Source organism: Streptomyces sp. Isolate_45 (assembly GCF_024721315.2).
In the GTDB taxonomy this organism is placed as follows: domain Bacteria; phylum Actinomycetota; class Actinomycetes; order Streptomycetales; family Streptomycetaceae; genus Streptomyces.
Genome location: NZ_JANFAK020000054.1, coordinates 1 through 49282, shown reverse-complemented (window position 1 = coordinate 49282; position 49282 = coordinate 1). Strand labels below are relative to the sequence as shown.

At 73.2% G+C, this 49282-nt stretch carries 41 protein-coding genes, 1 tRNA gene and 2 pseudogenes; 16 read left to right on the top strand and 28 right to left on the bottom strand.

Going from position 1 to position 49282, the window contains the following annotated elements:
- Positions 1–149: 149 nt before the first annotated feature.
- From thrC to NOD94_RS19245, 5 genes are all read right to left on the bottom strand, one after another.
- Entirely contained in the window at positions 150–1220 is a 1071-nt protein-coding gene (gene thrC, locus NOD94_RS19265; RefSeq protein ID WP_281207220.1) for a threonine synthase, read from the bottom strand.
- Between the two features lie 6 nt (positions 1221–1226).
- Positions 1227–2531, bottom strand: a complete 1305-nt coding sequence (locus tag NOD94_RS19260) for a homoserine dehydrogenase (RefSeq protein WP_281207219.1) — start codon at positions 2529–2531, stop codon at positions 1227–1229.
- A 156-nt stretch (positions 2532–2687) separates the two neighbouring features.
- Positions 2688–4079, bottom strand: a complete 1392-nt coding sequence (gene lysA, locus NOD94_RS19255) for a diaminopimelate decarboxylase (protein ID WP_281207218.1) — start codon at positions 4077–4079, stop codon at positions 2688–2690.
- Between the two features lie 17 nt (positions 4080–4096).
- A complete protein-coding gene (gene nrtL, locus NOD94_RS19250) occupies positions 4097–5041 on the bottom strand; it encodes an ArgS-related anticodon-binding protein NrtL (RefSeq protein ID WP_281207217.1) in 945 nt (314 codons plus the stop codon).
- Between the two features lie 180 nt (positions 5042–5221).
- The gene (locus NOD94_RS19245; protein WP_281207222.1) at positions 5222–5692 is read right to left on the bottom strand and encodes a response regulator; all 471 of its coding nucleotides are present in this window, start codon (positions 5690–5692) and stop codon (positions 5222–5224) included.
- Positions 5693–5798: 106 nt separating this feature from the next.
- Here NOD94_RS19245 and NOD94_RS19240 point away from each other — a divergent pair.
- Positions 5799–5870, top strand: a tRNA-Arg gene (locus NOD94_RS19240).
- A gap of 217 nt (positions 5871–6087) precedes the next feature.
- On the opposite strand, the pseudogene NOD94_RS19235 reads toward NOD94_RS19240, so the two are convergent.
- The 3 genes and pseudogenes from NOD94_RS19235 to NOD94_RS19225 all read right to left on the bottom strand — a co-directional run.
- Positions 6088–6762 (bottom strand): annotated as a pseudogene (locus tag NOD94_RS19235) (tyrosine-type recombinase/integrase); the annotation flags it as partial.
- A 453-nt stretch (positions 6763–7215) separates the two neighbouring features.
- Positions 7216–9693, bottom strand: coding sequence for a helicase-associated domain-containing protein (locus tag NOD94_RS19230; RefSeq protein WP_281207216.1), 2478 nt, complete (start codon positions 9691–9693; stop codon positions 7216–7218).
- Between the two features lie 174 nt (positions 9694–9867).
- The gene (locus NOD94_RS19225) at positions 9868–11301 is read right to left on the bottom strand and encodes a DUF234 domain-containing protein (protein ID WP_281207215.1); all 1434 of its coding nucleotides are present in this window, start codon (positions 11299–11301) and stop codon (positions 9868–9870) included.
- 284 nt (positions 11302–11585) lie between these two features.
- On the opposite strand from NOD94_RS19225, the gene NOD94_RS19220 reads away from it, so the two are divergent.
- Positions 11586–12566 carry an HNH endonuclease gene (locus tag NOD94_RS19220; RefSeq protein ID WP_281207214.1) on the top strand — a complete coding sequence of 327 codons (981 nt, stop codon included), beginning with the start codon at positions 11586–11588 and terminating at the stop codon, positions 12564–12566.
- A 91-nt stretch (positions 12567–12657) separates the two neighbouring features.
- Here NOD94_RS19220 and NOD94_RS19215 read toward each other — a convergent pair whose 3' ends face one another.
- Together NOD94_RS19215 and NOD94_RS19210 are read right to left on the bottom strand one after the other, a co-directional pair.
- The gene (locus tag NOD94_RS19215; protein ID WP_281207213.1) at positions 12658–14451 is read right to left on the bottom strand and encodes a PP2C family protein-serine/threonine phosphatase; all 1794 of its coding nucleotides are present in this window, start codon (positions 14449–14451) and stop codon (positions 12658–12660) included.
- Between the two features lie 268 nt (positions 14452–14719).
- A complete protein-coding gene (locus NOD94_RS19210; RefSeq protein WP_281207212.1) occupies positions 14720–15745 on the bottom strand; it encodes a nuclease-related domain-containing protein in 1026 nt (341 codons plus the stop codon).
- A 507-nt stretch (positions 15746–16252) separates the two neighbouring features.
- Between NOD94_RS19210 and NOD94_RS19205 the strand changes: the two genes are divergently transcribed.
- The 3 genes from NOD94_RS19205 to NOD94_RS19195 all read left to right on the top strand — a co-directional run bounded on the left by NOD94_RS19205 (position 16253) and on the right by NOD94_RS19195 (position 17983).
- Complete coding sequence (locus tag NOD94_RS19205; protein WP_281207211.1) at positions 16253–16618, top strand: hypothetical protein; 366 nt, start codon at positions 16253–16255, stop codon at positions 16616–16618.
- Entirely contained in the window at positions 16606–17232 is a 627-nt protein-coding gene (locus NOD94_RS19200) for an XdhC family protein (protein WP_281207210.1), read from the top strand. The genes NOD94_RS19205 and NOD94_RS19200 overlap by 13 nt, the downstream gene beginning before the upstream one ends.
- A gap of 346 nt (positions 17233–17578) precedes the next feature.
- Complete coding sequence (locus NOD94_RS19195) at positions 17579–17983, top strand: DUF6479 family protein (protein WP_281207209.1); 405 nt, start codon at positions 17579–17581, stop codon at positions 17981–17983.
- 90 nt (positions 17984–18073) lie between these two features.
- Here NOD94_RS19195 and NOD94_RS19190 read toward each other — a convergent pair whose 3' ends face one another.
- Positions 18074–18985 carry an ATP-dependent DNA ligase gene (locus NOD94_RS19190; RefSeq protein ID WP_281207208.1) on the bottom strand — a complete coding sequence of 304 codons (912 nt, stop codon included), beginning with the start codon at positions 18983–18985 and terminating at the stop codon, positions 18074–18076.
- On the bottom strand, positions 18982–19866 hold the full coding sequence (gene ligD, locus NOD94_RS19185) for a non-homologous end-joining DNA ligase (protein WP_281207207.1): 885 nt from the start codon (positions 19864–19866) through the stop codon (positions 18982–18984). Before ligD ends, NOD94_RS19190 begins: the two co-directional genes overlap by 4 nt.
- Positions 19867–19897: 31 nt before the next feature.
- Between ligD and NOD94_RS19180 the strand changes: the two genes are divergently transcribed.
- The gene (locus tag NOD94_RS19180; protein WP_281207206.1) at positions 19898–21154 is read left to right on the top strand and encodes a Ku protein; all 1257 of its coding nucleotides are present in this window, start codon (positions 19898–19900) and stop codon (positions 21152–21154) included.
- A gap of 228 nt (positions 21155–21382) precedes the next feature.
- Here NOD94_RS19180 and NOD94_RS19175 read toward each other — a convergent pair whose 3' ends face one another.
- Positions 21383–22195 carry a nuclease-related domain-containing protein gene (locus tag NOD94_RS19175; RefSeq protein ID WP_281207205.1) on the bottom strand — a complete coding sequence of 271 codons (813 nt, stop codon included), beginning with the start codon at positions 22193–22195 and terminating at the stop codon, positions 21383–21385.
- 185 nt (positions 22196–22380) lie between these two features.
- On the opposite strand from NOD94_RS19175, the gene NOD94_RS19170 reads away from it, so the two are divergent.
- The 3 genes from NOD94_RS19170 (at position 22381) to NOD94_RS19160 (ending at position 25250) form a co-directional block, all read left to right on the top strand.
- Positions 22381–23022 carry a hypothetical protein gene (locus tag NOD94_RS19170; protein ID WP_281207204.1) on the top strand — a complete coding sequence of 214 codons (642 nt, stop codon included), beginning with the start codon at positions 22381–22383 and terminating at the stop codon, positions 23020–23022.
- Positions 23023–23238: 216 nt separating this feature from the next.
- A complete protein-coding gene (locus NOD94_RS19165; RefSeq protein ID WP_281207203.1) occupies positions 23239–24009 on the top strand; it encodes a hypothetical protein in 771 nt (256 codons plus the stop codon).
- Entirely contained in the window at positions 24006–25250 is a 1245-nt protein-coding gene (locus tag NOD94_RS19160; protein WP_281207202.1) for a HAMP domain-containing sensor histidine kinase, read from the top strand. The genes NOD94_RS19165 and NOD94_RS19160 overlap by 4 nt, the downstream gene beginning before the upstream one ends.
- 704 nt (positions 25251–25954) lie before the next feature.
- Here NOD94_RS19160 and NOD94_RS19155 read toward each other — a convergent pair.
- The 3 genes from NOD94_RS19155 to NOD94_RS19145 are packed head-to-tail and all read right to left on the bottom strand — an operon-like array spanning position 25955 to position 27901.
- The gene (locus tag NOD94_RS19155; protein WP_281207201.1) at positions 25955–26224 is read right to left on the bottom strand and encodes a hypothetical protein; all 270 of its coding nucleotides are present in this window, start codon (positions 26222–26224) and stop codon (positions 25955–25957) included.
- A 10-nt stretch (positions 26225–26234) separates the two neighbouring features.
- The gene (locus NOD94_RS19150; RefSeq protein WP_281207200.1) at positions 26235–26948 is read right to left on the bottom strand and encodes a TetR/AcrR family transcriptional regulator; all 714 of its coding nucleotides are present in this window, start codon (positions 26946–26948) and stop codon (positions 26235–26237) included.
- A 23-nt stretch (positions 26949–26971) separates the two neighbouring features.
- On the bottom strand, positions 26972–27901 hold the full coding sequence (locus NOD94_RS19145; RefSeq protein ID WP_281207199.1) for a diiron oxygenase: 930 nt from the start codon (positions 27899–27901) through the stop codon (positions 26972–26974).
- Positions 27902–28071: 170 nt separating this feature from the next.
- Here NOD94_RS19145 and NOD94_RS19140 point away from each other — a divergent pair, with 170 nt between their 5' ends.
- Positions 28072–29178, top strand: a complete 1107-nt coding sequence (locus tag NOD94_RS19140; protein ID WP_281207198.1) for a ferritin-like domain-containing protein — start codon at positions 28072–28074, stop codon at positions 29176–29178.
- A 49-nt stretch (positions 29179–29227) separates the two neighbouring features.
- Here NOD94_RS19140 and NOD94_RS19135 read toward each other — a convergent pair whose 3' ends face one another.
- Together NOD94_RS19135 and NOD94_RS19130 are read right to left on the bottom strand one after the other, a co-directional pair.
- The gene (locus NOD94_RS19135) at positions 29228–30697 is read right to left on the bottom strand and encodes a penicillin-binding transpeptidase domain-containing protein (RefSeq protein WP_281207197.1); all 1470 of its coding nucleotides are present in this window, start codon (positions 30695–30697) and stop codon (positions 29228–29230) included.
- Positions 30694–32061: an FtsW/RodA/SpoVE family cell cycle protein gene (locus NOD94_RS19130; RefSeq protein ID WP_281207196.1), complete on the bottom strand. Its 1368-nt coding sequence runs from the start codon at positions 32059–32061 to the stop codon at positions 30694–30696. The genes NOD94_RS19135 and NOD94_RS19130 overlap by 4 nt, the downstream gene beginning before the upstream one ends.
- A 112-nt stretch (positions 32062–32173) precedes the next feature.
- On the opposite strand from NOD94_RS19130, the gene NOD94_RS19125 reads away from it, so the two are divergent.
- The 3 genes from NOD94_RS19125 (at position 32174) to NOD94_RS19115 (ending at position 34515) form a co-directional block, all read left to right on the top strand.
- Positions 32174–32587, top strand: coding sequence for a DUF6325 family protein (locus NOD94_RS19125; RefSeq protein WP_281207195.1), 414 nt, complete (start codon positions 32174–32176; stop codon positions 32585–32587).
- Entirely contained in the window at positions 32584–33111 is a 528-nt protein-coding gene (locus tag NOD94_RS19120; RefSeq protein ID WP_281207194.1) for a hypothetical protein, read from the top strand. Before NOD94_RS19125 ends, NOD94_RS19120 begins: the two co-directional genes overlap by 4 nt.
- Positions 33112–33453: 342 nt before the next feature.
- Positions 33454–34515 (top strand): NlpC/P60 family protein, encoded by a 1062-nt coding sequence (locus tag NOD94_RS19115; RefSeq protein WP_348652343.1) that lies wholly within the window; start codon positions 33454–33456, stop codon positions 34513–34515.
- On the opposite strand, the gene NOD94_RS19110 is transcribed toward NOD94_RS19115, so the two are convergent.
- From NOD94_RS19110 to NOD94_RS19090, 5 genes are all read right to left on the bottom strand, one after another.
- Complete coding sequence (locus tag NOD94_RS19110; RefSeq protein WP_281207192.1) at positions 34437–35726, bottom strand: styrene monooxygenase/indole monooxygenase family protein; 1290 nt, start codon at positions 35724–35726, stop codon at positions 34437–34439. The genes NOD94_RS19115 and NOD94_RS19110 overlap by 79 nt on opposite strands.
- A 144-nt stretch (positions 35727–35870) precedes the next feature.
- Complete coding sequence (locus tag NOD94_RS19105) at positions 35871–36494, bottom strand: ATP/GTP-binding protein (protein WP_281207191.1); 624 nt, start codon at positions 36492–36494, stop codon at positions 35871–35873.
- Positions 36475–36858, bottom strand: a complete 384-nt coding sequence (locus tag NOD94_RS19100; protein ID WP_281207190.1) for a DUF742 domain-containing protein — start codon at positions 36856–36858, stop codon at positions 36475–36477. The genes NOD94_RS19105 and NOD94_RS19100 overlap by 20 nt, the downstream gene beginning before the upstream one ends.
- Complete coding sequence (locus NOD94_RS19095; RefSeq protein WP_281207189.1) at positions 36855–37328, bottom strand: roadblock/LC7 domain-containing protein; 474 nt, start codon at positions 37326–37328, stop codon at positions 36855–36857. Before NOD94_RS19095 ends, NOD94_RS19100 begins: the two co-directional genes overlap by 4 nt.
- A complete protein-coding gene (locus NOD94_RS19090) occupies positions 37325–40597 on the bottom strand; it encodes a nitrate- and nitrite sensing domain-containing protein (protein ID WP_281207188.1) in 3273 nt (1090 codons plus the stop codon). Before NOD94_RS19090 ends, NOD94_RS19095 begins: the two co-directional genes overlap by 4 nt.
- 377 nt (positions 40598–40974) lie before the next feature.
- Here NOD94_RS19090 and NOD94_RS19085 point away from each other — a divergent pair, with 377 nt between their 5' ends.
- Positions 40975–41748, top strand: coding sequence for a protein phosphatase 2C domain-containing protein (locus tag NOD94_RS19085; protein ID WP_281207187.1), 774 nt, complete (start codon positions 40975–40977; stop codon positions 41746–41748).
- A 71-nt stretch (positions 41749–41819) separates the two neighbouring features.
- Here NOD94_RS19085 and NOD94_RS19080 read toward each other — a convergent pair whose 3' ends face one another.
- The gene (locus tag NOD94_RS19080) at positions 41820–42260 is read right to left on the bottom strand and encodes a MarR family transcriptional regulator (protein ID WP_281207186.1); all 441 of its coding nucleotides are present in this window, start codon (positions 42258–42260) and stop codon (positions 41820–41822) included.
- Between the two features lie 224 nt (positions 42261–42484).
- Positions 42485–44893: an endopeptidase La gene (lon, locus tag NOD94_RS19075; RefSeq protein WP_281207185.1), complete on the bottom strand. Its 2409-nt coding sequence runs from the start codon at positions 44891–44893 to the stop codon at positions 42485–42487.
- 196 nt (positions 44894–45089) lie between these two features.
- Here lon and NOD94_RS19070 point away from each other — a divergent pair, with 196 nt between their 5' ends.
- Entirely contained in the window at positions 45090–45437 is a 348-nt protein-coding gene (locus NOD94_RS19070; RefSeq protein WP_281207184.1) for a hypothetical protein, read from the top strand.
- 157 nt (positions 45438–45594) lie between these two features.
- Here the strand turns inward: NOD94_RS19070 and NOD94_RS19065 are convergent, their stop codons facing one another.
- The 3 genes from NOD94_RS19065 to NOD94_RS19055 all read right to left on the bottom strand — a co-directional run bounded on the left by NOD94_RS19065 (position 45595) and on the right by NOD94_RS19055 (position 49047).
- A complete protein-coding gene (locus tag NOD94_RS19065; protein ID WP_281207183.1) occupies positions 45595–46368 on the bottom strand; it encodes a DUF4097 family beta strand repeat-containing protein in 774 nt (257 codons plus the stop codon).
- A 161-nt stretch (positions 46369–46529) separates the two neighbouring features.
- Positions 46530–47369, bottom strand: a complete 840-nt coding sequence (locus NOD94_RS19060; RefSeq protein WP_281207221.1) for a sulfurtransferase — start codon at positions 47367–47369, stop codon at positions 46530–46532.
- A gap of 277 nt (positions 47370–47646) precedes the next feature.
- A complete protein-coding gene (locus NOD94_RS19055) occupies positions 47647–49047 on the bottom strand; it encodes a glycosyltransferase family 39 protein (RefSeq protein WP_281207182.1) in 1401 nt (466 codons plus the stop codon).
- 35 nt (positions 49048–49082) lie between these two features.
- On the opposite strand from NOD94_RS19055, the pseudogene NOD94_RS19050 reads away from it, so the two are divergent.
- A pseudogene (locus NOD94_RS19050) lies at positions 49083–49282 on the top strand (DUF4232 domain-containing protein); the annotation flags it as partial.

Here is a 49282-nt window from a genome sequence, read left to right as displayed (position 1 = left end):
CCCCCCCCCGCGCCCCCCCCCCCCCCCCCCCCCCCCCCCCCCCCCCCCCCCCCCAAAGCCCCCCCCCCCCCCCCCCCCCCCCCCCCCGCCCCCCCCCCCCCCCCCCCCCCCCCCCCCCCCCCAAACTCGGCGTCGAGCCGGAGCTCGGGTCAGATCAGGCCGAGGCGGGCGGCCGCGGCCTCCGCGTCCACCGGAATGGTGACCGGCTGCGGGGCGCCGGCAACCGCCCAGTCGGGGTCCTTCAGGCCGTTGCCGGTGACGGTGCACACGATCTTCTGGCCCGGATCGACGAGCCCGGCCTCGGCGGCCTTGAGCAGGCCCGCCACGGACGCGGCCGACGCGGGCTCGACGAAGACACCCTCCTGCGCGGCCAACAGCCGGTAGGCGGCCAGGATCTGGCGGTCCGTCACCTCGTCGATGAAACCGCCGGACTCGTCCCGCGCGGCGAGCGCGTAGTCCCAGGAGGCCGGGTTGCCGATCCGGATCGCGGTGGCGATGGTGTGCGGCTCCTTGACGACCTCGCCGCGCACGATCGGCGCGGACCCGGAGGCCTGGAAACCCCACACGCGGGGCGTACGGGAGGCCAGGCCGTCGGCCTTGTACTCCTTGAAGCCCTTCCAGTACGCGGTGATGTTGCCGGCGTTGCCGACGGGCAGCACGTGGATGTCGGGGGCGTCGCCGAGCGCGTCCACGATCTCGAACGCGGCCGTCTTCTGGCCCTCGATGCGCACCGGGTTGACGGAATTGACCAGCGCGACCGGGTAGTTGTCGGACAGCGCGCGGGCCAGGTTCAGGCAGTCGTCGAAGTTGCCGTCGACCTGCAGGATCTTCGCGCCGTGCACGAGGGCCTGACCCATCTTGCCCAGCGCGATCTTGCCGCGGGGCACGAGCACCGCGGACACCATGCCGGCGCGCACCGCGTAGGCGGCGGCCGAGGCGGAGGTGTTGCCGGTGGAGGCGCAGATGACGGCCTTGGCGCCCTCTTCCTTCGCCTTGGTGATCGCCATGGTCATGCCCCGGTCCTTGAAGGACCCGGTGGGGTTCGCACCCTCCACCTTGAGGTGGACCTCACAACCCGTGCGCTCGGAGAGCAGCTGGGCGGGGACGAGGGGCGTACCGCCCTCGCGGAGGGTGACCACGGGGGTCGTGTCCGTGACCGGCAGGCGGTCCCGGTACTCCTCGATGATGCCCCGCCACTGGTGGGTTCGGTTGCTGCTCATGGGTCCTTACTCCCCTTCAACGCGCATGATGCTGGCGACACCTCGTACGGTGTCCAGCTTCCGCAGCGCCTCGACGGTCCCCGAGAGGGCGGCGTCGGGCGCGCGGTGGGTGACGACGACGAGGGAGGCCTCATTGCCGACCCCGTCGGGACGTCCTTGCTGTCGTACCGTGTCGATCGACACGCCGTGCTCCGCGAAGGTCGTCGCCACCTGGGCGAGGACACCCGGCTTGTCCGCCACGTCGAGGCTGATGTGGTAGCGGGTGACGACATCGCCCATGGTGCTGACCGGCAGCTGGGTGTACGCCGACTCGCCGGGCCCCTTCGCCTCCGCGAGCTTGTTGCGGCAGACCGCGACGAGGTCACCGAGGACCGCGGACGCGGTCGGTGCGCCACCCGCGCCGGGACCGTAGAACATGAGCCGCCCGGCGGCCTCCGCCTCGACGAAGACGGCGTTGTACGCCTCGCGGACGGAAGCCAGCGGGTGGGTCAGCGGGATCATCGCCGGGTGCACGCGGGCCGTCACGGACTGCCCGTCGGCGGCGCGCTCCAGGATGGCGAGGAGCTTGATGGTGCAGCCCATCCGCTTGGCGGAGGCGAAGTCCGCGGCGCTGACCTCGGTCATGCCCTCGCGGTACACGTCGTCGAGGCGGACCCGGGTGTGGAAGGCGATGCCGGCCAGGATCGCGGCCTTGGCGGCGGCGTCGAAGCCCTCGACGTCGGCGGTGGGGTCGGCCTCCGCGTAACCGAGGGCGGTGGCCTCGTCCAGCGCCTCCTGGTAGCCGGCGCCGGTCGAGTCCATCTTGTCGAGGATGAAGTTCGTCGTGCCGTTGACGATGCCCATCACCCGGTTGATCTTGTCGCCGGCGAGCGACTCGCGCATCGGGCGGACCAGCGGGATGGCGCCGGCGACGGCGGCCTCGTAGTAGAGGTCGAGCCCGGCCGCCTCGGCGGCGGCGTGCAGCGCGGCGCCGTCCTGGGCGAGGAGCGCCTTGTTCGCGGACACGACGGACGCGCCGTTCTCGAAGGCGGTGGTGATCAGGGTGCGGGCGGGCTCGATGCCGCCGATGACCTCGATGACCACGTCGATGTCGCCCCGTTTGAGGAGGGCGGTCGCGTCGGTGGTGACGAGCGCGGGGTCGATTCCCTCGCGGACCTTGGAGGGGCGGCGCACGGCGACACCGGCGAGCTCGACCGGCGCACCGATCCTGGCCGTCAGGTCGTCGGCGTGCGTCGTCATGATGCGCGCCACCTCTGAGCCGACCACTCCACAGCCCAGCAGCGCCACCTTCAGCGGACGCGTACGCATCATTCGACCTACGCCTTTCGATCTTTCTGCATTCCCCGGCGCGCGGTTACGCGTCAGGTATGAACCAGTCTCACTCAATGGACATCAGTTTCCATCCTCGGTCCATTGAGTGAGACACCCATTTTCAGGGTTCCAGGGCTTCCCCCAGAAACATGACGGTCATCCGAGGTCGAGACGCAGGAGATCTTCCTCCGTCTCGCGGCGGACGATCACCCGTGCCTCTCCGTCGCGCACGGCGACGACCGGCGGACGGAGCGCGTGGTTGTAGTTGCTGGCCATGGACCTGCAGTAGGCACCGGTGGCCGGCACGGCGAGCAGGTCGCCGGGCGCCAGGTCGGCCGGCAGGAACGCGTCCTTGACCACGATGTCACCGCTCTCGCAGTGCTTGCCGACGACACGGACGAGCATGGGCTCGGCGTCCGAGACGCGGGACACGAGGTTGACGGAGTACTCGGCGTCGTAGAGCGCGGTGCGGATGTTGTCCGACATGCCGCCGTCGACGCTGACGTACGTCCGCAGCCCTTCGAGGGGCTTGATGGTGCCGACCTCGTAGAGGGTGAAGGCGGTGGGGCCGACGATGGCCCGGCCCGGCTCGACGGAGATCCGCGGCGCCCGCAGGCCGGCGCTCTCGCATTCGCGGGCGACGATCTCCGTCAGCGCCTTGGCGATCTCCTGCGGCTCGCGCGGATCGTCGGCGGACGTGTACGCGATGCCCAGGCCACCACCGAGGTCGATCTCGGGGAGCTCGACGCCGTGTTCGTCGCGGACGGCGGCCAGCAGCCGGATCACCCGCTTGGCGGACACCTCGAAGCCGGCCATGTCGAAGATCTGCGAGCCGATGTGGGAGTGCACGCCGAGCAGGTCGAGGCTGTCGTGCCCCAGCGCACGGCGCACGGCCTCGGCGGCGCTGCCGTCGGCCACGGCGATGCCGAACTTCTGGTCCTCGTGGGCGGTCGCGATGAACTCGTGGGTGTGCGCCTCGACGCCGACGGTGACGCGGATCTGCACGGGCTGGCGCACGCCCAGCTCACGGGCGACGTGGGCGACGCGGGCGATCTCCTGGAAGGAGTCGAGGACGATGCGCCCGACCCCGACCTCGATCGCCCGACGGACCTCCGCCTCGGACTTGTTGTTGCCGTGGTAGGCGATCCGCTCGGCGGGCATCCCGGCGGCCAGCGCCGTGGACAGCTCGCCGCCCGAGCACACGTCCAGGTTCAGGCCCTCCTCGCGCAGCCACTTCACGACGGCCTTGGACAGGAACGCCTTGCCCGCGTAGAAGACGTCCGCCTCCTTGCCGAAGGCGTTCGCCCAGGCGCGGCAGCGGGCGCGGAAGTCCTCCTCGTCGAGGAAGTAGGCGGGAGTGCCGAACTCCTCGGCGAGCCGCGTCACTTCGATGCCGCCGACGCAGGCGACGCCGTCGTCGTTGCGCGTGACGGTACGGGCCCAGACCTTCTCGTCCAGCTTGTTCAGGTCGGCGGGCGGCGGCGCGTAGTGCCCTTCGGGCAGGACGTCGGCGTGGCGGGGCCCGGCGGGGTGCGCGGAACGGCTCATCGGAATCTCTCTTCGCATCACAGGAAGTCGGGGGCGTCGATGCCGAGCAGGGCGAGGCCACCGGCCAGCACCGTCCCGGCGGCTTCGGCGAGTGCCAGCCGGGCGCGGTGGGCGGCCGAGGGTTTCTCGTCTCCCCGGGGCAGGACGTCGTGCTGGAAGTCGAGCAGCGCGTCGGCGACGGTGACGAGGTGCCGCACGAGCCGCTCGGGCGCCCGGTGGTGCGCGGCGGCTTCGAGGACGAGGGGGTACTCGGCGAGGGCGGCCAGCAGGGCGGGCGCGTCGACGTCGCCGGGCTCGCCCCGGAACCCGAGGTGTTCGGCGTTGCGGTGGAGCGCCCGGGCGCGGGCGTGGGCGTACCGGACCCGGAAGAGCTCGCTGGACTCGTCCTGCACCAGGAGTCCGGCGGTGAACGAGGGGGTCTCGCGCGCGGGGGCGCCGAGCATGGCCCAGGCGGCCGCGTCGGCCCCGTAGGCGGCGACGACGTCCCCGTCGCGCCGGGCGACGGGAGCGACGGCGGGCGGGCCGTCGGCACCCGGCGGGGTGTCGGCGTCGGCCGCCTGGCTCCACCGGATCCGGGCGACGGCGTCGCGCACGACGCGCGCGCGGGGCTCGCCGTCGGGGGCGTGTCCGTACCGGGCGCCGCGCGCGCGGACGTCCCGTACGAGGGCGGCGGCGGAGCGGGACGCGAGGGTGAAGTTGAGGAACCCGGCGCCGGTGACCTCGACGTTCTCGATGCCGGGCTCGGCGGCGAGCCGACCGGCGAGAACACGGGCGACGTGGGCCGGCGCGGCCCCGGCGCCCTTGGCGACCTGGAAGGCGACCGGCGACGCGTAGTCCCCGACTCCCCCGGGCCGCGTCGGCTCGACGACGACGCGCGCGGGCACGGTCCCACCCAGTTCCCCGTCCTCGACGGCACGGCGCACGGCACGTACGACGGCACGAGAGAGGTCGGCGGGGATCACGACACCCAGCCTAGGGGAGAAGCCCGACGGGCATGCATCGGGTTTCGGCATGTGAACAGGGGGACGGACACGGGGGGCGAAACGGCGCGGAGGTACGGGCGGCACGGCGCGGAGCTACGGGGCGGGACTCGACGGCGGCCCATCGCGGAGGGGGCACCGAAAGACTAAAAGGAAGGGGGCTCAGCCCCTCCCTCTCCCAGCCGGGGTCCCTTTCCGCTCGCGCCGGTCCCTGCGCTCGACGAGCCGCCGTACGACGCGAACCAGCTCGGCGGGCTCGAAGGGCTTGGCGACGAACGCGTCGACCCCCGCGGAGATCCCGGCCTCGACCTCGTACTGCGTGCAGGCGCTCACGATGGCAACGGGCAGGTGCCGCGTCCGCGGATCGGCCCGCAACTGCGCGGCCGCGCCGAACCCGTCCAGCCGGGGCATGACGACATCAAGGGTGATCGCGTCGGGATTCACGCGGTGGACGATGTCCAGGCACTCGACACCATCGTTCGCGGTCACGACCTCGAAGCCCTCCAGCTCGAGATTGACCTTGATCAGCTGCCGGATGACCTTGTTGTCGTCGACAACAAGCACCCGGCCCGAGGCGCCTGGCACAACTCGAGAGTAGGTCCGCCGCCGCCCCCGCGTCCGGGTTTTCGCCACTTCCACCCCCTCCGGGCGACCGACCTCCCCCTCCCACCCAAAACGGTTCCTGATCACCCCGGGGATGCTGGTAGTGTTCAACCCGTCGCCGCAAAGCGAACGACACGCCCCCGTAGCTCAGGGGATAGAGCAACGGCCTCCGGAGCCGTGTGCGCAGGTTCGAATCCTGCCGGGGGCACTTCGCAGGAAGTGCCCAAGACCCCGCCATCAGCGGCAACGCTGAGACGGGGTCTTCGTGTATGCGCGGCCAACTGCCGCCGTGTGCACCCGTATGCCAGCGGCTGCGGACTGTTCGTGGACAGATTCTTGGGGCATCGCCCCAGGTCAGCCGCAAGGACGCAGAAGGCCCCCGGACAGGTCCAGGGGCCACGCGGGCTGTCTCCAGTCACTCGCGATCACTCGTACTCGCGCAGCAGATCTTCGATCCGGCGGTTGGCCACCTCCTGACGGCCGTCGAGGCACTTCGCGTACCGACTGAGCAGCACCTCCACGCTGTTGCCCGCGCGCTCCGCGACCTCGGTCGGGTCCACGCCGGCGTTGAGCCACGTGGACAACGCCGAGTGCCGGAGGTCATAGGGCCGACTCGCCGGCGGTGAGGCAGCCGCGGCCGGCGGCAGGGCGAGGAGCCGGGCCTCCTGCCACGCCCGGTAGTACGTCGAGGAGGACACCACTCCCCCGGTCTCACTGAAGAACAGCCTGCCGTCCGCAGCGGTCCCGAAGGTGTCGAGGTGCTCTCGGAGGATCATCACGAGCTGAGGAGGTAACGGCACCTGGCGCACGTCCTCGGTGGGCCGGTTCTTCAGCCCGCGGTCGTCGTGGCTCTCCCCCGAATCGGTCCGCTTCTTGCCCGCACTCGGCCGGGTCCGGTGGAGCACAGCGGTTCCCCAGCCGGATGCCGGCAGCGTCAGATCCGACTCGGCCAGCCCCACGACCTCGGCCGGCCGGAAGCCCCCGAAGTACATCCCGGCGAAGAGCCCCACCAGGCGCCGGCCCCGGGCTCGGCGGTAGCCCCCGACGTAGGAGACTGCGGTCAGCAGCGACCGGGCCTGCTCCGGATTGGCCACGACCCGTCGAGAGCGCCTGGTCGCTGGAGACAGACTGGTCTGGCTGTCGGATCGGGAGGGGCCGGACAACTGTCGGAGTGTCGTATTCGAAGCTGACGGCTTCTGCCAGGTGACGTACCGAACTTCGTCACCGCAATTCCATTCATCAGGCATGCCGCTCCTTCTGAACGCTTTGGAAGTGGAACCCACTCCCGCGATGGGTAAGCATGTGCGGGCAGCGCTCGCTCTGCCCGCACCGCGCACCTGGGCGCCCAGGTCTCCACAACCCGACGAGCAATGGGTCGGGTACGCGACACACCCTCAGCTTCCTGAGTGCTGGCTGCCCCAGCTGGGCCGCCGGACACGGCGAGCCCCCTGAACGGCCGTGGTCAGCACTGATCGCACCCGTCCCCACCCCTGTCGACCCGGTGCCGTGTGTGCCAGACGTGGGCACTGAAGGCGACGTCTGACGCGCGCCTCCTAGCCGGCCGCAGTGAGGGTGGCGGCCAGTTGGCGGGCGCTCGCAGGGGCGCCGCGACCCGTTTCACCGTAAGCAGCGTGAGCCTGGTCCAGGGTGGGCATGAGGCTCGGGGCGCGGACGATGGGGGCGCGGTCCAGGACGGTGGTGCCGGTTTCGGCCTCCTGGGTGGGGGCGTAGCCGGCGGTGCGCAGGGCGGCGAGGGTCTCCTCGGGAGGCGCCGTGGAGATCAGGACCGTGGGGGCGATCCGGCGCAGGCGGAGTTTGGCCAGGCTGCGGGACTGGGCCACCTCGGCGATCAGAGCGGTGTCGTCGGAGCGGATGCAGCAGGCGGAGCGGACGACCTTGAGTTGTCCGTGGGTGCGGGCGGTGTCCTTGATCGTGTAGGCGAGTGGTTGGGGGAGGGGGGTGTCGCGCTCGCTCGCCACCGTGAGGCGGTCGAGGAGTTCGTCCGCGCTCCAGCCGGCGTCCAGGGCCCGGCGGATGGAGGTTGCCGTGATGCGCCAGACCACCGCGTGGCCCTCGGACTCGATGTCGCCGACAGCGGAGAGCAGGTCGGCGAGGGCGGGCGCGGGCGCGCCGGTGACCGTGGCGGTCAGGTCGCTCTGGAACCGGGCCTTGTCGCTGGGCTCGGGCAGCGCTGCGTACAACTCCTCGCGGAGGGTGGTCACGGCATCCGTCAGGGTGGGGCGGAGGGCGAGGTCTTCACCCAGGCCCTCCGAGCCGCGGGCGGACGGGTCGGCGCCCGCGCCGGGCACTGCCGGGTAGTGGTGGGCGGCTCCCGCCTCCAGCAGTCGGCACAGGGCCCGCCCGGCGGGGGTGAGCGCGCCGTGGGCGACCACGCCGAGCAGGGCCGCCTCTGCCAGGGTGGCCGCCATGCGGTCGAGGACTCCGTCCAGGCCGGTCACCTCCCCCGTGGCGTCTGCGGCCAGATGGGCGCGCAGGGCGGGCTGGAACCATGCGGCCAGGGAAAGCAGTTCGGTGAATCCCCGCGCGTTCCCGGTCAGCCCGTGTCCGTCGGGGAGGACGGCGAGCGCTCGTAGGACCCCGGTGCGGAGGGTCACGGCGTCCTCGTCCTGCGGGCTGATGAGCGCGACCGGGGTCTCATCGGGGTCCGGCCAGTGGCTGAGCACTGCGGGGACCACGGCCCAGGCGGCCAGGAGCGGTAGCAGTTTGCCCGCTGCGGGTGCGGCGGCCCAGGCGTCGTAGCGGTCGCTCGGCAACAGTCGGGCGGAGAGCTTGGGGGCTTTGAGGTTCCGGCGGCCGCGGGAAGCGGGGGCGGGTTCGTCGTCCCGGGGCGCGGCCAGGCCGGCATTCACCGCGAGGTCCAGCCACAGCCGGGTGTCGGCCTCATCGGCTCCGGCCGCCTTGGCCAGCCGCCGCGTGTCCCGTACGGCGATCCCGCCCACCTTGCGGATCGCGACCGGCTGGGCGGCCAGCGCCCGCAGTACGAGTTCGGCCCGCCAGGCGGCCGCCGCTGCGGCCGTGCCACCCTCGCCTTCCCAGCCGGACGGCAGCGGCGCGGTGGCCGTGAACGGCTCCGGTTCCAGCCGGGGGCTGGGCGCCGCGCCCGCATCGCGGAGCGCACGGGCGACCTCGTACGGAAGTTCCACCAGGTCGAGGCCGGAAGGAATCAGTAGTCCGCGCACGGCCAGCCAGTCGGTGCCCTCGTCGCCGCTGCCGCCCTCCCGGAACACGTACTTGGCGTCCGGGCCCGCGTACTGCGACCCGTACCGGCCGGTGAAGCAGTGGGTCCGCAGCAGCGGCGGGCCGGGTACCAGGTGGTCGAGCAGTTCCAGCGCCCGGACCGGGGCGTCCGCCACCAGTGCCCGCACCCGGGCGGGATCGGCGAGCAGAGCAGTGATCAGCTCCTGAGCCTGGTCGCGGGTACGGGCCGCCCCCTCACCGAAGAGGCTTGCGGCGATCCGCTTGACCTCGGGGGCGTTGTAGGCGCTGGTCAGCAGCCGGTCGACCGTACGCCCGTAACCGTCGAACCCGGCGGCGCGGACGTGCAGCAGTGGTGGGAGCGCGAGTCGGCCCTTGGGCGCGGGGAGCAGCAGCGCGCGCTCCCGCAGCCGGGTGAGTGTGTGTTCCGCCCGCTGCCGCTTCTCCCCCGGCTCGAACCAGGACAGTACGTCCCGCTCGGGCACCCATCGGTCCGCGGGTTCCACCGGGGGAACGGGCTTCCGCTGTTGCCAGGGATACCGGGGTCCGTCCTCGGCCTCGTCACCGGCTACGGGGCCGTGCCGCTCCAGAGCAAGGGCGGCGATGGATGCGAGCAGTTCCAGTTCTCCGGCGGTGCCCGCCATCAGGCCCTGGCCCACCGACTCGTCGGTGAGCAGGTGTTCGGCGAGCTCGCGGAGGGTGGTGATCCGTCGGTACCCGGCGGCGAGCGGCAGATCCCGTTCCTCCAGCAACGCGGTCAGCCGCAGAGGATCCAGGGTCCCCAGCCATTTCACAAGGGCGGTGCGCGCATTCACCCGGCCAGGCTAGCGCCATCCGGTCACCCCGCGGGAGTGAACCGGGTCCGTCACCTCGCAGCCACGCAAAGGGGCTTCGATGTCCGGAAGGTTCCGAGAATGCGGTCGATGTCTCCCGTCACTGGGCGCCCGGGGCAGGTACATCACCATGACCGTGCTTGGCTGCTCCCCCGACTACCGCCAGGCACGGACAAGGTCCTCCGGACCCCAATGCGCCGCAAGAGGTAGACCGTCCTCGACACCGCAACGGGACACCGCAACCAGCGCCGTGCCCGGCTCGGCGCCGGGCACGGCGAGCATGTCTCGTACCAGGGCGTCGTACTCACGTCGGCCGAACGGCTGCGACTCCAACCACTTCACCGAGCCGATGAAGTGAACCTGCCCTGCGACGGGTTCACGGTCGGCTCCGATCAGGTCGATCTCCGGGTTGTTCTGCCGGTTCCACCAGCCCCCGACCGCCTCCGTCTGCGGCCACATCTCGTCGGGCAATAGCCGCAGCAGCGACTCGCGGACGACCGGCTCGACGGCCCGACCCCGCCAGGTCGTCCACGACCGCTCGATGCGCTCCAGCGCCAGATCGCCGCGACCGCGCTCGATGAGCGGGATCCCACGCTGCAGGAAAGCCAGCCAGAACCGGAGGTACGGATCGGCGATGCGATAGCGCTTGTTCTTGCTGTCCGCCTTGACCGACAGCGGCAGGTCAGCTGCCAGGACTCGCTTGGCCAGCAGCGTGTTCAGCAGCGGAGACAGCGTGCCCGAGGGCAGCGCGCCGGCACCACCGGCCTGCGCGGCAATGGTGGAGAAGGTCCGCTCGCCGCTGCCGACCGCTTCCAGGATCGCGCGCGAGTGGGACGCCTCGGGAAACTCCCCCAGCAGCGACAGTTCGCCCGCCACCAACAGCGGCGCAAGCGGGTTGGACACGGCCTCGCGCAGGAAGTCTCTGCGGCCCATCCCCGGCCTCCAGGACTGAACGATCTCCGGGAAACCTCCGGTGATCAGCAGCGCGTCCACCGTTTCCGCCGCGTCAAGGCCGGTCATCGCCTGCACATCGGCCAGATGCAGCGGCTGTACGGTCATCTTGGCCGCCCGGCCGAAGAAGGGGCGGCCATAGGACTGCAGCGCCTCCATCACCGACATGTCGCTGCCGACCAGGATCAGCAGGACGGGCTTGGCGGACAGGTGCCGGTCCCAGACCGTCTGCAGCGCCCCCTCGAACTCCCCGTCCTGCTCAACCAGCCACGGCACCTCGTCGAGCACCGCAATGCTCGGGACATCGTCCGGAATCGCGACCGCCAGGGAGCGCAGCGCCTGGTTCCAGTCGGAGGCCTGCAGCCCGGCCACCAGCTCAGCCCCGGGAAGAGGGGAATGCGCCAGCGTCGAGGCGAAGTCCGCCCGCTCGGCCACCGCGTTGCGTCCCCGGGTCGCCTGGAAGACCACGTACGGAAGCCCGGAGCGGTCGCAGAACTCCTGGACCAGACGAGACTTGCCCACCCGGCGCCGGCCCGTCACGGTTACAGCCTGACCACGCGTGGCCCCCGTACCGCTGACCACCAGCCCCAGCTGCCGAGTCAACTGATCCAGGTCGGCAGACCTGCCCTTGAACTCCATCAGCGCCCACCCCTAGCATTCATTAAACGTAGGTTCGATATTACGTAGATTGAATCTTACTTAGATCCTAGCTCGCTTCTGGAGCTCTCGCCGGCAACCCCGCCGATGCGGAGGGGAAGGGATCGGCGCACCGGCGCATCCCCGTCCCGTAGTCGGACCACCCCTACGACCGCATTCCCCACCTCGGCGGCGAGCACGGCTGCGGTCCCCGCCACCACCACGACGGACGCCCAACATTGGCGACCGTCGAGCCCGGTGTCAGCGCCTGTTCGTATGATCCCGCCATGGATGCGGTGGAGGTCGCCACAGCGATCGGACGGGGCAATGCTTGGTCGTTCTTGGTCGTAGGAGAGGAACGGCAGTTCCAGGGAAACGCCGGCTACGACGATGTCGTGGAGGAGTCCTACAGCTACGACTCGACCGTGGGAAACCATCGCCGGGTTGCAGTGGGTGATCTCGTCGTAGTCCGTACCGGCCGCGAAGCCCTTGGCATCGGGTACGTGGAAGAGTTGGAGGTGATCCCGAACCAGGAGAAGCCTCGTAGCCGATGCCCACAGTGTGGAAGCACCGGGTTCAAAGAACGGACGTCCCAGCAGCCCCGCTATCGCTGCAGCCCTTGCACCACTGTCTTCGATCACGCGAGGGTCGAGACGATTCACGTGACCAACTACAGGGCTCACTACGGCGGGACTTGGCAGCCCCTCGAAGGAAGCTTGGACAAAACACAGCTGGCCGATCTCAGCCTCAGCAAGTCCGACCAGCAGTCGATCAAGGCCATGGACAGGACGAAAACGCTTGCCGCGGTGGCCTCACGAGGAATCCGTCTCCCCCATCAGAGCCGGGGCACCCTTGGATCAGGGCACCGTCCCTTCGAATTGCCCGGAGGGCGCAGGCGGACAACGGCAGCGGCGCGACGCGGTCAAGATGCATTCCGTAGAGCCCTGGTCCGCCAGTACGGACTGGTCTGTGCCGTAACGGGTGCAGCACCTGCAGAGGTCCTCGAAGCCGCTCATCTTCGGCCGTTCGCGACGACGGAGCGACACCTCATCGAGGAGGGGCTGCTCCTGCGTTCGGACATCCACCGCCTCTTCGACAGCGGCCTCCTGGCCATCAGCCATGACCTCACTGTGCATGTCGCACCGAGCATTGCAGGCCACACTGCATACAGCCCCTTGAACGGTTCGTCCCTGCAGATTCCGGAGGCTGCCCCCCTGGATCGCGCGGTGGTTGCGGAGCACCACGCCGCAACCACCGCCACATGGTGAGGCATATGTTCGCGGCCACTTGTGGACACAGACTCACGGCGCACTTGTTGAACCGCTCCCGGCCTGCTGAAACGCCCCAGGTTCACGAGGCTCAGGACCGGTATGCGGGGAGGGTGGATTCTGTGGGGGGTGCTTCGCGGGAAGGGGCCCCGACGACGTCGGTGGGGGTGAGGACTTTCACTGCTACCAGGCAGGTGTCGTCCGCGAGTTGGTCCTTTTCGTACGAGGTCATCAGGGAGTCCAGGGTTTCTTGGGCGCCGAGGCCGGAGCAGGTGGCCAGGCGGCGGCGGAGTTCCGCGATGCTGTCCGTGATGTCCTCGTCCCTGCGCTCGACGAGGCCGTCGGTGTAGAGCAGTACGAGGTCGCCGGTGTTCAGAGCCAGGGTGGCGGTGGCGTAGCGGTTGCCCGGCAGCATGCCCAGCAGGGGTCCGCGGTGCGAGGCGTCCAGCACGGTGGCTTCGTCGCCGCGGAGCAGGAGGGGCGGGGGGTGGCCGGCGCACGCCCAGGTGAGGCGCCGCTCTCGGTCGATGTGTCCGATGACGGTGGTCGCCGTCTCCGCCGACGGGTCGGCGCACAGCAGCTCGTTGAGCCAGGTGGTCAGGTCGCCGGCGTCGGTCCCCGGCGCGTGGGCGAGGCCGGCGAGGGCGTGGCGCTGCTGCGCCATCCGCGCGACGGCTCCCAGTCCGTGGCCGCAGGCGTCCCCGACGGCGAGCAGGATCCGGCCGTCCGGCAGGGCTCGGCACTTGTACCAGTCCCCGCCGATGGCGGCGTGCGGTTCCGCGGGCAGGTAGGCCGCGGCCACCGCGTAGCCCAGGCCGGCGATCTCCGTGGAGTGGGTCGGCAGGAGCGCCTCCCGCAGGACCGATGCCACGCGCCGTTCGGCGGCGACCTGCTCGCGGAGCCGTTCGCGTTCCCGGCGCGTCCGGGCGAGCCGGTCGCGGTAGCGGACCTGGGCGGTGAGGTCGCGCGTGATCAGGTGGAGCGCCCAGGGGACGGCGTCGTCGTCCGTCACCGGGCGGCCGAGGACGTGCAGCGTGCGGATGTCGCCGTGGGCCTGGAAGCGGATGTCCTGGCCCGGTGGTTCCTCGCCGTCGAACAGGGCGCGCAGCAGTCGTCCGAACGTGGGGACGTCCTCGGCCGGCACGGTGTCGCACAGCTCCATCAGCGTCATCGGCCGCCCGGGTTCGGTACGGAAGATCGCGGCGAGGCCGTCGGACCAGGTCGCGGTCCCGGAGAGCAGGTCGAAGTGGGCCCAGCCCATGCCGGCGATGCGTTGCGCCTCCAGGGACATCAGCTCGGCGAGCTGTTGCGCGGGGCGCCAGGTGGCGAGGACGTGGCCGTTGCAGGAGGCGGCGTCGTAGAGCAGTTTGGTGCGGTGCAGGCCGTCGGGCCGCCGTTCGGTGTAGTCGACGGGGTGGGCCTTGAGGGCGCGGCCCGTGCGCAGGACCTCCCGGAGCGCGTCGAGGAGGCCCGCGCCGTCGGCGCCGGGGCGCACGTCGAGGAGGCGTTCGCCCACGTGCCGGTCGGGTGCGTCGAGCCACTCGGAGGAGCGGACGTGGTTGCCGGCTCGGATGCGGAAGTCGACGGTACGGCCGCGGTCGTCGGTCACGGGCGCGAGCAGGGCGGCCGACACGGGGATCGCGGGCAGGGTGGCGCACACGCAGGCCCAGGGGTCGTGCCCCCGGGCCGCATCGCCGCAGCCGTGCCCGCGATCGCCGCCGGCGCCGCAGGGGCACGCCTCGTCGGCTGCCGGCTCCCCCGCATCCGGGGCGGGGGCCTCTCGGCGCACTCCGGCCCTGCGGGCCGCCGCGGCCCGGAGGGCTCCCACCTCACCGGCGATGAGCTGCTTGAGTCCCTCAGGGTCCTGGGGAACGGCCGGGCCCATAGGTCGCCTGCTTTCTCCGCGCGAAGCGGCTCCCCGCCATCGGCCGGCGCGGGAGACGTACGCCCATGCTGCGCACGCCTCCCGCGCCGGCGCACGTCGGCGACCGGCGGCGCGGTGCCCCGTGCGGGGGCCGTCGGCGGCCGGGTGGGTACGGGCGTGGGCGCGAGTACGGGCGCGGGCGCGGGTACGGGCGCGGGCGCGGGTACGGGCGCGGGCGCGGTAGGGCGCGGATGCGAGTGCGGGCGCGGTACGCGGTGTTCCGAGCGTGTCAGGGGGCGAGCCAGGCCCTTCGGTGGCGGGCGACGGCGTACACGATGTCGACCTGTTCCGGGGCGAGCCGTCCGGTGAGGGGGCCGAGGGAGGCGACTTCCCGTTCCCGGTAGACCCGGACCCGGAGTTGGGTGGCTGCCCTGGGGATCTCCCGGGCGCCCACGAACACGAGGACCGGCTCGACCTCCACCGGGAACGGGCAGTGCCGCTCCAGGACGCCGCGGGCGAGGGCCGCCTCGGCCCGACTCCGGGCCGGGTAGGGGTGGGGCGGCCCGTGGTCGACCTTGACCATGTCGTCGCCCACCCATATCGACTTCCCGCGGAAGTTCTTGGTGTTGACGGTGAAGACCCCTCCCGGTCCGACGAGCAGGTGGTCGATGTCGCCGCCCCGGGTGAGGGGGATCGAGTGCAGGACCTTCCAGCCCTGGGCCCGGAGTCGCTCGAGTTCCGCCCCGGCGATGCGTTCGCCCGCCAGTCCCTTGAACCAGGAGTCCCACTCGGTCTCGCGCCGCAGGAGCCGGTCCAGCGTGCGCCTGAACCGGCTCGGCCCCTTCGAGCGGAGCATCTCCTGGATTCCGGAGCCGGGTCGGTTGCGCGCCAGGTCGTCGGGCGCCCTCAGGGGCGGCAGGTTCCGTGGACCGGTGCCGCCGCGGTGTGCGCGGGGCCCGGGTCGGCCCGGGTGCGGCAGGGCGGGGGTCGGGGCTGCGGGTACGAGTGGTGCGGGCCGGGGTGGTGCGGGCGCGGGTACGTCGGGCCCGGGGCGGTGGCGATCGGCCTCGGGATGGGTGGCGGGTTGCGCGTGCGGGGGTTGCGGGGGCTGCGCGTGCGTGGGGGGCGCGGGCTGCGCGTGCGGGGGTTGTGGGAGGTCCGCCAGGTGTCGCCTGAGCAGGGCGAGCGCCTCCGGACGGTGCTCCTCCGCGAGAACCGTCACCTTGCCCGTACGACAGTCGGCCCAGGCGACGGCGGCGCCGTCCGGCAGGTTCACGTACAGCCGGTCGTGACCGGACTTCCGCCAACGAGACACCTTCAGCCGCCCCACACCGCCCCCTGACCCCGTCACGCCCCGGTGTCCATGGGAACAGCCGGATCGCGCCCCCACAAGATGACCTGCCCGCGCCCGATGACCCCAGGCCCCGCGCCCCGCCGGTGGCCGGCGGCAGCGGACGCGTGGCTTCGCGGAGGTGGCCGACGGACGGTGGTCCGTCGTACGGGTCACCGGGCGCGGAGGGGAACCGTCGGGGCAGGGCCCCTGCGGTCAACGGACCGCGTGCGGCGCCGGGTTCGGCGGCCGCCGTCGCTCGGCGGCTGCGGCAACGGTGGTCGTGGTGGCGCCCGGGGCGGTGCGGGGCTCGGGGAGGGGCGGGCGGGGTGGCGGGTTCCGGTGGTCCGTACGAGGGGTGGGGGTGGGGTCTGTGGGATTTGGGGGGTGGGGTGGGGGTGGGGGCGTGCGTAGGGTGGTTGTGGAGGCCGCCTTGTGTTGTTGACCAGGCACTTTGCGGGTACGTAGCGCGTAGAGGATGGGGCGACGAGCATGCGTGAGCTGGCGGAGACGGCGCGGCAGTGGGTGTCCGAGGGGCGGGCCGGGTTCCTGGCGCGGCCCGTGACCGAGCAGGGGTTCGGGCCTCGGGATCCTTCCGGGGCGGTGCTCGTGGACGCGCGCGGGGAGTGCGTCGGGGCGTTGTACCGCGGGGTGTTCGACGCCGAACTCGTCGCCGAGGCAGGGGCCATGACGCCGGGGCGCACGGCCCGGGTGTGCGAGGTGTCGGTCGGCGCGGGGGAGGCCGTGGAGGCCCGGCTGACGTGTGGCGGGCAGGCCGAGGTGCTGCTCCAGCCGCTGACGGAGATCCCGGCCGAGTGGTGGGAGCTGCTCGGGACGGGGCCGGTGTGGCCCTCGTGACCCGGTTGGACGAGACCGCCGAGAACGCCGTGAGCCGGGTCGTCCGGGTGGGCGGGACGCCGGCCGACGATGCCGAGCGGCGGGCCGGGGAGCTGCTCGGGACCCGTCGGCCGGGTCGTGACGCGCTGTACGGGGGGTCCGGGCTGGTGCTCGTCGAGGCGTACCCGTCCGCGCCGCACGTGGTGATCGGCGGGGGCGGGGAGCTCGCCGAGGTCATCGGCAGGCAGGCCGCGCTGCTGGGCTGGGAGGCGGTCACCGTGCACACCGCCGCGGAGGCGGGGAAGGTGCTCGGCGAACACCGGGACGCCGCCTGCCTGGTGCTGCTCAGCCACGAGCCGGACTTCGACGTGCCGACCCTGAGGACGGCGCTCGCGCTCGGGATCCCGTACGTCGGCGCCCTCGGTTCGCGGCGGACGACCGCGCGGCGCCGGGAGGGGTTGATCGCGGCGGGGGTCGGCGAGGACGGTCTGGCCCGGGTGCACGGGCCGATCGGCCTGGACCTGGGCGCGAAGACCCCGGCCGAGACGGCCCTGGCCATCTGCGCCGAGATCCTCGGGGTGCTGGGCGGACGGGGAGCGCAGGGGCTGCGGGATTCCGACGGTCCGCTGAGGTGACGGTGACGGGTGACAGTGGGCAAGTGACAGTGGGCAGGTGACAGGTGGCAGGTGGCAGGTGAGCCGCTGAGGCCTGCCGGCCGGTGCCGGTAGGGGTTCCGCTGCCGTGCCGCCCGCCGGGATGCTCGGCCTGCCGGGCGGCGCCGGGGGCCGGGGTCCCGGGGATGCCCGCGCCGGCGCCCGACTCACCCGTCCGGCGTACGCGGCGTGCGGGGCCGGCCGGGGTCCCGGTGGCACCCGTCCGTACGCGGTTGAGGGCGTTCCGGGGCGGCCTCCCGACGGAGGCGTTCGCGGATTGTTCGCACCACCCGCGTGAATTCGGGGCGAATGCGGGAAAATAGGACGTATGAACACGAGCCTGAACACCCTCGCGCTGGACACGGCGCTGAGCGACATCGTGTGGTTCCTGGCCATCGGGATCATCGTGGTCGGCTTCCTGCTCGGCGGATTCATCCTGGGCAAGCGGGTCCGGAACCAGGAGCCGGCGCCACCCACCGCCGAGAGCCAGCCCCACCTGCCCGAGGGCGGGGCGGTCTACGAGGTCCGTGAGGAACGCGAGTCCGTGGAGATCCCGGAGGGCGGCCTGCGGCCCCACGAAATGCAGGGCTACGGCAATTTCGGCTCCACCAGCCACAGCCACCAGGACGAGGCCCGCGCCGAGCGGGAGTCCGGGTACGAGCACGTCGAAGGACCTCACCCGCACACCCAGCCCGGAGCCCCGCCCGACGCGGGACGTGGCGCGCACGCCTGACCTCGGCCCCCTCTCCCCCCTCTGCCGCCTCGGCGCGACCGCCGCCGACCACCCACGGACCGGACCTCTGACCCGCGAGACCCTCGCGGGTCAGAGGTCCGTGCGCAGCCGGAGCACCTCGGGCGGCGGGTGGCGGGCCGAGCTGTGGCGGACCTCGGCGGCCAGGGGCGGGTCGAGCGGGCGGTACGGCACCTCGCCGAGCCCGATGGCGGTGACCGTGGCCCCGGCCGGGGCGGTCCGCGCGCGGGCGGCCACCGCGGCGGCCAGCTCCGTGCGCAGGCCGGCCGCCAGCGGGCTCGACACGAGCGGCGCCCCGTCCTCCTCCCCCGGCAGGACCAGTACCAGGGCCACCGGGCGGGCCGGGGCGCCGGTGTAGCCGATGGCCGCCGCGTCCCGTACGTCGGTGTGGCGGAGCTTGCGCCAGGCGCGCCGGCCGGCCGGGTAGGGCTGGTCCAGCCGTTTGACGACCAGGCCCTCGATGCCGCTGGCCGGCAGGGTCTCGTACCAGGTCTCGGCCAGCTCCGGGTCGGTGGTCATCGGTACCGGTTGGAGCGGCGGACCGAGCGGGAGCAGCAGGTCGACGAGGAGGGCCCGGCGGCGTTCGTAGGGGCGGCCGCGCACGTCCAGCCCGGCGAGCTCCAGTACGTCGAAGGCCGCGTACGAGGCGGGCAGGCTCTGGGCGAGCACGGCGGCCCTGGCGGCGGTGGCGGCGGCCGCACGTCGCTGGACGAGCGCGAAGTCGGTCCGACCGACGTGCCAGACGACGACCTCCCCGTCCAGGACGGTCCCGGCGGGCAGCAGGCGGGCGGCCGCCGCCAGGTCGGGGAAGGCCGCGGTCACGTTGCGGCCGGAACGGGCCTGGAGCAGCACGTCCGCCGCCGTCCGCACGATGACCATGCGGTGCCCGTCGAACTTCGGCTCGTAGGCGAGACCCGCCCCGCGCGGCAGGGTCCGTACGGCGGTGGCCAGCGCGACCCGTACGGGCCCGGCGGCCGCGGTCACGGCAGCCTCCCCGCCAGGGCGGGGTCGAGCAGTGGCGCGAGGAGATCGCCGTCGCGGGCGAGCCGGGGCGGGATGTCGTCGGCGAGGAAGACCAGGTCGGAGCCGGTCCGACAGGCGTCGACCTCCTCCCAGGAGACGGGTGCGGAGACGGTCGGCAGCTCGCGGGCGCGCAGGGTGTAGGGGGCGGCCGTGGTCTTGGCGGCGGCGTTCTGGCTGTGGTCGACGAAGACCTTGCCGGGGCGCAGCGCCTTGGCCATCCGGTGCACGACCAGGTCGGGAAGCGCCCGTTCGGCCTCCTGGGCGAGGGCCTTCGCGTACGCGGACACCAGCTCGGAGGGGGTGGGCTCCAGGGCGACGGCCAGGTGGAGGCCCTTGGAGCCGGAGGTCTTGGCGTAGGAGTGCAGGCCGTCGGCGGCGAGGCGGTCGCGCAGCCAGAGGGCGGCGGCGCAGCATTCGACGACGCCGGCGGGCGGTCCGGGGTCCAGGTCGAGGACCATCCGGTCGGCGACGGCGGGCCGGCCGGCCGTCCACTGGGGGGTGTGGAACTCGACGACCAGGTTGGCCGCCCACATGAGGGTGGGCAGGTCGTCGACGATCACCTGTTCGGCCGATTCGTCCTCGGAGCGGGGGACGCGGGCGGTGCGCACCCAGTCGGGTGTGCCGGGCGGCGGATTCTTGGTGAAGAACAGCTGGCCGTCGGGTCCGTCCGGATAGCGCAGGAAGGAGACCGGCCGGTCGCGGACGTGCGGGAGGAGGGAGTTCGCGACGGTGGCGTAGTAGTGCAGCACCTCGCCCTTGGTGAAGCCGGTCCGCGGGTACAGGACCTTGTCCAGGTTGCTGAGCGCGATGCGACGCCCCTCCACCATGGTGATCGGCGTCATACGATGAGATTGCCACGAATCAGGAGGAACCGTGCGATCCATTTGGAACGGGGCCATCTCCTTCGGCCTGGTCAGCATTCCGATCAAGCTCGTGAACGCCACCGAGAGCCACTCGATCTCCTTCCGTCAGATCCACCTCGCCGACGGCGGGCGGATCCGCTACCGCAAGGTGTGCGAACTGGACGGCGAGGAGGTGTCGGGCGCCGACATCGGCAAGGGGTACGAGGAGGCCGACGGGGCCGTCATCCCGATCACCGACGAGGACCTGGCGCAGTTGCCGATCGCGACCGCCCGGACGATCGAGATCATGTCGTTCGTCCCGTCGGAGGAGATCGATCCGCTCCAGTTGGACGCCGCGTACTACCTCGCGGCGAACGGGCCGACGGCCGCGAAGCCGTACACGCTGCTGCGGGAGGCGCTGAAGCGGAGCCGGAAGGTGGCCATCGCCAAGTACGCGCTGCGCGGCCGGGAGCGGCTCGGCATGCTGCGGGTCGTCGATGACGTGATCGCGATGCACGGACTGCTGTGGCCGGACGAGATCCGAACCCCGGAAGGGGTGGCCCCGGAGGCGGACGTCTCGGTGCGGGAGGCCGAACTCGACCTGGCGGACGCGCTGATGGCGACGCTCGGGGAGGTGGAGATGGCCTCGCTGCACGACGACTACCGGGAGGCCGTCGAAGCGATGATCACGGCGAAGGCGGGCGGGGCGTTCGAGCCGTCGGAGGCGGTGGTGGAGCCGGCCGGGGGCCAGGTGATCGACCTGATGGCGGCGCTGGAGAAGAGCGTACGGGAGGCCAAGGCCTCGCGCGGCGGCGCCGACCCGGGCACGGACGCGGAGGCGGAGGCGGACGACGGGTCCGCGGCCGCCCGGGCCCCGGCCGAGGTGACGCCGATCCGGCGGCGGGCGGCGCCGACCGCGCCGAAGGCGGTCGGCGGGAAGAAGTCGACGGCGTCCACGGCTGCCGGGAAGGCGGCGGGGACGGGTACGGCCCGGAGCACGAAGACGGCCAGGTCGGTCAAGACGGCCCCGGGATCCGGCAAGGCGGCCGGGTCCGCAGGGTCCCCGAAGGCTTCCGGGACGAGCGGCGGAACCAAGTCGACGGCGAAGAAGACCACTTCGGCGGCGGGGAAGAAGGCGACGGCGAAGAGGACCACCGCCACCACCACCGCGAAGGCCGCCACCAAAACCGCCTCCAGGGCCACCGCCAAGGCCACGGCGAAGAGCGGCGGAACCGCGAAGGCCAGCACGCGCGAGGCCTCCCCCACCCGCAAGAAGGCCTCGGCCTGAGGCGCGGGACACGGAGCACGGGGCACGGGGCACGGGGGCGCCGCGCGGCGAAGTTCCGAACCGGTGGACACGCTACCCGGACGGCCCCTCGCGGTAGATCCCGTCGTGGGAACCTCGGCCTGACGGGCCTCGGACCGACCGGCCGGGCCTGACCGGCCCCACCGGCCCCGCCGGACCCGCGCGCCCGGCCCGGTCGGGGTGGTGCCGCCCCGACCGGGCCGACGTGCGTCACCCCCCGCGGCGGGCACCCCGCCAGGTGCCGAGGTCGCGGCCGAGGGTGAAGAGGGCTTCGACGTCCGGGAGTTTGAGGGTGACGGGGGCCTCCGCGAGGGCGATGACGGCGGTCGGGGACTGGAGGACGCGGACGTCCCGCAGGGTCGGGGCCACTTCCAGGCGGGAGGCGTCCGCCACGACGAGGACCGGGACGATCGGCACGGAAAGGGCCCGGGTCGCGCGGGCGGCCGCGCCGCGTATCCAGCGGGGATCCGGGCGGGGTTCGGAGCGACCCACCGCCAGCTGGAGGTCACCGATGTGGACGCGCTGGCGGCGCCCCGGGACCGACAGGATCGCGAACACCCCCGGCGGGCCGATCAGCAGGTGGTCCAGCAGGCCGAGCCCCGGGATCGGGACGTCGTGCACGGCCCGCCAGTCCGCCGCTTCCAGGGCCTCCAGCTCGGCACCCGTCCGTTGCCGCGCCTGGAGGTCCTGACGCATCCGGTGCCGGGCCCGGCTGCCCGGTGAGCCGTGGGTCAGCTCGCCGATCAGGCTCTCCCCGGGGCGGTTCGGGGCCAGGTCCTCGTCCGGAGCGAGCACCAGGCGGCGGAGCTCGGCGGCGGTGGGGACCGGGGGCGGCCCCAGTGTCCAATCGCCGGTCAAGTACGGGCGCAGGGCGGCCAGTACCGCCTCGCGCTGGTCGGCGGCCAGCAGGCTGACCCGGTTGGGTTGCCGGTCGTACCAGGCCACCGCCCGGCCGTCCGGTCCGTTGACGTACAGCCGGCCGCGGCCGGGCCGGCCGCTCGGCAGCACTCGCAGTCCCCGCATCGTCCTCACCCCCGCCTTCCATGGGAGCAGGCGGCGGGCCGCGGGGCAATCCCTCGACTGTGTAACGACTCCGTCGGGTCCCTGCCGCCCCGCTGTTACAAGAACACGGCCGTACCGCAACGGCCGCCGCCTACTTTTGGGTTCCCCGGACCCGCGCCGGACCCGATCTGCCCCGAAGGACTTCCGTGAACTCCGCCCGCCGCCGCACCCTCGTCCGCGTCGCCGTCGTGACCGCGTGCGCCGCCGGTCTGCCGGCCCTGACCTACGCCGCCGCGGCCGCGGACCCGTTCACCGACGCGGCGCCGGCCGCGTCCTCGACGCAGCGGACCCTGGTCAAGAGCATCGCCCTGGCGGACGGCCGGTCGACCGCCAGGATCTACCGGCTCGCGCAGGACGCGTACCAGGCCGACATCCTGCGCGCCGGGGTCACCGTGGCCACCCTGACCAGCCGTGACGGATCCACCGGTTTCGGCAGCGCCGGCGAGCTGCACGCCGCCCTGCGGCCCGACGGCCGACTGACCTCCTGGGTCGGTGACGGCCGACCCGGTGACGGCGCCCACGCGGTGGACGCGGGCGGGCACAAGACCGGTACGCGCAGCGGGCACGTGGTCCCCGCGTCGGCGCGACACACGGACGGCGCGGGGGGCCGGGCGGACGGGGCCGTGGAGGGCGGGGCCGCCGGTACCGCCGAGGCGCTGCGGCTGAACACCCTGGCCGACGGGCCCGGTGAGGGCATGCTGCTGCTCGCCGCGGGCGGCGGGATCGCGGCCGTCGGCGCGGCCGGTCTGGGTTTCGCGATGCTGCGCCGCGGGCGCTCGGCGGGCTGAGGCCCGGGGCGGTGCGCGCGGGCGTGGCCGGTGGCCGGTACGCCGGGCTGTGCGCGGGGCGGGGCGGGGTGGTGCGGGGCGGGGCGGGGTGGTGCGCGGGGCCGGGCTGGGCGTGCGCGGGGCGGACCGATCGACAAATGGGGCGTACCTCTGCATAAGGTTGGCGGGATACCGACCGTCGACGCCTTCGTAGCGCGGAGAGGAGCCCTTGCCGCCGTGGCCGTTCCCGTGATCCCGGGCCGCTCGCGCACGCCGCGTCGCGCGGGCCGTCTGCTGCTCCTGGCTCCGCTGCTGCTGCCGTTGGCGGTGGGGTGCGGCAACACCGGCGGGCTGGTGCCGGCCGGGCCGACCCCGACGGCGAGCGGACCCGTACACCTGTGGCCGGAGCGCAAGGGGGCCGCCGTACCGCCCGCCGATCCGGGGGGCGCGCCGCCGCAGTACGTACCGGGTTTCCCGCCGGTCGCCGACCAGGACGTCCACGGGGTCGACCCCGTGGCCCTGGTGCAGGCCGAACTGCGGGCGTACCCGGACACCGCAGTGGGGCCCGACGGTATGTACCCCGAGACCGCCGCCGCGGTGTTGGCCTGTGGGAAGGAGGGGTCGGACCCGGCGAAGTGCCCGGTGCTGGCGCCCTACTACCGGGACCTGACCGGGAACGGCAAGGACGAGCTCGTGATCGGCATCGAGTTCCCCGACCGGATGATGTCCGTACGGGTCTACACGGCGGATCCGGACGGCCGGCTCAACCGGATCATGGCGACCACGGAGACCGTCGTCGCGGTGGAACTGGCCGGCCAGGACGTGATCCTGCGGGTGCCCAGCGGGAACCCCGGGTACGAGCTGATCACCGCCTGGTCGTGGGACGCGAAGCAGCGGTCGATGCTGCCGACGCGGGAGCAGATCGTCCGGATCCCGGCGAAGCCGCCGGCGTCGTCGAGTCCGCAGGGGCCGTCCCCGTCGCCGTCGTCGGGGGCGGGCGGCCGGTGAGGGTGCGGCTGCCGGCGTGGACGGCGACGCTGACCTGGAAGTCGGCGTGCTTCATCGTGGTGATGTGCTGCTCGCTGGCGGCGGTGCTGGGCGTGCTGGTGCACGTCGAGGTGACCCGGCAGACGGTGGCGACGGCCCGGGAGAAGGCCCTCGGCCGGCTCCACGACGCCTCGCGGGCGTACGAGGCCGGCGAGGTCCTGCCGCCCGAGTCCGGGCTGGACCCGGCCGGGCTGCCGCCGGAGTTGCGGGACCTCGCGTTGGGCGGCCGGCGCGGCACGGTGGTCGCCGACTACGAGGGACGGGCCGTGATGTGGGCCGCCGCGCCGGCCGACGGACGGGCCCTGGCCGCCGCCGTCGACTACAGCCAGAGCGCACGGACCATCAGTGGGCTGGACAACGCGATCATCGGCTCGTCGGCGCTGGCCCTCGGGGGGACCCTGCTGGTGGGGGCGTTCGCGGTGACGCGGGTGACGCGGCGGCTGCACCAGACGGCGACGGTCGCGCGGCGGATCAGCCACGGTGACCTCGACGCGCGGGTCGGCGACCCGCGCACGAAGGACCCCGGGCGGCGTCAGGACGAGGTGTCGACGGTGGCGGGGGCGTTGGACACGATGGCGGGCACGCTGCAGGACAAGCTGCTGCGGGAGCAGCGGTTCACGGCGGACGTCGCCCACGAGCTGCGGACGCCGTTGACGGGGTTGCAGGCCGCGTCCGAACTGCTGCCGGAGGGACGGCCCACGGAGCTGGTGCGGGAGCGGGTGCGGACGATGCGGCAGCTGACCGAGGACCTGCTGGAGATCTCGCGGTTGGATTCGCGCAGCGAGGTCGTCGAGACGGATCTGCACCAGTTGGAGCGGTTGGTGCGGAGGGTGGTCCGGGGGACGGCCTCGGTGGGGGTGACGGAGGTGGTCGTGCGGTGCGACGCGCACGTCGAGACGGATCGGCGGCGGTTGGAGCGGGTGCTCGGGAACCTGGTCGTGAACGCGCACAAGCACGGGCGGCAGCCGGTGGTGGTGACCGTGGACGGGCCCGTGGTGACGGTACGGGACCACGGGGACGGGTACCCGGACTACCTGCTGGAACGGGGGCCGCAGCGGTTCCGGAGCGGGGGGAAGGGGCACGGGCTGGGGCTGACGATCGCGGTGGGACAGGCGGAGGCGATCGGGGCGCGGCTGGAGTTCCGGCGGGCGGAGGGGGGCGGGGCGGAGGCGGTGCTGACGCTTCCCACGCCGCTGCCCTGACCGGGCGGGGGGGGGTGGGGCGGGGGCTTGGCTGCGGGTGGGTCGGGGAGGGCGCGGGGTGCGGGTAGGGGTGGGCTGCGGGTGGGCCGGGGGGGGGCGCGGGGTGCGGGTGGGGGCTTGGCTGCGGGTGGGTCGGGGCCGGTGCCGGGGTGGGGTGTCGTCCGGGACGGGCATGATTTATGGCGCCCTGTCAGAGCCGGATTCGCCGGGCGGTACCGCGCGCCAACAAATCACGTTTTAGTCCCGGACGACACCCCACCCCGTCCCCGGCCCCGACCTGCGGCCCACTGTTCCGTCCCGCCCCGCCACACTCGGCCTCGTGGTCCCGCTGATCCAGCCTCGCCGGCGCCGGTCCGGCACCGCCGGCACTGATTCAGCCTCGCCGGGGCCGATACCGCACCGCCGGCACCGCCGGCACCGCCGGCACCGATTCAGCCCCGCCGGCGCCGATTCAGCCTCGCCGGCGTTTGAGGCGCGGGGTCCGGGGCGGAGCCCCGGGGGTCCGGCGCCCCGCGCCGATCGGCCCGCCTGCGCCGCCCCGCACACCCAGCCCCGCCGACGGTGGTCCCGCCCATCCAGCCCCGCCGGCGATTGAGGCGCGGGGTCCGGGGCGGAGTCCCGGGAGGTGGCGTCGTGCGACCTGCCGCGCTCGATCGGGGGCACCCGGACCGCCGGTTCCCGCGCCCGAACAACGACCGGCCAGGTCAGGGGCGGGGAGGTTTGGTCCACGGCCAGCGGGGTTTGGGTTTGACGCCCGTCGGGGTGAAGGCGTACTTCCAGCCCTTCTGGAGGCCCAGGCGCTTCGAGTAGCCCGCCGGGACGCGTTCGTAGAGGAGGACCGTCGGGGGGCCGCCGTCGGCGTCGGGGACGGGGATCTCGTACCACTTCGGGGGGTGGCCCGTCGGGCCGACGAGGATCGGGAGGACCCTGCCGTCCATGGGGCCGCCCTCGAACGGGGTGGGTTCGCTTCTCACCCCTCCAGTGTCACAGCAGGTGGGCGGCCTCGGAGACCACGGGGATCACGCGGCGCGCGAGGACCCCGACGGGTCCGTCCGCCGATTCCAGGGCGAGCGCGGCCCGCGCGGCGGCGGCCGTTTCGGGGTCGGTGGCGGCGGTGGCGGTGAGCAGGGCGATGAACTGGTCGACGAGCCAGTCGCGGAGGGTGTCGACCTCCGGCTGCTTGCCCTCGTCGATCCAGATGAGGGAGGCGGCCTCGACGGCGGTGATCCAGGTGCGGACCATCATGCGCAGGCGCGGGCCGGGGGCGGGGACCGCGAGGTGGAGCAGGATCTGTTCGGCGGCGGCGCGTCGGATTCCGTCCACGGTGGCGGTGGTGCGGGAGGTTTCGACGACGCTGCCGCCCTGGAGGAGGGCGGCGAAGCCGGCGTCGTGTTCGTCGACGAAGGCGAGGTAGCGGTCGAGGGCCCGGGACAGGCGTTGGGTCAGCGGGCCGGCCTGGGGTTCGGCGAAGCAGAGTTGGAGGAGGTCGGCCGCCGAGCGCAGGGCGGCTTCGTAGAGCTGCTGCTTGCCGCCGGGGAAGTAGCGGTAGACGAGCGGGCGGGAGACGCCGGCGGCCTCGGCGACGTCGTCGAGGGAGATCTCCTCCGGTGCCCGGTGCGCGAACAACGACAGGGCGGCGTCGAGGAGCTGGGCACGCCGCTCCTCGACGCTCAGTCTGCGGTAGGCGCGTACGGTCATGCACGCAGCGTAGACGACGCCCCTCAGGCCAGGAGGCCGGAGCTCTTCCACAGTTTCCGGCCGACTCCGCGCATCATGCCGATGTCGTCGAGGAAGTCGGTGAGGCGCTTGGCGCCGGTCTGCATGACTTCCCGGCGGTGGCCGCTGGCCTTGACCTGGGCGACGGCTTCGCGGCGGTCGAGGCCGATGTTGTCGTAGACGGCCGGGTTGACGAACGCGAGGGAGAAGACGCGGGCGGCCTCGCCGCAGCTGATCCGGGTGAGTTCCTGTTCCCAGCGGGGGGCCGTGAGCATCTGGCGGCGCAGTTCCTCGCGGGCGTAACGGACGTGCCGGGCCTCCTCGATGACGTGGATGCGGGTCACGCCGCGCACGAGGGGCTGGATGCGCTCGTCCGGGAAGGTGAGGCGCTGCATCCAGTCGAGGATCTCCTCGCCGAGGAGGGTGCAGGCGAAGGAACCGGGGGTGGTGGAGACCGTCTTGAGGATCCGGGCGAGGTTGTGGTTGGTGCGGGAGACCGGGTAGGCGGGGGCGCCGCCCTTCTGGATCATGCGGGCGAACATCATCGAGTGCCGGCATTCGTCGGCGATCTCGGTGAGGGCGTAGCGGACGTGGTTGCTGGTCAGCGACTTGTCGTAGATGTGCCGGACCAGCAGTTGCATGAGGATGATCTCGAACCAGATGCCGAGGGAGCCGAGTGCGGCGGCTTCGTGGCGGGAGAGTTCGATGCGCTGCTCCTCGCCCATCCGCTTCCACAGCGGGGTGTCGTAGAGGGAGAGCAGTTCGGGCGGCCAGTAGTACTTGCCGTCGACCGTCGGGGCGTCCCAGTCGAGTTCCTTGTCGGGGTCGAAGGAGTGCTTGGCCGAGGATTCGAGCAGGCGCTCAGCTATCTGCTCACGGTCCTTCAGCTCGCCGAGGGCGTCCCTCAGCACGGCTCGCTGCGTCACGGTGGTCATGGCTTCGGGCACCTCGTGGTCGGGGGTTACCGGCGGTCTCCTCTTATGAGACTGCCTGTCAGCAAGGTCGTCAATCCCTCGCGCGCGACTTGTTGACCCCGCGTCTACCAACGTGTGACGCTGCCAACTGTCCGGTCCGGTACGGAAGTACGCGAGACGAGGAGGCGTCGGTGTCGACGCATGAGCTCTACACGAACGACCCGGGCGAGGGCGTCTGGCAGATCCCCGCCTCCGGTTCGGCCCGCTTCAGCTGGGAGTACGACGGCGGCCGGGAGCGGCTGCTCGCGCTCTACCAGAAGGGCAAGGACAAGCAGTGGGACGGCGCCAAGCGCATCGACTGGGACATCGAGGTGGATCCGTACGATCCGCTCGGCACCCCCGACGAGGTCCTCACCCTGTACGGAACCCGCCACTGGGCCGGGATGACCGACCGCGACAAGGGCGAACTGCGCCGGCACTACAGCGCCTGGAACTTCAGCCAGTTCCTGCACGGCGAGCAGGGCGCGATGGTGTGCGCGGCACGCATCGTGGAATCGGTGCCGGACCTGGACGCGAAGTTCTACTCCGCCACCCAGACCATGGACGAGGCACGGCACGCGGAGGTCTTCGGGCGCTTCCTCCACGAGAAGGTCGGGATGCTCTACCCGATCAACGACAGCCTCCAGGGACTGCTCGGCGACACCCTGCGCGACTCCCGCTGGGACATGCCCTACCTGGGCATGCAGGTGCTCATCGAGGGGCTGGCGCTGGCCGCCTTCGGGATGATCCGCGACACGACGGACAAGCCCCTGCCCAAGCAGATCCTCGCGTACGTGATGCAGGACGAGGCCCGCCACGTCGCCTTCGGACGGATGGCCCTGCGCGACTACTACAAGCAGCTGACCGACGCCGAACTGCGCGAGCGCGAGGAGTTCGTCATCGAGGGCTGCTACCTGATGCGGGACCGGCTGCGCGGCGTGGAGGTGCTGGAGAACTTCGGCATCCCGAGGCGCGAGGCGGAGGAGTTCAGCGAGCAGTCGGAGTTCCTGCACCTGTTCCGCAAGCTGCTGTTCAGCCGGATCGTGCCCTGCGTCAAGGACATCGGCCTGTGGGGCGAACGCCTCCAGAAGGCCTACCTCGACATGGGCGTCTTCGACATGGGCAACTCCAACCTGGACCTGCTGATGACCCAGGACGAGGAGATCGCCGAGGCCCTCGACCGCGAGCGCTTCGCCGCCGAGGAACGCGACCGGGTGGCGGAGGTCGAGGCGACCGTCCGCGAGGGTGGGGCGGAGTAGGGCTCGGTTCGTACCGGCTCGGCGCGGCCGGCCCGCGACGGCCGGCGCCTCAGTTCGCCGCCGGCGCCGACAGGGCCGCCTCCATCACGGCCCGCGCGATCGGCGCCGCCGCGCCGTTGCCGCTGATGCCCCCGCGATCCGCCGCCGCGTCCTCGACGACCACCGCGACCGCCACCGCCGGCTGCGGCGCCCCCTCGGCGCGGGCCCAGGAGATGAACCAGGCGTACGGGGTACCGGCGTTCCCGACGCCGTGCTGCGCCGTGCCCGTCTTCCCGCCCACCCGCGCGCCTCGGATCGCGGCGTTGCGGCCGGTGCCGTCCTCGACCACCGCGACCATCAGCTCCTGCATCCGCAGCGCCGTGGCCGGGCTCATCGCCCGGCCCAACGAGCGCGGATCACCGCGCCGCACCTGCGACCCGTCGTCCTGGGTCGTACGGTCCACCAGGTACGGGGACCTCAGCTCGCCCCCGTTGGCGACGGCCGCCGCCACCATCGCCATCTGCAACGGCGTCGCCCTCGTGTTGAACTGGCCGATCGAGGAGAGCGCCAGCTGGTCCTGGCTCATGTCCGTGTCGAAGTTCGACCGCGACACCCACGACGGCACCCGCAGCCCCGCGTCGTTGAACCCGAACCGGTCCGCCGCCTCGGCCATCCGCCGCAGCCCCACCCGCACCCCGATCTTGGCCATCACCGTGTTGCAGGACCACCGCACCGCCTCCGCCATCGACGCGTCCTCGCACCCCTTGCCCGCGTTCGGCAGCAGGGTGTGCGTCCCGGGCAGCGGGTACGGGTCCGGCGTCCGGGTCGGCGCGTCCACGTCGGTCACCACCCCCGCGTCCAGCGCGGCGGCCGCCGTCACGATCTTGAAGGTGGAGCCGGGCGGGTACGTCTCGCGCAGCGCCCGGTTGAGCATCGGCCGGGAGGGGTCGGCGTTCAACCGCGCCCAGGCCGCCTCGGTCCGCCGGCCGGTGCCGGAGAGCTCACCCGGTTCGTACGAGGGGCTGCTGACCAGCGCGAGGATCTTCCCGGTCGCCGGTTCCAGGGCGGCCACCGCGCCCCGCTTGCCCGCGAGGCCCCGGTACGCCGCGCGCTGGAGGGCGGCCCGGATGGTGGTGACCGCGTTGCCACCGCCGGGGCGCCCGCGCGAGAGGTCGTACCAGAGCGGGAAGGCGGAGAGTCCCGGGTCGGTGCCCGACAGGACCGCGTCCTCGGCTCGTTCGACGAAGCTCGTCCCGTACGTCTGGGAGGAGAAGCCCGTGACGGGCGCGAAGAGCGGGCCGTCGGTGTAGGTCCGCTCGTGGCGCAGCACCTGGCCGCTGTCCCGGGAGCCGGTGACGGGCCGGCCGTCGACGAGGATGTCCCCGCGCGGTTCGGCGTACCGGTCGATGGCGGGGCGCTTGTTGGCCGGGTTCGCACCGTAGGCGGCGGCCTCCCAGACCTGCACCCGCCCGACGTTGACCAGCAGGGCGACCAGCAGCAGGGCGCAGAAGTACGCGCACCAGCGGATGTAGCGGATCACGCGAGGGCCTCCTGCGGCTCGGGCCTGCGGGCGCTGTCGCTGAGCCGGACCAGCAGGGCGACGATGATCCAGTTGGTGACGACCGAGGAGCCGCCCTGGGCGAGGAACGGCATGGCCATGCCGGTGAGCGGGATCAGCCCGGTGACCCCGCCCGCGATGACGAACACCTGGAGGGCCACGATCGAGGCGAGCCCGGTGGCGAGCAGCCGGCCGAAGGGATCGCGCAGCGCCAGGCCGGCCCGGAAGCCCCGGGACACGAGGAGCCCGTACAGGAGCAGGATCGCGGTCAGGCCGACGAACCCGAGCTCCTCCCCCGCCGTGGCGAGGACGAAGTCCGACTTGGCGGCGAAGCCGATGAGGAAGGACTGTCCGTGCCCGAGGCCCGCGCCGAGCAGGCCGCCGGCCCCGAAGGCGAAGAGGGACTGGGCCAGCTGGCCGGGGCCCTCGCCGCGCTCGATGGAGGCGAAAGGATTCAGCCAGTCCTCCACGCGGCTGTGCACGTGCGGTTCGAACGTCCCGACGGCGTAGGCGCCGAGGGCGGCCAGCAGCAGCCCGATGGCGATCCAGCCGATCCGTCCGGTCGCGGTGAACAGCATGATCACGAAGAGGCCGAAGAAGAGCAGCGAGGTACCGAGGTCCCGTTCCAGGACCAGCAGGCCCACGCTGAGCAGCCAGATCGCCAGGATCGGCCCCAGGACCCGCCCGGGCAGCAGCCGCAGCTTCCAGAACAGGAGCCGGCCGGTCAGGGCCAGGGCGGTGCGGTTGGCGGCGAGGTAGGCCGCGAAGAACACGGCGAGCAGGATCTTCGCGAACTCCCCGGGCTGGAAGGACAGCCCCGCGAACCGGATCCAGATGTGGGCGCCGTTGACGGCCGGGAAGAACACCGGGACGAGCATCAGCGCGAGGGCGGCCGTGACGGAGAGGTAGGCGTACCGCTGGAGCACCCGGTGGTCCCGGAGCACGAACACCACCAGGACGAAGAGCACCACCCCGAGCGCGGACCAGCGCAGTTGGTCGCCGGCGGCGGGCTCGCCGGGGGTGCTGAGGTCCAGCCGCTGGATGAGGACCAGGCCGAGGCCGTTGAGCAGCGCCGCGATCGGGAGCAGCAGCGGATCCGCGTACGGGGCCCTGAGCCGGACGGCGAGGTGCGCGAGCAGCGCGGCCCCGGCGAGGCCCGCCGCGTGGTGCGCGGCGGGCCGGGGGATCCGCCCGGTGGTCGCGAGCCCGACCGACAGGTAGCCGAGTACCGAGATCAGGACCGCGCCGACGAGGAGGGTGAGCTCGATCCCCCGGCGCTTGGGGGCTCGGGCGTCGGGGGGCGGGGGCGGAACGGGTTCCGTCACCTTCGCCGTCAGGGCGGTCATACCAGGAAACGTAGCAAGGGAGCGGAGGGTATGTCCGCTTATGTCATAGTGTGCCGAAGAGTCGTCAGAAACGGTCAGGACGGCGTCAGTCAGGGAAGAGGGCCGCGGCGCAATGGGACCAGTCGAATTCATCGTCCTCGCCTTCCCGGAGGAACAGCTCCGGGTGTCCGCCGTCGAGGCCGTGATGGGCCTGCGCAAGACCGGTGTGGTCCGACTGATCGACGGCCTCGTCGCCACGAGGACGGCCGGGGGGAAGGTCCTGGCCGCCGAGTTCGACGAGTACCTCGAACTCCGCGGCCTGCTGGCCGGCCGGGACGTGGCCCGACTGATCGGGCCGGAGGACGTACGGGAGGCCGCGGAGCTCCTGGACCGGGGCAGCTGCGCGCTGCTCCTGGTGGTCGAGCACGTGTGGGCCCAGGACGCCGCCGTCGCCGTACGGGCCGCGGGCGGCCGGATCGTGGGCTCGGTCCGCATCCCGGCGGAGCGGGTGGAGGAGCGGATCGCGGGAGGGGTGGAGGTCGCGTGATGTTCATCCGCCCGGCGCGCCCCACGGTCACGGCGGCCACCCGCCCGCAAGGCCACCCCCTCCTACGAGGCCTCCTGCGCCGAGCGGCGGGCGCGGCGGAGTGGACGCAGGGCGAGGAGCCGGAGCGCGAGCGGGAACGGGAGCGGGAAGAGTGGGAGCGGACGGGGTGGGGCGAGGGGGCGGCGGGGGCTGCTGGGACCGACGGCGTCGAGGGGGCCGCGGACGCGATTGCGGACCTGGAGGGTGACGCGCAGGTCTGGGAGATGGGGGCGCGGGAGGGCGGAACGGAGCGGACGGCCGGGGCTGCGGAGCCGCAGGCGACGCCGGCGGGCCCCTTCCCGGAGGCCGCCCTCCCGGACGCCGCACCATCCGACGGAGCGAACACCCCCGGGGCCGCCGAAGGCACGCCGACGGCGCAGCCGGGCCTGGCGGCGGAACTCACCCAACTGGCGGCACTGGCGAGGGAAGGGCTACTGACCCCGCAGGAGTTCACGACGGCCAAGTCGAAGCTGCTGAGGGGATAGGGGCGGATCGGGGTCCGGGGGCGGGGTCCGGGGGCGGGGTCCCACCGGTCCGGATCAGGGACACCCCGCCCACCCCCGACCCCACCCCCGGCCGCCCCACCCCCGACCACCCCCACCCCCGACCCCGACCCCACCCGCCCCACTCCCCCACCCCCCAAACGGATGGAGGGCGGGACTCGGCCGGATCGGCTGGGGGATTCGTCATACCGGGCGTGGCAGCATCCAGGGGTCGGAGGTGATTTTGTGACAAAACGACTGGTTCGTCTTGGGTGTATCGCGGCGGTGTTGGTCGTCGTGGGGTCCCCGCCCCATGCGCAGGCCGAGCCCGTCGGGGAGTTGCTCGTGCGGCTTCAGGGTCTCTACCAGAAGGCCGAGGAGGCCAGCGAGGCCTACAACGCCGCCGAGGTCGCCCTCAAGGCGCGGCAGGACGACGAGCGGCGTCTCGGAGCCGAGTTGGGGCGGACCCGGTCCGCGCTCGGTGCCGAGAAGGCGGCGGCCGGGCGGCTGGCCCGGGAGCAGTACCAGGGCTCGCGGGAGTTCTCCCCGTACCTGCGGCTGCTGCTCTCCGGTGACCCCCAGCAGGCCGTCGACCAGCGGCGGCTGACCGCCCGTGAGGGGGCCCGGCGGGCCGGGGTCGTGGCGCGGCTGGAGCGGGGTGAGAAACAGGCGGGTGTCCTGGCCGCCGGGGCGCGCAAGGCGTTGGAGGCGCAGCGGGTACTGGCCGAGGAGCAGAAGCGGCACCGGGAGGACGTCGCGGCGCGGCTCAAGGAGGTCGAGCGGCTGCTGGCGGCGCTCACGCCCGAGGAGTTGGCCCGCCTGGGGGAACGCGAGGAGGCGGTGACGGCGGGGGCGCAGCGGGATCTGCTCGGTTCGGGCCGGCTGCCCGCCCGTACGGGCACGCCGACGGCGGCGGGTGGCGCCGCCCTGGGGTTCGCGACGGCGCAGATCGGCAAGCCGTACGTGTGGGGCGCCGAGGGGCCGGGATCGTTCGACTGTTCCGGGCTGACGTCGAAGGCCTGGGCGCATGCCGGGCGGTCGATCCCCCGGACCAGTCAGGAGCAGTGGGCGCGGCTGCCGAAGGTGCCGCTGGACCGGCTGCGTCCGGGGGATCTGGTGGTGTACTTCCCGAAGGCCACGCACGTCGCGCTGTACATCGGGGACGGCAAGGTGATCCAGGCACCGCGTCCGGGGGCCTCGGTGAAGGTGTCGCCGATCGCGGCGAACCCCCTGCTGGGGGCGGTCCGGCCGGATCCGGAGGGGACTCCGCTGGCGGAGTTCACCCCGCCGCCGCTGCCGGAGGCCGCGACGGCGGGGGACGATTCCGGTTACTCGGCCGAGGAGGCTCCGAATGCAGAGCCGGAGCCGGCACCGGAGCCGGAAGCGGCGGTGACCTCGGCGAGGTAGTCGGCCGCGTCCTCGGGGTCGTAGAAGTAGTTGTCGAAGTCGGCCGGGTTGTCGAAGCCGTTGGCGAAGCGGTCGGCCACCGGCTGGAGCTGTCCGGCCGCTCCGATCAGGTTCAGCACGTGCTCCGGGGGGACGCCCAGCATGGCGTTCGTCCACTGGGTCACGGGCTTGCCGGTGGTGAACCAGTACTTGTCGAAGGTCGCCTTCATCCATGCCTCGTCGAACGGGTTGTCCCCGTGCATGAGGATCGAGGAGAGGTACGAGGCGGCGCACTTGGCGGCGGAGTTCGAGCCCTGTCCGGTGATCGGGTCGTTGGCGACGACCACGTCCGCGACGCCGAGGACGACGCCGCCGCCGGGGAGCCGGCCGATCGGGTTGCGGACGACCGGGGGGTACCGGCCGGCGAGGGTGCCGCCGGCGTCGGTCAGTTCGACCTTGGTCGCCCGGGCGTGCTCCCAGGGCGTGTAGGTCTTCATGAGCTCCAGCGTCAGCGCGAGGTGCTCCGAGGGGTCGTTGACGCCCTTGAAGACGTCGAGCGGGCCGCCGGGGAGGCCCTCCCAGAAGAGGATGTCGGCGCGGCCCGAGGTGGTGAGGGTCGGCATGACGAAGAGTTCACCGACGCCGGGGACCAGGTTGCAGCGGACCGCTTCGGTGTCCGGGTGCTCGGGGCGCGGGTCGAGTCCGTGCACGTAGGAGACGGCGAGGGCGCGCTGCGGGGCGTCGTAGGGGGAACGTGCCGCGTCCCGTCCGAACATCGAGACGAGTTCGCCCTTGCCCGCGGCGACCAGGACGAGGTCGTACGTACGGGAGAAGTAGTCGAGGTCGGCGACGGAAGCCCCGTGGATGACGAGCTGACCGCCGCGCTGGGTGAAGGTGTCGAGCCAGCCGGCCATCTTCACGCGCTGGTCGACGGACTGCGCGTGGCCCTTGAGGCGGCCGAGCCAGTCGATGGGGCGGGTGCCGTCGGGGGCGGCGACCGACACGCCGAGGCCCCGGATCTTCGGGGCCTGCTGCTCCCAGAAGTTGATCCCGAGGTCCCGCTCGTGCTGCAGCGCGGTGTCGAACATGCACTGCGTGGACATGACCCGTCCGGTGCGGATCTCGTCCGCGGTCCGGTTGGACATGAGGGTGACCTCGTAGTCCTTCGCCTGGAGGCCGAGGGCGAGCTGGAGGCCGGACTGACCGGCTCCTACGACAAGTATCTTGCGCATCTCACTTCTCACTTCGGGCTGTGGGTACGGGACCCGGGGGCAGTACCCAAGGACGGTACGGGGGCAGTACCCAAGGACGGTACGGGGACGGGCCCCGGGGACGGTACGGGGACGGCGCCAACGGGACGGACCCGGCGGACGGCCCTATTCGGGTGTCTCGTCCAATGCGTGGCCCACCAGGGTCAGCAGGGATTCGACGACCGAGTCGCGGCGACGCGCGTCCATGACCACGACGGGGACGCCGGGCGGGATCGAGAGCGCCTCGCGCACGTCCTCCGGCTCGTACGCGTGGGAGCCCTCGAAGTGGTTGACGGCGACGGCGTACGGCAGGCCGCAGCTCTCGAAGTAGTCGAGGGCGGGGAAGCAGTCGCGCAGTCGGCGCGTGTCGGCCAGCACGAGGCCGCCGATGGCGCCGCGCACCAGGTCGTCCCACATGAACCAGAACCGCTCCTGACCCGGCGTCCCGTACACGTACAGCACGAGGTCGTCGGCGAGGGTGACGCGGCCGAAGTCCATGGCGACGGTCGTGGTGCGCTTGTCCGGGGTGCCGCTGAGGTCGTCGGTGGGGACGCCCGCCTGGGTCATGACCGCTTCGGTGCGCAGCGGGGTGATCTCGGAGAGGGAGGACACGAAGGTCGTCTTGCCGACGCCGAAGCCGCCGGCGACGAGCACCTTCACGGCGACGGGCGCGCGCGAGCGGTCGTACTGCCAGGGCTGGGCGGGCTCGTCGTCCACGAGGGCGGCCGGGTCAGAGACGGCGAAGACCACTGAGCACCCTTTCGAGCAGTGCGCGTTCGGGGCGGCCGGTGCCGTGCCCCGTGCCGTAGACGCGTATGCGTCCTTGGTCGGCGAGGTCGCTGACCAGGACGCGGACGACGCCGAGCGGGAGCTTGAGCAGGGCCGATATCTCGGCGATGGTGCGCATGCGTCGGCACACCTCGACGATGGCGCGCATCTCGGGCGTGCGGTCGTTCGTCGCGGCCGTGCCGGTGTCCAGGGCGGCGACGAAGGTCTCCACGAGCAGGACCTGTGTGAAGCGGGTGCGACCGCCCGTGAGGGAGTACGGGCGGACGCGGGCGGGGCGGCGGTCTGCGCCGCGTATCGGCAGTCGGTCGGAGGCCGTACTCCTCACGGGGTCTTCTCCATCGACTGGCGCAGCTCACTGCGGACTTCGGGGGTCAGGACGTGGCCGGCGCGGCCGACGAACAGGGCCATGTGGTAGGCGACGACGCTCATGTCGCAGTCGGGCGTGGCGTGCACGCCCAGCAGGGAGCCGTCGCTGATGGCCATGACGAAGACGGAGCCGTTCTCCATGGCCACCATCGTCTGCTTGACGGTGCCGAACTCCATGAGCGCCGCGGCGCCGGTGGTGAGGCTGCCGAGTCCGGAGACGATGGTGGCGAGGTCGGCCGAGGCGCCGCGGGGGCCCTTGGGGCGGTCCTGCGGGGCGTCCGTGCCTGGCTCGGAGGAGAGCAGGAGGAGGCCGTCGGAGGACACGACGGCGACGGAGTTGACGCCGGGCACCTCCTCGACCAGGTCGGTCAGCAGCCACTGCAGGTTGCGGGCCTGGGTGCTCAGTCCGTACGTACTGGGCGCGGTCATGTGCGTGCCTCCTGTGCGGTGTCCCCCTGGTCGGTGTGACCCTGCCCCCGGTCCTGCGTACCGTCCTGGTCCTGATATTGGTCCTGATACCGGTCCTGCGCGAGCTCGGCGGCGACGACGCGCCGCCCGTCCTGGGCGCCCTGGTAGAAGCCGCCGAGGCGGCGGCGCAGTTCCTCGGCGTCCACCCGGCGCGGCTCGGCGGGGGGTTCGGCGGGGCGTGCCGGGCCCGCGGAGGCGCGCGGGGTGCGCTTGGGGAGTCCCTTGTCGGTGACGGCCTCGGTCACGGGGCGCCGGGGGGCGGTCTCGGCCTCGTGTCCGGGGTGGCTGCCCTGGCGGGGGACGAAGTGGTCGTCGGCGTCGGCCCTGTGGTGCGCGCCCTGTTCGGCGTCGGGGGCGGGGACGGAGTAGGGCTGCGCGAGGAGCGACAGTCCTTCGTCCTGTACGGAGACCCGCGCGGCGGCGTCGGCGTCCGGACCGGGGCCCTCCGGCTCGGGGTCCGCCACCGTGAAGGCGTCCGCGTCGGCGTCGGCGACGACGCGCGCGAGGAGTTCCTCGCCGGCTCCGGCGGTGTCCGACGCCTCCGCTGCCGGGGCGGGCACCGTGAAGACCTGCTCGGCGGGGGGCGTCTGCGCGGGCTCGTCGGTGTCGAAGGCCTCGGCGAGCGGGACCACCCGTACGGGGGTGTCCTCCTCGGCGGGCTCGATCGGCGCGGGCACCGGGTCCGGAACCGGGGCGGAGGCGGTGAAGACCTGCTCGGCCGGGGGAAGTTCCCCGGAGTCGAAGCCCTTGGATCCCTCGAAGCCGTCAAGGCTGTCGAAGCCCTCGACGCTGTCGGCGTCGGGCACGATCCGGGCGAGGAGTTCCTCGTCGGGGGAGACCGGCTCCGGCTCGGCGTCCGTGGCCCCGATGCCGAAGGCGTCGGTGTCGGTGTCCGTGTCGGAGTCGAAGGCCTCGTTGCCGAAAGCCTCGTCGTCGGAAGCCTCGTCGTCGGAAGTCCCGGTGTCGACGGCCCCGGTGTCGAAGGCCTCCGCCAGCGGGACCACCCGCGCCGGCGCCTCCACGGCGGTGGCCGGGTCGGGGTCGGGGACGGCGGCCGGGTCGGGCTCCGTCAGCTGGGCCGGCTCGGCGGTCTCCGCGGTGTCGTGCTGGGGCCGCAGCCGGGGCGGCAGGGTGTTCTCGTTGGCCTCGGCGACCACACCGGGCAGTTGGAACGCGGGCAGGCCCGGCTCGGCCAGGGTGTGGACGGCGGTGGCCGGCGCGCCGGCGGGGAGCAGCGTCGCGGGGACGACGACCAGCGCCTCGGTGCCGCCGTGCCGCGCGGCGCGCAGCTCGGCCGTCACGCCGTGGCGGGCGGCGAGCCGGCCGGCGACGTACAGGCCGAGGCCGAGGCCGTGTTCGGCTTCCGGTTCCTCGTCGTAGGCCTCGGGGCTGGCCAGTCGGGCGTTGAGGGATTCCAGCCGGTCCTCGGTGACCCCGATGCCGGAGTCCACGACGGACAGGACCACCTCGCCGGAGTCCTGGAGTCGGCCGGAGACCTTCACCTTGGCGTCCGGGGGCGAGAACGTCGTCGCGTTCTCCAGGAGTTCGGCGAGGACGTGCGAGATGTCGTCCGCGGCGTGCCCGGCGACCTGTGTGTACGAGGGGAGGGCGGCCAGCTCGACGCGTTCGTAGCGTTCGATCTCGCTGACGGCCGCCCGCATGACGTCGACGAGCGGTACGGGCACGCTCTGGCCGTGGCCGTGTTCCTGCCCGGCCAGGACCAGCAGGTTCTCGTTGTGGCGGCGCATCACCGTCGCCAGGTGGTCCAGCTTGAAGAGGGTGGCGAGCCGGTCCGGGTCGCCCTCCTTGGACTCCAGTTCCTCGATCACGGCGAGCTGCCGCTCGACGAGGCCCAGGGTCCGCAGCGACAGGGAGACCGAGGTGGTCGACATGATGCGGCGGTGCTCTTCGAGGCCGGCGCGCAGCTCGGCGAGTTCCTTCTCCAGCGCCTCGCGGCCCGAGGCGAGGGCCTCGTTGCGGCCGATGAGGCGCCGTCGGTCGGCGTCGAGTCCGGCGATCCGGGTGTGGAGGGCGACCGTCTGGTCGCGCACGGAGTTCAGGTGGCGGACGACTTCGGCGAACTCGTCGTTGCGGCCGGTGAAGCGCACCGGCTCGACGGAGCCCTCCGCGGTCGACAGCCGTTCCGCACCGCGGCGCAGTACGGACAGCGGCCGGGTGAGGGAGCGGGCGACGGCGGTGGAGAAGCCGATGACGAACAGGAACAGCACGCCGAGTACGGCGACGACGAGTTCCAGGCGGGTCACGTCGTCGTCGCGCTGGGTGGCGAGGGCGGTGGCCCGGTTCCCGGCGAGGGTGGATTCCACGGACCGCATGCGGTCGATGCGGGCGGTGAGGGCGGTGCCGACGGCGCCGGCGTCGACCTTGCGGTCGGCGGGGGTCAGCGTGGGCCGGTCGGTGAGCCGCTTGAGGTAGTCGTCGGCGGTCTTGACCTCGGGGCCGGTGACGGTGACGGCGAGGGTCTCCCGCACGTCGGGCCGGGCCGTGCGCGCGAAGTCGTCGAGGGCGGCCTGTTCGCGGACGCGGGAGCGCTGCGAGGCGGTGGTGAGTTCGTCGACGACCGCCGCGTTGGGGGGCTGCTCGCCGCGGGGGACGGCCAGCGCGGCGAGCAGCAGTCCGCGGGTCGCCGAGGCCTGTTCCACGGCTCGGCCGAGGGGGACGAGGGGGCGCGTGGTGGCGAGGGCGTCCTCGGCGCGCGGCGGGGTGAGCTCGACGAGCCGGTCGCCGGGGGCGAAGAGTTCGGCGAGGACGCCGGCGTAGGCCTGGTGGGCGGCGAGGGCGGTGCCCTTGCCGTCGACGGCCTCGGTGCGGACGGCCTGGACCTTGCCGAGGGCCCGCGCGAGTTCCTCGTCGGCTTCGGCCTTGACCTCGGCGAGTTGCCGGTCGGTGCGGGCGGTGCGCTCGCCGACGGGGCCCTTGGCGGCGCCGGGCCGGCCCTTGGCCACGTACTCGACGACGGCGTCGCGCTCGTCGCCGAGGAGGTGGGTGAGGGTGAGGGTGTGCCGCGTCTGCTCCGCGAGGGTGACCAGGCGTTGTGAGTCGTTCAGTTCCCTCGTGGCGGAGACGACGGCGGGTGCGCCGGCCGCGAGGACGGTGAGTCCGGCGACTGCCACACCGATGACCAGCCTGCGGCGGACGCGTACGCGCCGTCCTGCCTTGGCGGGTCCGTCGGCGCTGGCGGTGCCGTTCTTCCGAGACCGCTTCTTCTGCACCGGTGCTCGCAATCCTGTACGTGTGCTCGTGCTCGTCTACTCGTGTGGCCGAGGTAACGGCCGGTCAACAAGTAAACGCCCCCTGCCCCCTCGTACCGCCTCAGACCTTTGCAGTGTGATGCGAAGAGAGCCGCACATCGCCCACCCGGCCACTCGAAGGAGTGAACATCACGGAGGAGTGGCCGACCAACTCGGGCACCCCGTGTCAGGGGCCGCTCGTGGACGGGTGGTTGAAAGATCGAGCCGGGCTTTGGCAGTATGCCCGCCCACATCGCGGCGGGGCACCGGGGGGCGGGCCCTCCCGGGCGCGCCACCCCTCCCCCCGATTGGTATGGACCTTCCCGTTCGGGAGGGCCGTCGGCGGGCAGAATGCCCCCATGCGCATCGACCTCGCCACGGCCCCCGGCAACCCGGAACGCCCCAATGAGGACTGGCTGTCGGCCTCGGCACCCTCTTCGGGCGGTGGCGTCCTGGTGGTCCTGGACGGGGTCACCCCGCCGCGCGGCGGCGACGGGTGCGTGCACGGCGTGCCGTGGTTCTCGGCCCGACTCGGCGGCCGATTGACCGAACTGTCCGGATCGCGGCGGGACATGCCCCTGGACCGGATTTTGGCGCTGGCCATCGGCGACACCGCCGACGCCCACCGGGACACCTGTGACCTTTCTCACGTACGGACGCCCCAGGCGACGGTCGTGATGGTCCGCTGGGACGGGTCCTGCGTGGAGCACCTCGTGCTGTCGGACTCGGTGCTCCTGCTCCGCGGGGCCGACGGCCGGGTCTCGGCGGTGCTCGACGACCGGCTGGACCGGATCCCGGGCGAGGTCCTGCGGTCGGTCGCGGCGACGGACGCGCTGCGCAACGCCGAGGGCGGCTTCTGGACGGCGGCCGCGGACCCGGCGGTCGCGGACCGGGCCGTCACCGGGCGCACCCCGCGCGAGGAGGTCGTGGCGGTGGCCGCGCTCACGGACGGGGCGAGCCGCTGGACCGACACGTTCGGGGAGGGCGACTGGGCGGCCTGCCTGGACGTGCTGCGCAAGGAGGGCGCCGAGGGGCTGATCGGGCGGGTGCGGGCGGTCGAGTCCGACCCGCTGCGCCCGGCGGCCCGGTACAAGCGGCACGACGACGCCTCGGCGGCCTACGCGGAGCTGTAGCGGCGGGAGGGGCGGGGGCGCCGGGCCGGGGTCGGCCGGGGAGCGGGGCCGGCCTGGGGCCGGGGGCTGCCTCACTCCTCGCCGGAGTTCAGCTGGCGCAGGAGTCTGGCCAGCTCCGCCACCTCGCCCCGGTCCCAGTCCGCCAGCTTGCGCATGTACTGCTCGCGGCGGGCGCCGCGGACCCGCAGGAAGCGGTCCCGGCCCTCCTCGGTGAGGCCGACGAGGAAGGCGCGGCCATCGGCGGGGTCCGGCTCCCGGGCGACCAGGCCCAGTACCTCCAGGGCCCGCAGCTGGCGGCTCATGGTGGCCTTGCCGACCCCGAAGTAGGCGGCGAGTTCGGTGGCCCGCTGCCGGCCCGCCGCCTCCAGCCGGACGAGGAGTCCGTAGGCAGCGGGCTCCAGCTCCGGGTGGAGGGCGCGGGCCATCTCCCCGGAGGAGGCCCGGGCGCGCCGGAGGAAGACGGACAGCTCCCGCTCCAGGGCGAGGAACTCCTGGTCCTCACTTCCGTGCACGTCCGCTCCTGTTCGGTGGTGTGTTCGGCATGTCTGTCGCCGACGTCTTCGACTGACATCTTCGGCTGACGTCTCCGGCTGACATCTTCGGCTGACATCTTTGTTCGAGATCCGCTGTGCGGGCCCCAGTATTTCGCAGCGGACGCCGCGAGGGCCCGGGGCCCGCCGGAGCGGTTCCCGGGCCGTCGTTCGAGCGGCCGGTCGGGGGTGGGTCGCGCGGTCGGTCAGGCGGCCCTGGTGAGGGAGACCTCGGCGGGGGCGAGGGCCAGTTCCAGGACCTGGCGTACGTCCGTCACCGGGTGCACCTCCAGCCCCTCCAGCACCTCCGCCGGGACGTCGTCCAGGTCGGCCTCGTTCCGCTTCGGGATGATCACCGTGGTCAGTCCGGCCCGGTGCGCGGCCAGCAGCTTCTGCTTGACCCCGCCGATCGGGAGGACCCGTCCGGTCAGGGAGACCTCGCCGGTCATCGCCACGTCGGTGCGGACCTGTCGGCCGGAGAGCAGCGAGGCGAGGGCCGTCGTCATGGTGATGCCGGCGCTGGGGCCGTCCTTGGGGACCGCGCCCGCCGGGAAGTGGATGTGGACGCCCCGGTCCTTCAGGTCGGCGACGGGGAGCTCCAGTTCGGCGCCGTGCGAGCGCAGGAAGCTGAGGGCGATCTGCGCCGACTCCTTCATGACGTCGCCGAGCTGGCCGGTGAGGGTGAGCCCGGCGGCCCCGGTCTCGGGGTCGGCGAGCGAGGCCTCCACGAACAGCACGTCCCCGCCGGCTCCGGTCACGGCGAGGCCGGTGGCCACGCCGGGCACGGCGGTGCGCCGCTCGGCGGGGTCCTGCGCGGACTCGGGGACGTGGTGCGGCCGTCCGATGAGCGCCCGCAGGTCGTCGGGTCCGAGGGTGAGCGGCAGTTCCCGCTCCCCCAGTTCGTTCTGGGACGCCACCTTGCGCAGCAGCCGGGCGAGCGACCGTTCCAGGGTGCGCACGCCGGCCTCGCGGGTGTACTCGCCGGCGAGCTTGCGCAGGGCCGCGTCCTCCATGACGACCTCGTCGGCGCCGAGGCCGGCCCGCTCCAGCTGTCGGGGCAGGAGGTGGTCGCGGGCGATGACGACCTTCTCGTCCTCGGTGTACCCGTCGAGGCGGACGAGTTCCATCCGGTCGGCCAGGGCCTCGGGGATGTTCTCCAGGACGTTGGCGGTGGCCAGGAAGACCACGTCGCTCAGGTCCAGTTCGACTTCGAGGTAGTGGTCGCGGAAGGTGTGGTTCTGGGCCGGGTCGAGGACTTCGAGGAGGGCCGCGGCCGGGTCCCCGCGGAAGTCGGAGCCGACCTTGTCGATCTCGTCGAGGAGGACGACCGGGTTCATGGACCCGGCCTCCTTGATGGCCCGGACGATCCGGCCGGGCAGCGCGCCGACGTAGGTGCGCCGGTGGCCGCGGATCTCGGCCTCGTCCCGTACGCCGCCGAGGGCGACGCGGACGAACTCGCGGCCCATGGCGTGGGCGACGCTCTGGCCGAGCGAGGTCTTTCCGACGCCGGGCGGGCCCACGAGGGCCAGTACGGCCCCGCCGCGGCGGCCGCCGATGACGCCCATGCCGCGCTCGCCGCGGCGCTTGCGCACGGCGAGGTACTCGGTGATGCGGTCCTTCACGTCGCTCAGTCCGGCGTGCTCGGCGTCGAGCACCGCGCGGGCGCCGCGGATGTCGTACCGGTCCTCGGTCCGTTCGTTCCAGGGCAGTTCGAGGACGGTGTCGAGCCAGGTCCGGATCCAGGAGCCCTCCGGGCTCTGGTCGCTGGACCGTTCGAGCTTCTCGACCTCCTTGAGCGCGGCTTCGCGGACCTTCTCGGGCAGGTCGGCGGCCTCGACGCGGGCGCGGTAGTCGTCGGACTCCTCGCCGTCCTTCTCTCCGTTGAGTTCGCGGAGCTCCTTGCGGACCGCGTCCAGCTGGCGGCGCAGGAGGAACTCGCGCTGTTGCTTGTCGACGCCGTCCTGGACGTCCTTGGCGATGGACTCGGCGACGTCCTGTTCGGCGAGGTGGTCGCTGAGCCACCGGACGGCGAGGCGGAGCCGGGCGACGGGGTCGGCGGTCTCCAGCAGCTCCACCTTCTGGGCCACGGTCAGGAACGGCGAGTAGCCGGAGTTGTCGGCGAGCGCGGATACGCCCTCGATCTGCTGGACCCGGTCGACGACCTGCCAGGCGCCGCGCTTCTTGAGCCAGCTGGTGGCGAGCGCCTTGTACTCGGTGACCAGCTCGGCGACGGCGCCGGGCAGCGGGTCGGGCTCCTGCTCGTCGACGCTCTCGCCCTCCACCCAGAGGGCGGCGCCCGGCCCGGTGGTCCCGGCGCCGATGCGGACGCGGCCGCGGCCGCGGATCAGGGCGCCGGGGTCGCCGTCGGAGAGCCGGCCGACCTGCTCGACTGTGCCGAGCACGCCGGTGCCCGCGTACGTCCCGTCGACCCTCGGGACCAGCAGGACCCGGGGCTTCGCGGCCCCGGCCGCGGTGCCGGCGGCGGCCTGCGCGGCCTCCACGGCGGCGCGCACCTCGGCGTCGGACAGGTCCAGCGGAACGACCATCCCGGGCAGCACGACCTCGTCGTCCAGCGGCAGCACGGGCAGGGTGAGCGGTACGGACGTCGAAGCCATGATCTTCCCTCCGGCAGTGAACTTGAGCTATGCCGACTCAATGCACGTGAGTCCCCCGATGTTCCCCAACACGCGTTCGCCGGGGGCGAACGGCCGTCCGGGGTTCGAAGTTCCTGATGCAGCGTGGAGCCGGAACGCACCCCGCCGTGACGGTGGATCGGGGCGATCGCCCCTCCTCAACAGATGGGATGCGAACATGCGCACATTGGCTTCAGGTATCGCCGCGGCGACGCTCGTGGGTGCGGCCCTGCTCGGTGCCGGTCAGGCGAACGCGGCCACGCCGGTCACCGCGGCTCCGGCTTCCGCGGCGGCCACCCCGGCTCCGAGCTGCGTCAAGGGAACGGGCACGGCCATCCTCATGCGGGTCGTGACCGTCTGGATGACCAACAACTGCACGACCACGCAGCGGGTCACCCCGACGTGGACCAGCACGATGAATCCGGCGCCCGACTGTTACGAGATCCAGCCCGGCCAGGAGGCGATCTTCCAGCGGTCCATGCCGTTCGCCTCCGCCTACCGCTTCACGGGCCTGGTCGCCTGCTGAACCCGGTTGCCCGTCAGCCCGCGCGGCCGGTTGCCCGTCAGCCGGCGCGGAGGCCGTCGCCCCAGGTGGGCGGCGGCCTCCGCGCCCCGCGGGCGGGTGGGTTCCGTGGGAGCGCGGTGGGCCGCGCCCGGGTCGGCGCGGCCTCCTCGTGGCGGTCTCAGGTCAGGGCGGAGGCCTCGATGTCGCCCGATGTCGTTTCGAGGCGCAGCCGGGAGGGCGCGGCGGGGGCGTGGGGCAGGGTGATCTCGCGGTCGCCGGAGGTGCTGGAGCCGGACAGTTGGTACGGGGCCCGCGGGACCCGCAGCGTGACGTCGCCCGAGGTGGTGACGGCGCTCACCGAGACCGGTACGACCGTGAAGCCCAGGCGGGCGTCGCCGGATTCGGAGCGGACGTCGGCCTCCGTGCCGGACAGGTCGGCGGCGTTGATCGAGCCGGAGGACGTACGGACCTTCAGCGGGCCCGCGATCCGGTCGGCCCGCACGTCCCCGGAATCCGAGGTCAGCTCCGCGGCCGCGACGCCCGTCACCGTGATGCGGCCGCTGCTGTTGCCGACCTTGACCTTCGCGGAGGCGGGGACCTCCAACTTGTAGTCGACGTAGCAGCTCTGCGAACACCCGGTGGTGAAGGTGAGGACCCCAGCGGTCACCCGCTGGCCGGGCGCGGGCGCGGTGTCCCCGCGGTAGTGCACGGTCCGGTGGACGACGACGCCCGGCCCGGTGCCCGGCGTCACCTCGACGGAGCCGCTCCGCCCGTCCGTGACCTCGACGGCCGTGACCGCCTCGGTGACGGTGGCGTCGTCCGAGGCGGTCCTCGTGTGGCTCCTGTCCCCGATGCCGTCGACGGAGCACCCGGCGAGGAGGAGGAGCACGGCGGCCGCCGTGGCGCCGACCGTCTTGCGGGCGAGCAGGGCTGATGCGGTATCGGATGCCATGCGGCCAGTCTGTCGACCCCGCGCTCCCGGCACGCTGGTGCCGGTACCCGGGCCGGGGGTGGGGTTATCCCCCGGCGGCGGGGAGCCGGGGCCATCCCCCGGCGGCGGGGGCTCCGCCTTCGCCGGGGCCGGGGGTGGCGGTCACGGGAGGCGTTCTCGGATCAGCCGGCCGACGGGCCGCCGGTTTCCACCGGTCGGCGGCCGGACGGGTCCCCCCACTCGCTCCACGAGCCGTCGTACACCGCCAGGTCCCGGTATCCGGCCAGCGTGGCGCCGAGCGCGAGGACGCAGGCCGTGACCCCGGATCCGCAGCTGAAGTACAGCCGCTCCCGACCGCCGGTCAGCGGTGCGAAGGCGGCCCGGAGTTCGGCCGCGGGCAGCATCAGCCCGTCGGGCCCCTGGAGTTCCCCGAAGGGGAGGTTCACCGCACCCGGCATGTGGCCGCCGCGCAGGCCCGCGCGCGGCTCCGGGGCGGTGCCGTCGAACCGTCCCCGGGTGCGGGCGTCGAGCACGGTCGCGGCCGGGTCGGTCAGGGCCGCCGCGACGGTGTCGGCGTCCACCACCAGCCCGGGGCGCGGCCGGGGGGTGAAGGAGCCGGGCGGACCCGCGTATGCGGCCGGGGCCTCCTCGACGGGCAGGCCGGCGGCCGTCCAGGCGGGCAGGCCGCCGTCCAGGACGGCGACCCGGTCGAAGCCCATCGCGCGCAGCATCCACCAGGCGCGGGCGCTGGAGTAGATCCCGGCGCCGTCGTAGACGACGACGGTGTCGGTGTCGTCGACCCCGAGGTCGCGCATCGCCGCGGCGAACTCCTCGGGGCCGGGCAGTGTGTGCGGGGCGGCGGCGGTGTGGTCGGACAGGGCCCCGTCGAGGTCGAAGGGCCGCGCTCCCGGGATCCGGCGCTCCGCGCCCCGGTGGGCCCCGACGGAGGCGTCGAGGAGCACCGGTCCGTTCCCGCCGAGCCGCTCCGCGACCCATGCGGCCCCGACGAGGGGCCCGGGCAGGTCCGCGACCCCGGTCCGGACGGCGGGAGGGGTGGGCGTGGGTTCCGCTGACGGCGGCACGGGCGACTCCGGAGGTTCGGCGGGGCGCGGCGGCGGGACGGGAGCCCGCCGCGCGGCGTTGTCGGATCATCCTCGCCCCCGACGCCCCCGGGGTCGCGGGGTTTTCCGCCGCGGCCGTCGAGGCGGGACGCGTCCGCCGTCCCGGAGCCGCCCGTCCCGGCCCCGACCGCGCCGGCCGCCCCGCGGCGGGCGTCAACCGCATTCCCCGCCGCGGGCGTCAGCCGCATGCGCCGGGGCGGGCGTACACCGCGACGCGGGCCCCCCGCACCGGGGTCATCGAGCACAGGGTGAAGGAGGACTCCAGGGCTTCGCGCTTGGCGACTTCGTGCGGGTAGGGGTCCAGGGGCTGTCCGGCGGGGTCGAGGAGGGCGATCACCCGGGGGGAGGCGGCCAGCGCGGCGCGGATGGCGTCCGGGGTGCGTTCGGTGCCCTGGAGGCTCCGCGACCGGGCCGGGGTGCGGTCGAGGGCCACGTCGCGCAGGCTCCCGTACGCGTCGGGCGACGACAGCAGCCACTCCCGCCGCCGGGAGGGCATGAACAGGACGGCGTCCCCGGGCCGGGCCCGTTCCCGGACGGCGGCGGCCACGGCGAGGACGTCGTCCTTGCGGCTGTCCGGGGTCCGCAGCCACGCCGACCACATCCCGAACGGCACGGCCAGCGCGGCCACCAGCAGCCACGGCCACACGCCCCGCGCCCGCGCGAGCCGCGCCCCGGCGAGCAGGGCGAGGCCGGTCAGGGAGTAGAGGACGTACCGGTCGACGTACCAGGGGTGGACGAGCGAGACGGCCATCAGGAGTCCGGGCGGGAGCAGCGCGAGCGGTACGGCGACCCGTACGAGGTCCCGTTCGCCTGTCGGGGCCTTCCGCGCGAGCAGCAGTACGGCGGCCGTCAGGACCCCGTACACCGCCCAGTCCTGCCAGGACGGTCGGCCGAGCCAGCCCAGCTGCTGCTGCGCCTGCCGGGCGCTGACCACCGCGAGCGGCAGCAGCCCGGCGACGACCGCGGCGGCGCTCCACCGCCAGCCGCGCGAATGCCGGGCCGCGGGGGCGTGGGCGAGCAGCGCGAGGACGGCGAACTCGTGCAGCCAGCAGCCGAGGAGCAGCACCAGGGCGTAGGCGGTCCAGCGGCCGCGCAGCATCAGGTACGTCGCCCAGATCACGGCGGCCGCGACGAGGGCGTACGAGCGGCCCTCCTGCGCGTACATCTGGACGGGCGGCAGGACGGCGTAGGCGGTTCCGGCCAACAGCGCGGCCCGCTCCCCCACCGTCCGGTGGGCCACCGCGGCCACTCCGGCGGCGGCGAGGGCCGTGCCGGCGACGGAGGGCAGCCGCAGCGCCCACAGGCCGCCGTCCCCCAGGGCGAACACCCCGTGCATCAGCAGGTAGTGCAGGCCGTGGACGGCGTCGACCTGCCCGAGGAGTTCCCACAGCCCGGTCAGGGGCCGGTGGGCCACCTGCCACGTGACGGATTCGTCGCGCCACATGCTGCCGCCGTCGGGGCCGCGCCGCAGGCCCCAGAGGCCGAGGAGCAGGGCCACGAACGGGGGGAGCACGCGCCAGGGGGCGATGCGGCGGATGACGGCCTCCTGCTGCTTTCGGACGGGCGACGGGGCCTCCATACTCGGGGTTCGGGCCGAGACCCGCGGAGGTGGGTGTGCGAGCGTTCCGAACGACGACGCCGACGACGGGACGGGCGACGGCGGGACCCGCGCGCACGGCCGCCTCCGCCGCGGCACTGGGTGCGGTGGTGCTGGGTGCGGTGCTCCTGGCCGGCTGCGGCTCCGACGGGCAACCCGGGCCGGGCGGCGCCGGCGGCCCGGCGGCCACGGCGTCTCCCTCACCGGGGCCCTCCAC

Excerpts from the sequence above, each read along its gene's own strand:
- NOD94_RS19085 (WP_281207187.1), top strand. The coding sequence starts at position 40,975 with ATGCGCATCGACCTCGCCACGGCCCCCGGCAACCCGGAACGCCCCAAT.
- NOD94_RS19205 (WP_281207211.1), top strand. The coding sequence starts at position 16,253 with ATGCGTGAGCTGGCGGAGACGGCGCGGCAGTGGGTGTCCGAGGGGCGG.
- NOD94_RS19145 (WP_281207199.1), bottom strand. The coding sequence starts at position 27,901 with ATGACCACCGTGACGCAGCGAGCCGTGCTGAGGGACGCCCTCGGCGAG.
- NOD94_RS19225 (WP_281207215.1), bottom strand. The coding sequence starts at position 11,301 with ATGGAGTTCAAGGGCAGGTCTGCCGACCTGGATCAGTTGACTCGGCAG.
- NOD94_RS19220 (WP_281207214.1), top strand. The coding sequence starts at position 11,586 with ATGGATGCGGTGGAGGTCGCCACAGCGATCGGACGGGGCAATGCTTGG.
- thrC (WP_281207220.1), bottom strand. The coding sequence starts at position 1,220 with ATGAGCAGCAACCGAACCCACCAGTGGCGGGGCATCATCGAGGAGTAC.
- NOD94_RS19095 (WP_281207189.1), bottom strand. The coding sequence starts at position 37,328 with ATGACCGCGCCCAGTACGTACGGACTGAGCACCCAGGCCCGCAACCTG.
- NOD94_RS19055 (WP_281207182.1), bottom strand. The coding sequence starts at position 49,047 with ATGGAGGCCCCGTCGCCCGTCCGAAAGCAGCAGGAGGCCGTCATCCGC.
- NOD94_RS19195 (WP_281207209.1), top strand. The coding sequence starts at position 17,579 with ATGAACACGAGCCTGAACACCCTCGCGCTGGACACGGCGCTGAGCGAC.
- NOD94_RS19125 (WP_281207195.1), top strand. The coding sequence starts at position 32,174 with ATGGGACCAGTCGAATTCATCGTCCTCGCCTTCCCGGAGGAACAGCTC.
- NOD94_RS19175 (WP_281207205.1), bottom strand. The coding sequence starts at position 22,195 with ATGCGGGGACTGCGAGTGCTGCCGAGCGGCCGGCCCGGCCGCGGCCGG.
- NOD94_RS19130 (WP_281207196.1), bottom strand. The coding sequence starts at position 32,061 with ATGACCGCCCTGACGGCGAAGGTGACGGAACCCGTTCCGCCCCCGCCC.
- NOD94_RS19215 (WP_281207213.1), bottom strand. The coding sequence starts at position 14,451 with ATGGGCCCGGCCGTTCCCCAGGACCCTGAGGGACTCAAGCAGCTCATC.
- NOD94_RS19065 (WP_281207183.1), bottom strand. The coding sequence starts at position 46,368 with ATGGCATCCGATACCGCATCAGCCCTGCTCGCCCGCAAGACGGTCGGC.
- NOD94_RS19150 (WP_281207200.1), bottom strand. The coding sequence starts at position 26,948 with ATGACCGTACGCGCCTACCGCAGACTGAGCGTCGAGGAGCGGCGTGCC.
- ligD (WP_281207207.1), bottom strand. The coding sequence starts at position 19,866 with ATGACGCCGATCACCATGGTGGAGGGGCGTCGCATCGCGCTCAGCAAC.
- NOD94_RS19110 (WP_281207192.1), bottom strand. The coding sequence starts at position 35,726 with ATGCGCAAGATACTTGTCGTAGGAGCCGGTCAGTCCGGCCTCCAGCTC.
- lysA (WP_281207218.1), bottom strand. The coding sequence starts at position 4,079 with ATGAGCCGTTCCGCGCACCCCGCCGGGCCCCGCCACGCCGACGTCCTG.
- NOD94_RS19260 (WP_281207219.1), bottom strand. The coding sequence starts at position 2,531 with ATGATGCGTACGCGTCCGCTGAAGGTGGCGCTGCTGGGCTGTGGAGTG.
- lon (WP_281207185.1), bottom strand. The coding sequence starts at position 44,893 with ATGGCTTCGACGTCCGTACCGCTCACCCTGCCCGTGCTGCCGCTGGAC.
- NOD94_RS19070 (WP_281207184.1), top strand. The coding sequence starts at position 45,090 with ATGCGCACATTGGCTTCAGGTATCGCCGCGGCGACGCTCGTGGGTGCG.